45 protein-coding genes (2 of these 45 running past the window's edge) are annotated in these 57,671 nt (G+C 71.4%); 14 read left to right on the top strand and 31 right to left on the bottom strand.

Features of this window, described 5'->3' with window-relative positions; translation table 11 throughout:
- Positions 1 to 3,500 carry the 3' portion of a 5-oxoprolinase/urea amidolyase family protein gene (locus tag OG776_RS32425; protein WP_148007704.1) on the top strand. 16 nt of this gene lie to the left of the window's left edge, so the window shows 3,500 of its 3,516 coding nt (coding positions 17–3,516); the start codon falls outside the window, past its left edge; it ends in the stop codon at positions 3,498 to 3,500.
- Between the two features lie 121 nt (positions 3,501 to 3,621).
- Positions 3,622 to 5,277: an allophanate hydrolase gene (gene atzF / locus OG776_RS32420; RefSeq protein ID WP_148007703.1), complete on the top strand. Its 1,656-nt coding sequence runs from the start codon at positions 3,622 to 3,624 to the stop codon at positions 5,275 to 5,277.
- A gap of 225 nt (positions 5,278 to 5,502) precedes the next feature.
- Here the strand turns inward: atzF and OG776_RS32415 are convergent, their stop codons facing one another.
- The 12 genes from OG776_RS32415 to OG776_RS32360 form a co-directional block, all read right to left on the bottom strand.
- Positions 5,503 to 8,364 carry a DEAD/DEAH box helicase gene (locus OG776_RS32415; RefSeq protein WP_329322965.1) on the bottom strand — a complete coding sequence of 954 codons (2,862 nt, stop codon included), beginning with the start codon at positions 8,362 to 8,364 and terminating at the stop codon, positions 5,503 to 5,505.
- Between the two features lie 40 nt (positions 8,365 to 8,404).
- Positions 8,405 to 9,295 carry a diacylglycerol kinase gene (locus OG776_RS32410; RefSeq protein WP_148007701.1) on the bottom strand — a complete coding sequence of 297 codons (891 nt, stop codon included), beginning with the start codon at positions 9,293 to 9,295 and terminating at the stop codon, positions 8,405 to 8,407.
- 31 nt (positions 9,296 to 9,326) lie between these two features.
- On the bottom strand, positions 9,327 to 10,274 hold the full coding sequence (tatC, locus tag OG776_RS32405; protein WP_261994399.1) for a twin-arginine translocase subunit TatC: 948 nt from the start codon (positions 10,272 to 10,274) through the stop codon (positions 9,327 to 9,329).
- A 47-nt stretch (positions 10,275 to 10,321) separates the two neighbouring features.
- Positions 10,322 to 10,606 (bottom strand): Sec-independent protein translocase subunit TatA, encoded by a 285-nt coding sequence (gene tatA, locus OG776_RS32400; protein WP_148007700.1) that lies wholly within the window; start codon positions 10,604 to 10,606, stop codon positions 10,322 to 10,324.
- A gap of 256 nt (positions 10,607 to 10,862) precedes the next feature.
- Positions 10,863 to 11,057 (bottom strand): hypothetical protein, encoded by a 195-nt coding sequence (locus OG776_RS32395; protein ID WP_148007699.1) that lies wholly within the window; start codon positions 11,055 to 11,057, stop codon positions 10,863 to 10,865.
- Positions 11,058 to 11,066: 9 nt separating this feature from the next.
- Complete coding sequence (locus tag OG776_RS32390; protein WP_148008133.1) at positions 11,067 to 11,327, bottom strand: hypothetical protein; 261 nt, start codon at positions 11,325 to 11,327, stop codon at positions 11,067 to 11,069.
- Positions 11,328 to 11,440: 113 nt separating this feature from the next.
- Positions 11,441 to 12,463 (bottom strand): helix-turn-helix transcriptional regulator, encoded by a 1,023-nt coding sequence (locus OG776_RS32385; protein ID WP_329322964.1) that lies wholly within the window; start codon positions 12,461 to 12,463, stop codon positions 11,441 to 11,443.
- A 16-nt stretch (positions 12,464 to 12,479) separates the two neighbouring features.
- Positions 12,480 to 13,457 carry a helix-turn-helix transcriptional regulator gene (locus tag OG776_RS32380; RefSeq protein ID WP_148007697.1) on the bottom strand — a complete coding sequence of 326 codons (978 nt, stop codon included), beginning with the start codon at positions 13,455 to 13,457 and terminating at the stop codon, positions 12,480 to 12,482.
- Between the two features lie 388 nt (positions 13,458 to 13,845).
- Positions 13,846 to 14,217, bottom strand: coding sequence for an FKBP-type peptidyl-prolyl cis-trans isomerase (locus OG776_RS32375; RefSeq protein ID WP_148007696.1), 372 nt, complete (start codon positions 14,215 to 14,217; stop codon positions 13,846 to 13,848).
- Between the two features lie 79 nt (positions 14,218 to 14,296).
- Positions 14,297 to 15,301, bottom strand: coding sequence for an FKBP-type peptidyl-prolyl cis-trans isomerase (locus tag OG776_RS32370; RefSeq protein WP_329323790.1), 1,005 nt, complete (start codon positions 15,299 to 15,301; stop codon positions 14,297 to 14,299).
- Positions 15,302 to 15,429: 128 nt separating this feature from the next.
- On the bottom strand, positions 15,430 to 16,791 hold the full coding sequence (pafA, locus tag OG776_RS32365; RefSeq protein WP_148007695.1) for a Pup--protein ligase: 1,362 nt from the start codon (positions 16,789 to 16,791) through the stop codon (positions 15,430 to 15,432).
- A gap of 9 nt (positions 16,792 to 16,800) precedes the next feature.
- Complete coding sequence (locus OG776_RS32360) at positions 16,801 to 18,060, bottom strand: MFS transporter (RefSeq protein WP_148007694.1); 1,260 nt, start codon at positions 18,058 to 18,060, stop codon at positions 16,801 to 16,803.
- 120 nt (positions 18,061 to 18,180) lie between these two features.
- Between OG776_RS32360 and OG776_RS32355 the strand changes: the two genes are divergently transcribed.
- Positions 18,181 to 19,194, top strand: coding sequence for a LacI family DNA-binding transcriptional regulator (locus tag OG776_RS32355; protein WP_329322962.1), 1,014 nt, complete (start codon positions 18,181 to 18,183; stop codon positions 19,192 to 19,194).
- Between the two features lie 153 nt (positions 19,195 to 19,347).
- Here OG776_RS32355 and prcA read toward each other — a convergent pair whose 3' ends face one another.
- The 6 genes from prcA to arc all read right to left on the bottom strand — a co-directional run bounded on the left by prcA (position 19,348) and on the right by arc (position 25,223).
- Entirely contained in the window at positions 19,348 to 20,094 is a 747-nt protein-coding gene (gene prcA / locus OG776_RS32350; protein ID WP_148007692.1) for a proteasome subunit alpha, read from the bottom strand.
- A gap of 56 nt (positions 20,095 to 20,150) precedes the next feature.
- Positions 20,151 to 20,996: a proteasome subunit beta gene (gene prcB, locus OG776_RS32345; RefSeq protein WP_148007691.1), complete on the bottom strand. Its 846-nt coding sequence runs from the start codon at positions 20,994 to 20,996 to the stop codon at positions 20,151 to 20,153.
- Complete coding sequence (locus OG776_RS32340) at positions 20,948 to 21,232, bottom strand: endonuclease domain-containing protein (RefSeq protein ID WP_410093138.1); 285 nt, start codon at positions 21,230 to 21,232, stop codon at positions 20,948 to 20,950. The genes prcB and OG776_RS32340 overlap by 49 nt, the downstream gene beginning before the upstream one ends.
- Positions 21,233 to 21,324: 92 nt before the next feature.
- A complete protein-coding gene (locus OG776_RS32335) occupies positions 21,325 to 21,543 on the bottom strand; it encodes a ubiquitin-like protein Pup (protein WP_037739193.1) in 219 nt (72 codons plus the stop codon).
- A gap of 167 nt (positions 21,544 to 21,710) precedes the next feature.
- On the bottom strand, positions 21,711 to 23,222 hold the full coding sequence (gene dop, locus OG776_RS32330; protein WP_351636423.1) for a depupylase/deamidase Dop: 1,512 nt from the start codon (positions 23,220 to 23,222) through the stop codon (positions 21,711 to 21,713).
- A gap of 234 nt (positions 23,223 to 23,456) precedes the next feature.
- On the bottom strand, positions 23,457 to 25,223 hold the full coding sequence (gene arc, locus OG776_RS32325; protein ID WP_099923559.1) for a proteasome ATPase: 1,767 nt from the start codon (positions 25,221 to 25,223) through the stop codon (positions 23,457 to 23,459).
- 253 nt (positions 25,224 to 25,476) lie between these two features.
- Between arc and OG776_RS32320 the strand changes: the two genes are divergently transcribed.
- Positions 25,477 to 25,782, top strand: coding sequence for a ferredoxin (locus tag OG776_RS32320; protein WP_148007690.1), 306 nt, complete (start codon positions 25,477 to 25,479; stop codon positions 25,780 to 25,782).
- Positions 25,783 to 25,830: 48 nt separating this feature from the next.
- Here the strand turns inward: OG776_RS32320 and OG776_RS32315 are convergent, their stop codons facing one another.
- The 3 genes from OG776_RS32315 to OG776_RS32305 all read right to left on the bottom strand — a co-directional run bounded on the left by OG776_RS32315 (position 25,831) and on the right by OG776_RS32305 (position 29,422).
- Positions 25,831 to 26,406, bottom strand: a complete 576-nt coding sequence (locus tag OG776_RS32315) for a hypothetical protein (protein WP_148007689.1) — start codon at positions 26,404 to 26,406, stop codon at positions 25,831 to 25,833.
- Between the two features lie 230 nt (positions 26,407 to 26,636).
- Positions 26,637 to 27,539 carry a tRNA (adenine-N1)-methyltransferase gene (locus OG776_RS32310; protein ID WP_148007688.1) on the bottom strand — a complete coding sequence of 301 codons (903 nt, stop codon included), beginning with the start codon at positions 27,537 to 27,539 and terminating at the stop codon, positions 26,637 to 26,639.
- Between the two features lie 131 nt (positions 27,540 to 27,670).
- Complete coding sequence (locus OG776_RS32305; RefSeq protein WP_443077297.1) at positions 27,671 to 29,422, bottom strand: site-2 protease family protein; 1,752 nt, start codon at positions 29,420 to 29,422, stop codon at positions 27,671 to 27,673.
- Between the two features lie 136 nt (positions 29,423 to 29,558).
- Between OG776_RS32305 and OG776_RS32300 the strand changes: the two genes are divergently transcribed.
- On the top strand, positions 29,559 to 30,467 hold the full coding sequence (locus OG776_RS32300; RefSeq protein ID WP_148007687.1) for a RecB family exonuclease: 909 nt from the start codon (positions 29,559 to 29,561) through the stop codon (positions 30,465 to 30,467).
- 14 nt (positions 30,468 to 30,481) lie between these two features.
- Positions 30,482 to 31,153 carry a response regulator gene (locus tag OG776_RS32295; RefSeq protein WP_010988071.1) on the top strand — a complete coding sequence of 224 codons (672 nt, stop codon included), beginning with the start codon at positions 30,482 to 30,484 and terminating at the stop codon, positions 31,151 to 31,153.
- A 125-nt stretch (positions 31,154 to 31,278) separates the two neighbouring features.
- Here the strand turns inward: OG776_RS32295 and OG776_RS32290 are convergent, their stop codons facing one another.
- From OG776_RS32290 to metH, 4 genes are all read right to left on the bottom strand, one after another.
- A complete protein-coding gene (locus OG776_RS32290; RefSeq protein WP_148007686.1) occupies positions 31,279 to 32,862 on the bottom strand; it encodes an ABC transporter substrate-binding protein in 1,584 nt (527 codons plus the stop codon).
- Between the two features lie 83 nt (positions 32,863 to 32,945).
- Positions 32,946 to 34,553, bottom strand: a complete 1,608-nt coding sequence (locus OG776_RS32285) for an ABC transporter substrate-binding protein (RefSeq protein ID WP_148007685.1) — start codon at positions 34,551 to 34,553, stop codon at positions 32,946 to 32,948.
- Positions 34,554 to 34,998: 445 nt separating this feature from the next.
- A complete protein-coding gene (locus tag OG776_RS32280) occupies positions 34,999 to 35,700 on the bottom strand; it encodes an HAD family hydrolase (RefSeq protein ID WP_148007683.1) in 702 nt (233 codons plus the stop codon).
- Positions 35,701 to 35,963: 263 nt separating this feature from the next.
- On the bottom strand, positions 35,964 to 39,494 hold the full coding sequence (metH, locus tag OG776_RS32275) for a methionine synthase (protein ID WP_148007682.1): 3,531 nt from the start codon (positions 39,492 to 39,494) through the stop codon (positions 35,964 to 35,966).
- Between the two features lie 272 nt (positions 39,495 to 39,766).
- Here metH and OG776_RS32270 point away from each other — a divergent pair, with 272 nt between their 5' ends.
- From OG776_RS32270 to OG776_RS32240, 7 genes are all read left to right on the top strand, one after another.
- Entirely contained in the window at positions 39,767 to 40,531 is a 765-nt protein-coding gene (locus OG776_RS32270; RefSeq protein WP_148007681.1) for an IclR family transcriptional regulator, read from the top strand.
- 1,000 nt (positions 40,532 to 41,531) lie between these two features.
- Complete coding sequence (locus OG776_RS32265) at positions 41,532 to 42,320, top strand: MIP/aquaporin family protein (RefSeq protein ID WP_148007680.1); 789 nt, start codon at positions 41,532 to 41,534, stop codon at positions 42,318 to 42,320.
- Between the two features lie 160 nt (positions 42,321 to 42,480).
- Entirely contained in the window at positions 42,481 to 44,019 is a 1,539-nt protein-coding gene (gene glpK / locus OG776_RS32260) for a glycerol kinase GlpK (RefSeq protein ID WP_148007679.1), read from the top strand.
- A gap of 16 nt (positions 44,020 to 44,035) precedes the next feature.
- Positions 44,036 to 45,652 (top strand): glycerol-3-phosphate dehydrogenase/oxidase, encoded by a 1,617-nt coding sequence (locus OG776_RS32255; protein WP_148007678.1) that lies wholly within the window; start codon positions 44,036 to 44,038, stop codon positions 45,650 to 45,652.
- A 262-nt stretch (positions 45,653 to 45,914) separates the two neighbouring features.
- The gene (locus tag OG776_RS32250) at positions 45,915 to 48,854 is read left to right on the top strand and encodes an NACHT domain-containing protein (RefSeq protein ID WP_329322961.1); all 2,940 of its coding nucleotides are present in this window, start codon (positions 45,915 to 45,917) and stop codon (positions 48,852 to 48,854) included.
- A 406-nt stretch (positions 48,855 to 49,260) separates the two neighbouring features.
- Complete coding sequence (locus OG776_RS32245) at positions 49,261 to 49,932, top strand: FadR/GntR family transcriptional regulator (RefSeq protein WP_148007677.1); 672 nt, start codon at positions 49,261 to 49,263, stop codon at positions 49,930 to 49,932.
- A 341-nt stretch (positions 49,933 to 50,273) separates the two neighbouring features.
- A complete protein-coding gene (locus OG776_RS32240; RefSeq protein ID WP_148007676.1) occupies positions 50,274 to 51,290 on the top strand; it encodes a PAC2 family protein in 1,017 nt (338 codons plus the stop codon).
- A 214-nt stretch (positions 51,291 to 51,504) separates the two neighbouring features.
- On the opposite strand, the gene mshC is transcribed toward OG776_RS32240, so the two are convergent.
- From mshC to OG776_RS32220, 4 genes are all read right to left on the bottom strand, one after another.
- A complete protein-coding gene (gene mshC / locus OG776_RS32235) occupies positions 51,505 to 52,734 on the bottom strand; it encodes a cysteine--1-D-myo-inosityl 2-amino-2-deoxy-alpha-D-glucopyranoside ligase (protein WP_148007675.1) in 1,230 nt (409 codons plus the stop codon).
- A 411-nt stretch (positions 52,735 to 53,145) separates the two neighbouring features.
- The gene (locus OG776_RS32230; RefSeq protein WP_148007674.1) at positions 53,146 to 53,973 is read right to left on the bottom strand and encodes an SCO1664 family protein; all 828 of its coding nucleotides are present in this window, start codon (positions 53,971 to 53,973) and stop codon (positions 53,146 to 53,148) included.
- The gene (locus OG776_RS32225) at positions 53,937 to 54,527 is read right to left on the bottom strand and encodes a DUF3090 domain-containing protein (RefSeq protein WP_148007673.1); all 591 of its coding nucleotides are present in this window, start codon (positions 54,525 to 54,527) and stop codon (positions 53,937 to 53,939) included. Before OG776_RS32225 ends, OG776_RS32230 begins: the two co-directional genes overlap by 37 nt.
- Before the next feature lie 121 nt (positions 54,528 to 54,648).
- Complete coding sequence (locus OG776_RS32220; protein ID WP_148007672.1) at positions 54,649 to 55,335, bottom strand: histidine phosphatase family protein; 687 nt, start codon at positions 55,333 to 55,335, stop codon at positions 54,649 to 54,651.
- A 100-nt stretch (positions 55,336 to 55,435) separates the two neighbouring features.
- Between OG776_RS32220 and corA the strand changes: the two genes are divergently transcribed.
- Positions 55,436 to 56,434, top strand: coding sequence for a magnesium/cobalt transporter CorA (corA, locus tag OG776_RS32215; protein ID WP_187285495.1), 999 nt, complete (start codon positions 55,436 to 55,438; stop codon positions 56,432 to 56,434).
- A 7-nt stretch (positions 56,435 to 56,441) separates the two neighbouring features.
- Here the strand turns inward: corA and OG776_RS32210 are convergent, their stop codons facing one another.
- The gene (locus OG776_RS32210) at positions 56,442 to 57,230 is read right to left on the bottom strand and encodes a ferritin-like domain-containing protein (RefSeq protein WP_148007671.1); all 789 of its coding nucleotides are present in this window, start codon (positions 57,228 to 57,230) and stop codon (positions 56,442 to 56,444) included.
- A 248-nt stretch (positions 57,231 to 57,478) separates the two neighbouring features.
- Positions 57,479 to 57,671, bottom strand: the 3' portion of a protein-coding gene (locus OG776_RS32205) for an LLM class F420-dependent oxidoreductase (RefSeq protein WP_148007670.1). It continues 863 nt past the right edge of the window; only the last 193 of its 1,056 coding nucleotides appear in the window; its start codon lies off the right edge, out of view — the gene reads right to left on this strand; its stop codon occupies positions 57,479 to 57,481.

The raw sequence follows: 57,671 nt of genomic DNA, 5'->3' as shown, positions 1-57,671 counted from the left end.
TGCTGATCGCCAACCGGGGCGAGATCGCGGTCCGGATCATCCGTACCGCACGCGAACTCGGGCTCCGTACGGTCGCGGTGTACTCGGACGCCGACCGCTCGGCACCGCACGTCCGGCTCGCCGACGAGGCCGTCCGGCTGGGCCCGGCCGCCGCGAAGGAGTCGTACCTCGACACCGACCTCGTCCTGAAGGCGGCCAAGGACACCGGCGCGGGCGCGATCCATCCCGGCTACGGCTTCCTCTCCGAGGACGCGGCCTTCGCCCGGCGCTGCGAGGACGCCGGGATCGTCTTCGTGGGACCGACCCCCCGGCAGCTGGAGCTGTTCGGGGCGAAGCACACCGCGCGGGCGGCCGCCGAGGCCGCCGGCGTCCCGCTGGCCCCGGGGACGGGCCTGCTGGCCGGACTCCGGGAAGCCCTGGACGCGGCGGGACGTATCGGGTACCCCGTGATGCTCAAGGCCACCGGCGGCGGGGGCGGCATCGGCATGTCCGCGTGCCGCTCCGCCGGCGAACTGGGCGAGGCCTGGGAGCGCGTGCAGCGGGTCGCCGCCGCGTCCTTCACGTCCGCAGGGGTCTTCCTGGAGCGCCTGATCGAGGACGCGCGCCATGTGGAGGTGCAGGTGTTCGGCGACGGCCGGGGACGCGTCGTCACCCTCGGCGACCGCGACTGTTCGCTCCAGCGCCGCAACCAGAAGGTCGTCGAGGAGGCCCCGGCCCCCGGGCTCCCGGCGGAGGTGCGGGACCGTCTCGCCTCCAGCGCCCGCGACCTGTGCGCGAGTGTCGGGTACCGCTCGGCCGGCACGGTCGAGTTCGTGTACGACGCGGCGCGCGAGGAGGCGTACTTCCTGGAGGTCAACACCCGCCTCCAGGTGGAGCATCCGGTCACCGAGGAGATCTACGGGATCGACCTCGTCGCCTGGATGCTGCGGCTCGCACGCGGTGAGACGGAGGTCGTACGGGACCCTGGGGCGCCGCGCGGTCACGCCGTGGAGGCCCGGCTCTACGCCGAGGACCCCTCGCGCGCCCACCGGCCGAGCGCGGGCCTGCTGACCCGGGTCGAGTTCCCCGCCGGTGTCCGGGTGGACGGCTGGGTGGAGACGGGCACCGAGGTGACCACCGCGTACGACCCCATGCTGGCGAAGGTCGTCGCGTACGGTCCGGACCGCGCGCACGCCCTGGCGCGGCTGGACGAGGCGCTGGCGCGGACCCGGGTCGACGGCGTCGAGACCAACCTGGGACTGGTACGGGCCGCGCTCGGCGACCCTGCCTTCCGCCGGGCGGCGCACTCCACGGCGACGCTGGCCGGGATCGGCGATCCCACGCCCCGCGTCGAGGTGGTCTCCGGCGGAACCCTCACCACGGTCCAGGACTGGCCGGGCCGTACCGGCCACTGGCAGGTGGGCGTGCCGCCGTGCGGTCCGATGGACGACCTGTCCTTCCGGCTGGGCAACCGCGCCCTCGGCAACGACGAAGGGGCGCCCGGCCTGGAGTGCACCCTGCGGGGGCCCGCCCTGCGCTTCACGCACGCCGTCACGGTCTGTGTCACCGGTGCCCCCGCGCCGGTCACCGTGGACGGCACGGCGGTCGCCCGGTGGGAGCCGGTGACGGTGCCCGCGGGAGCGGTGCTGGAGGTCGGCGCGCCCACCGGGCACGGCCTGCGCACCTACGTCCTCTTCGCCGGCGGCGGCCTGGACGTCCCGGCGTTCCTCGGCAGCGCCGCCACCTTCACCCTGGGCCGGTTCGGCGGACACGGCGGACGGGCGCTGCGGACGGGGGACGTGCTGCACGGTGGCTCGGTCACCGGCGCGACGGCACCCGTGCCGCTCGCCGACCGGCCCTCCTTCACCTCCGAGTGGCGGGTCGGCGCGCTCGAAGGCCCGCACGCGGCACCGGAGTTCTTCACCGAGGACGACATCCACGACTTCTACGCGGCCGACTGGAAGGTGCACTTCAACTCGGCGCGCACCGGTGTGCGCCTGATCGGTCCCAAGCCCCGCTGGGCGCGGACCGACGGCGGCGAGGCGGGCCTGCACCCGTCCAACATCCACGACACGCCGTACTCGGTGGGCGCCGTCGACTACACCGGTGACATGCCGGTGCTGCTCGGCCCGGACGGGCCCTCGCTCGGCGGCTTCGTCTGCCCCGCGACGGTCGTGAGCACGGAGCGCTGGAAACTCGGCCAGCTCCGCCCCGGTGACACCGTGCGCTTCGCGCCGCTCGCCGACGACGGCTCGGAGCGGGCCGCGGTCGTGGACGGCGGGGTGCTGGCCCGGGACGGCGACGTGACGTTCCGCCGCAGCGGCGACGACAACCTGCTGGTCGAGTTCGGGCCCATGCGGCTGGACCTCGCGCTGCGCATGCGGGTCCACGCCCTGATGGAGGCGGTGGCCGCGGCCGGCCTCGACGGCGTCACCGATCTGACCCCCGGCATCCGATCCCTGCAGATCCAGGCCGATCCGCGCAGACTCCCGCAGCGCGCGCTGCTCGCCGCAGTGCGGGAGACGGTCCGCGCGCTGCCGCCGACCGACCGGCTCGTGGTGCCCTCCCGGACCGTGCACCTCCCGTTGTCCTGGGACGACCCGGCGACCCGCGAGGCCGTCGACCGCTACATGGCCGGGGTCCGCGACGACGCCCCCTGGTGCCCGTGGAACATCGAGTTCATCCGCCGGGTGAACGGTCTGGACTCCGTGGACGACGTGTACCGCACCGTCTTCGACGCGGAGTACCTGGTCCTGGGCCTGGGCGACGTGTACCTGGGCGCGCCGGTCGCGACCCCGCTGGACCCGCGGCACCGTCTGGTCACCACCAAGTACAACCCGGCACGGACCTGGACCGCCGAGAACTCCGTCGGCATCGGCGGCGCGTACCTCTGCGTCTACGGCATGGAGGGTCCGGGCGGCTACCAGTTCGTGGGCCGGACCACCCAGGTGTGGTCGGCGTGGCAGCAGCGCGGCGCCTTCGAACCGGGCTCGCCCTGGCTGCTGCGGTTCTTCGACCGGATCAAGTGGTACGCCGTGGAGCCCGACGAACTCCTCGGTCTGCGCGCGGACATCGTCTCGGGGCGGTTCGTGCCCCGGATCGAGGAGGGCGAGTTCTCCCTCGCGGCCTACGAAGAGTTCCTCGACGATCACGCCGAGTCGATCGCGCGGTTCCGGGCCCGGCAGAGCACCGCGTTCGGCGCCGAGCGGGACGCCTGGGAGGCGGCGGGCGAGTTCGCCCGGGCGGACGCCGCCGCCGTACCCGCGCCCCCGGCCGCCGAGGTCACCGTCCCGGCAGGCGGCCGGCTCGTCGAGGCCGAGTTCGCCGCGTCCGTGTGGCAGCTGAACGTCGAGCCGGGCGACCGTGTCACCGCCGGCCAGCCCCTGCTGGCGCTGGAGGCGATGAAGATGGAGTCGAGGGTGTCCGCCCCGATGGACGGAGTCGTACGACAGGTCCTCACCAGGCCGGGCGCCCAGGTGGAGGCGGGCACGGCCCTGGTGGTCCTGGCTCCCGCCACCTGACCCGGCGATCGCCCCCGCCGACGCCGATGCGACCGCCGAGCCCGATGCCGCGGGCCCGGCGGAACCGACGGCACGGGCGGAACAGACGGAACCGACCGGCCCGACGATCAAGGAGCACCCCATGTCCGCCCTCGCCCGAGTGCAGTCGGCCTACGCCCGAATGGAGGCGGTCGACCGCCCCGAGATCTGGATCGGCCTGCGCCCGCGGGCCGAGGTGGAGGAGGAGGCCGAGGCCCTCGACTCCCGTGTCGCCGCGGGTGAGCCCCTCCCCCTCGCCGGGCGGCTCCTCGCCGTGAAGGGCAACATCGACGTGGCGGGCCTGCCGACCACGGCGGGCTGCCCGGCGTACGCGTACCTCCCGGAGGAGGACGCCCCCGCGGTCGCCCGCCTGCGCGCGGCCGGCGCCCTCGTCCTGGGCACCACGAACCTGGACCAGTTCGCCACCGGTCTGGTCGGCACCCGTTCCCCGTACGGCGCCGTGCGCAACGCCCTCGACCCGGAGCGCGTCAGCGGTGGCTCCAGCTCGGGATCGGCGGTGGCGGTCGCGCTGGGCCTGGTCGACCTCGCCCTCGGCACCGACACCGCCGGTTCCGGCCGGGTGCCCGCCGCCTTCAACGGCATCGTCGGCCTCAAGCCGACCCGGGGTCTGGTCCCGACCACCGGTGTCGTCCCGGCCTGTGCCTCCCTGGACTGCGTGACCGTCTTCGCCCGGACGCTCCCGGAGGCCGAACGGGCCCTCGCCCACCTGGGCCGACCGTCCGGGCGCCCGCTGCCGGCGCTCCCCCAGCGTGCCCCCGGCCCCTGGCGGGTGGCCGTCCCCTCGACCGCACAGCTCGGTGAGCTGGACGCGGGCTGGGCGGAGGCGTACGAGGCCGCCGTGGCGCGGCTCGTCGCGGCCGGGGCGGAGGTGCGCACGATCGATCTCACGCCGTTCACCGAGGCCGCCGCGATGCTCTACGAGGGCGCGTTCGTCGCCGAGCGCTACTCCGCGGTGGGGAGTTTTGTCGACAAGTTGATCGCCGAAGGGGGTGCGGGTCTCGACCCGGTCGTCGCGGGGATCATCACCCGTGCCCGGGAGGTGCCGGCCCACCGGCTCTTCGCCGACCAGGACCGGCTGGCCGCGCTGCGCCTGCGGGCCGATGCCGGGCTCGGCGACGCGGACGCCCTGCTGCTGCCGACCGCGCCGGGCCACCCGACGTCGGCGGAGGTCGCCGCCGATCCGCTGGGCGCCAACGCCCGGCTGGGGCGTTTCACCAACTCCACCAACCTCTTCGACCAGGCCGCGGTCGCCGTTCCGGCGGGCACCGTGGACGGGCTGCCCTTCGGCGTGATGCTGATCGGCCCCGCGTTCACCGACGAGCGGCTCGCGCGGATCGCCGCCCTGCTGCGGCCGTGGACCCGCGTCGCCGTGGTCGGCGCCCATCTGTCGGGCCAGCCTCTGAACCCGCAGCTCCTCGCCCTGGGCGCCGAGTGGGAGCGCACGACGGCGACGGCGGCCGATTACCGGCTGCACGCCCTGGCCACCACACCCCCCAAGCCGGGCCTGGTCCGCACCGGCGCCGGCGGGGCGAGCGTCGAGGCGGAGGTGTGGCGGCTGCCCGCCGAGGGGCTCGGACGGCTGCTCGCCGACCTGCCCCGCCCGATGACGCTGGGCCGGGTCGAGCTGGCCGACGGCACGCACGTCCCCGGCTTCCTGTGCGAGCCCGCCGCGCTGGAGGGCGCCGAGGACATCACGGCGTACGGCGGCTGGCGGGCCTATCTGCGGTCACGCGACTGACGCCGGTGGTCGTCGCGGTCCCGGACGGCCGGCGTGTCAGCGGGGCACCACGGCCACACGGCGGCGAGTTCCCCCGCCGCCGTGCCGCACGGTCACCCGGCGGCACGGCCGCGGCCCGGCGCGGCGACGGTCCGTCGCCGTGCCGACCCCGCGGACCGTACCGCCGTACGAGAAGTGCGCCGCCCCGGTACCGGGGCGGCGCATCACGGGAGGAACCGGCTCGGATCAGCCCACCGACGAGTACGCGACCACTCCGCGCAGCAGGGCGTCGACCGCCTTGCGCGCGTTCTTCGCGACCGTCGAGCCCTCTCCGCCGGAGACGGGCGCGGCGGCCGAGATCTGTCCCAGCACGTCGATGACCTGCTTGCACCACCGGACGAAGTCGCCGGCCGGCATCTCCGCCTCGCGCAGCACCTCGTCGAGCCCCTTGCCGGAGGCCCACTCGTAGGCGGCCCAGGCGAAGCCTAGATCCGGCTCGCGCTGGCCCACTCCCTCGGACTGGGTGATCCGGAAGTCCTCCTCCAGGGAGTCCAGCCGGCCCCAGATACGGACCATCTCACCCAGCGCGGCCTTGGCCTTGCCGGAGGGCAGCTTCGGCGCCATCGCGTCGTCGCCGACCCGCGACTCGTAGACCAACGCGGAGACGCACGCGGCGAGTTCGGCGGGGTTCAGCCCCTCCCAGACGCCGGCCCGCAGGCATTCGCTGGCGAGCAGGTCGAGTTCGCCGTAGAGACGCGCCAGCCGCCTGCCGTGTTCGGTGGCCTCGTCGCCGCGCAGGTAGTCCAGTTCGGTGAGCAGGGCGACGATGCGGTCGAAGGTGCGGGCGATGGTGTTCGTACGGCCCTCGATACGGCGCTCCAGCTGGGAGGTGTCGCGCAGCAGCCGGTGGTAGCGCTCGGCCCAACGGGCGTGGTCCTCGCGGTCGTTGCAACCGTGGCAGGGGTGGGCGCGGATCGCCGTGCGCAGCCGCGCGATCTCGCGGTCGTCGGCCGCCTCGGAGCGCCTCTTGCGCAGCCGGTCGGGGACGATGTGCCCGGCCTTGGTGCGCAGGGCGGACGCGAGGTCGCGACGGGACTGCGGGGAGCGCGGGTTGAAGGACTTCGGGATACGCATCCGCTCCAGCGCCTCCACCGGCACCGGGAAGTCCATCGAGGCCAGCCGCTTGACCTGGCGTTCGGCGGTGAGCACCAGCGGGCGCGGGCCGTCGTGCTGCTCGAACCCGCGGTGGCCGTTGGACCGGCCCGCGGGCAGCCCGGGGTCGAGCACCAGCGCCAGGCCGGCGAACTTGCCGGTCGGGACGTGGATGATGTCGCCCGGCTTGAGCTTCTCCAGCGCGACGGCCGCCTCGGCGCGACGATGTGCCGCGCCCTGCTTGGCGAGTTCGGTCTCGCGGTCCTTGAGCTCGCGGCGCAGCCGCGCGTACTCCTCGAAGTCGCCGAGGTGGCAGGTCATCGACTCCTTGTAGCCCTCGAGCCCCTCCTCGTTGCGCTGCACCTGCCGGGAGATGCCGACGACCGACTTGTCGGCCTGGAACTGCGCGAAGGAGGTCTCCAGAAGCTCGCGGGAGCGGTGCCGTCCGAACTGCTCGACCAGGTTCACCGCCATGTTGTACGACGGCTTGAAGCTGGAGCGCAGCGGGTACGTGCGGGTGCCCGCCAGCCCCGCCAGGTGGTCGGGGCTGAAGCCGCGCTGCCACAGCACCACGGCGTGGCCCTCGATGTCGATGCCCCGGCGTCCCGCACGGCCGGTCAGCTGGGTGTACTCGCCGGGCGTGATGTCGGCGTGCTGCTCGCCGTTCCACTTGACGAGCTTCTCCAGCACCACCGAGCGGGCGGGCATGTTGATGCCGAGCGCGAGGGTCTCGGTGGCGAACACGGCCTTCACCAGGCCGCGGACGAAGAGCTCCTCGACGACCTCCTTGAACGTCGGCAGCATGCCGGCGTGGTGGGCCGCGATGCCCCGCTCCAGACCTTCCAGCCACTCGTAGTAGCCGAGGACGTGCAGGTCCTCGGGCGGGATCGAGTCCGTGCGCCGCTCGACGATCTCGCGCACCTTCACACGCGCCTCCTCGTCGTTGAGACGGAGGCCCGCGTACAGGCACTGCTGGACGGCGGCCTCACAGGCGGCTCGGCTGAAGATGAAGGTGATCGCGGGCAGCAGGCCCTCGGCGTCGAGCCGTTCGATGACCTCGGGGCGGCCCGGTGTCCAGATCCGTGAGCGCTGGCGCCGTTCGCGCTCGCGGTCGGCCTCGCGCATGGCGCGCCCGCGTTTGCGGTCCTGGTACGACGGACGGCTCGCCTCCATGCGGGCCAGCCGGGTGAGGTCGGGGTTGACCGCCTTCTTGTGGCCCTCGCCCTCCTCGAAGAGGTCGTACATCCGGCGTCCGGCGAGCACGTGCTGGAACAGGGGCACCGGGCGGTGCTCGGAGACGATCACCTCGGTGTCGCCGCGCACGGTGTCCAGCCAGTCCCCGAACTCCTCCGCGTTCGACACGGTCGCCGAGAGCGAGACGAGCGTGACCGAGGCGGGCAGGTGGATGATCACTTCCTCCCAGACGGCGCCGCGGAAGCGGTCGGAGAGGTAGTGCACCTCGTCCATGACCACGTATCCGAGGCCCAGCAGGGTCTGCGAGCCCGCGTACAGCATGTTGCGCAGCACCTCGGTGGTCATGACGACCACCGGGGCGTCGGAGTTGACGCTGTTGTCCCCGGTGAGGAGACCGACCTTGTCCGCGCCGTAACGGCGGGAGAGGTCGGCGTACTTCTGGTTCGACAGCGCCTTGATCGGTGTCGTGTAGAAGCACTTCTTGCCCTGCCCGAGGGCGAGGTGGACGGCGAACTCGCCGACGATCGTCTTGCCGGAGCCGGTGGGCGCGGCGACGAGCACACCCTTGCCCGCCTCGAGCGCCCGGCAGGCCTCGATCTGGAAGGGGTCGAGGCCGAAGTCGTACATCTCGCGGAAGGAGGCGAGCGCGGTGGCCTGCTCGACAGCGCGCTTCCGTGCTGCCGCGTACCGCTCGGCCGGTGAGAGGTCCTCTGTCATCGTGCATTCGAGACTACCGGCAGCCACTGACAACAGGACGATCAATATCCGGATCCGTGCCGGTGAAACCCCGGGTCCCCGCAGCTCAGGGAACGGCCACCCGTACCGCGCCCGGCACGCACCGCGCCGTGAGCGGCAGCGGCCCCAGCGGTTCCCCGTCCGCGTACCCGGTGAGGCCGTCGGCGACGAGTTCGACGCGGGCCGCCCGGTGCACGGTCACCACGGGGTGCGACAGATGGGTGCCCCGGTACACCTTCGGGAACACCTTGAGCAGCGTCCTGCGGGTGCACGGCCCGACGACGGTGATGTCGAACAGCCCGTCGCCGAGGTCGGCGTCCGCGCAGATCCTCATGCCGCCGCCGTACGAGGACCCGTTGCCGACCGCGACGAGGGTCGCCTCGATCTCGCGGGTCCCGCCGTCGTCCAGGGTCATCCGGTAATTGACCGGCCGGAAGGCGGCCAGTTCGGCGAGCATCGCCAGGTCGTACTTGAGGCGCCCGGAGGGCCGGTGCATGCGGTTGCCGCGGTCGTTGACCCGGGAGTCGAAGCCGGAGGCGAGGACGGTGCCGAACCAGGTGCCGTTCACCCGGCCCAGGTCGACGTCCCGGAGCCGGGCGCCCTTGAGGGACTCGGCGATCTGCCGTCCGGCGGCGGCCGGGTCGCCCACCGGCAGGCCCAGGGCGCGCGCGAAGTCGTTCCCGGTGCCGGCGGCGACCAGGCCGAGCGGCGTGCGGGTCCCGGCGACGGCCTGCAGGGCCAGGTTCGCCATGCCGTCGCCGCCGACGGCTATCAGGGCGCCGGTTCCCTGCCCGACGGCGTCACGCGCGCGGGAGAGCGCGTCGGCCGCGTTCTCCCCGAGCACCGTCCGGACGGAGAATCCCGCCGCCCGCAGAGCGGAAGCGGCCGGCTGCGCCGCGCGGGCGCCCCGGCCGCGCCCTGCGGTGGGGTTGACGAAGAGGGTGATCTCGCTGGTCACGGCCCTGACCCTACGAGATCTTCGCTCCTTGTCAGGTCACGTCGTCATAACCGTTGACCCGGTCCGGAGCCGTCTGCTCGGGCAGCGCCCTGCCGGCCGACACGGCTTCGACCTCGCCGATGTCCTCGGGGGTGAGGTCCAGCTCGGAGGCCTCGTCGTCGTCGGGGCCCTCGGCCTCACGGCGGCGTTTGCGCCGGTCGTTGAGGAGCGAGAAGACGACCGCGCCGAAGTACAGGATCCAGATCGGCACGGCGAGCGCCAGCATGGTCAGCGGGTCGGTGCTGGGGGTGGCGATGGCCGCGAAGACCGTGATGCCCATGATCATCGCCCGCCACCAGCCGAGCATGCGCCTGCCGGTGAGGATGCCGGTGAGGTTGAGCATGACCAGCAGCAGCGGCAGCTCGAAGGAGAGACCGAAGACCAGCACCATGCGGGTGACCAGGTCGAGGAGGTCGTCCAGCGGCAGCAGGTTGTTGACATCGTTCGGCGTGAAGCCGATCAGGACCTTCGCCGTGGTGGGCAGCACCTTGTACGCGAAGAAGGCGCCGCCGAGGAAGAGCGGGACGCCGGTGCCGACGAAGGCGAGCGCGTACTTCTTCTCGTGCTTGTGCAGGCCGGGGGCGACGAAGCCCCACAGCTGGTAGAGCCAGACCGGCGAGGCGAACACGACGCCGGCCATGAGCGACACCTTCAGCGCGAGCGTGAAGGGGGTCAGCAGGCCGTTGATCGTGATGGCGGCGCACTGGGTCTTGTCCGAGGACCTCGCGAGCTCCTCGAAGTTCTTGCCGCAGCCGACCGAGTCCAGCACCGGCTTGGTGACGAAGTTCACGATGTCGTTGTAGAAGAAGGCTGCGACGACCGTGACCACGACGATCGCCAGCACCGCCTTCGCGAGCCGGTTACGGAGCTCGCGAAGGTGCTCCGCGAGAGGCATCCGCCCCTCGGGATCCTTCTCCTTGTTGCGGGCAGGCTTCAGCAACCCACGTTCCCATCTCGTGCGGCGGGCCGGAGGTCACCGGCCCTGCGTCAGCGCTTGGTCGTGTCCGTGGGCTCACCGACCGGACGGGCGCTGGTCACGTCGCCGGGCGCGGCCTGGATGGTGCGCGGTGCCGGGGTCTGCTCGTCGGTGCTGGGCGGGCCGGCCGGGGCGGGGTTGCTGCCCTCGTCCTTCATGGCCTTGGCCTCGCTCTTCAGGATGCGGGCGGACTTGCCGAGGGAGCGCGCCATGTCCGGAAGCTTCTTCGCGCCGAACAGCAGGATGATGACGACGAGGATGAGAATGATCTCGGGAGCTCCGAGCCTTCCGAACATAAGTCTTTACCTTCTCACCGAGGCTGCAGGGGCGGGGTACTGCCCGATCGGTCGGACATGTGTCCGATCGTCGTGTGACAGCGATCGTAACGCTCAGGGGTGAACGCGAGGCAATCCCTGTGCGTACTCCCGGTCGCGGTCCGCGCCTCGTTCTTCGGGCCGCGATCAGAAGCGTACCTGTCCGCACTGGCAAGTTGACAGGCTCGAATGCCGCATTGCGTAACCCTGGAACGACTCTTACCGGATCCCCGGCGGGTCACAGCCCGTCCACGGAGCGGACGGCACCGGCCGTCGCCCGCTCTAGGTCGTCGGCCGCCCTGTTGATACGGCGCGCGGAGTCCGTCACCTGCCGTCCCAGACGTTCCGCCTCCAGGAAGACCCGGACGGCGAGCACGCCGAGAACGGTCATTCCGAGGAAACCCACAGCGATCGCGCACATCGGCCAGAACATGGGGCGAGCCTAGAGCGTCGAGTGCAGGCGCAGCGTCCGCACCCCGCCTCCGGTCAGCAGCTCGACGATCCGCTCGCCCGCGGGTTTGCGGACCGCGGCGCCGCACTCGGTGCAGGTGAAGGAGTAGAACGTGGTCCGGCTGGAGGCGCCGATGGCCAGCATCAGGGCGTTCGCCCGGAGCTCCAGTCGCGCCCGGCAGTCGGGGCAGCCCGCCTTGAAGAGGACGTCGGCCACCCGGCGCATCCCGGCGAACGCGCCGACCACCGTCATCTCGGCGGCGCCGGGCGACGCGGCGGCCTTCGCCCCCGCCCCGGCTCGCTCCGGCCTGCCCGCCCGCTCCGTGACACCGGCCCTCTCCGGCCCACCGGACATCGTCGACCTGGTCAAAGCCCCTGCTCCTGCCTGTCGTGCGGTCGGTCCCGGGCTCCGTCCCCGTCGAGCCCGTCGTAGGCCGCCAGCGCCTCACGGGCCGCCTGCCGCGCGCTGTCCGCCAGCTCGGGCGGCGACACGATCCGGCCGTCGCGGCCGAGGCGCAGAGCCAGCCGCCGCAGCGACGCGGGGTCGGGAGTCCGCAGAGTGATACGCAGACCGCCGTCCGGCAGTTCATCCGCGCTGTCGTGGGGGTAGTACTCCGCGACCCAGCGCCCGCCGGGCCCGACCTCGACCACCACCTCGGGATCCTCGGCGGCGGGCTGCACCAGCCCCTCGGACAGGTCCCTCAGCTCGACCTCCGGCGGCGCGGACGGCTCGTCGAGGATACGGATCTCGGCGACCCGGTCGAGCCGGAAGGTACGGCGCGCCTCGGAGCGGCGGCACCAGGCCTCGACGTAGGTGTGGCCCACGCTGACCAGGCGGATCGGGTCGATCTCGCGTTCGGTGAGCTCGTCGCGCGAGGGCGAGTAGTAGCGGATCCACAGCCGGCGCCGCTCGGAGATCGCCCGGTCGACGTCCGCGAAGACCCCGCCCTCCGACTCGAAGGTCACCGAGAGCCGCGAGCTGGCGCCCGCCGCCTCCCCCGAGGCGGCCTCCACCTTGGCGGTGGCCCGCAGCAGCGCCTGACGGTCGCCCTCCCGCAGTCCGGGGAGGGTGGAGACCGCGCGGGCGGCCACCAGCAGCGCGGTGGCCTCGTCGGCGGCGATGCGCAGCGGCGCGGCGACGTCGTCCGGGTTGTGCCACCAGATGCGGTCGCCGTCGGTGTCGATGTCGAGCAGGTCGCCGCCGCGGAAGCTCGTCCCGCACAGCGGCAGCACGTCGAGGTCGGAGATCAGTTCGTCCTCGGTGATCCCGAAGGCACGGGCGACGTCGCCGACGCGCGCCCCGGGACGCTCGCGCAGATAGGTCACCAGGGAGAGCATCCGCCGGGTCTGGTCGATCGCGTTCGTGGGCCTGGCCGGTTTTCCTGCCACTTTTCTGCGTTCCCCCTCAGCCCTTGGCCACGGCGCGCAGCCGGTCGACCACGTCGGCCCGCAGCTCGGCGGGTTCCAGGACGACGACGTCGGGCCCGAACTCGACGAGCCAGGCGTCCAGACCGTGCCCGTACGGAATCTCCAACTCGTCCCACCCGTCCCCGCGTTCCCGGACGGAGACGGCCTTGGCCCGCAGCGGGTATCCGGAGCCGGTGCGGAGCCGGATGCGCGCGGACCGGTCGGCGATCTCGCCCGCCCAGCCCGCGACCGTCTCGCGCACGGTGACCACGTCGGGCACCTCGGCCGTGTAGCGGCCGGCCCGGGACCGCACCTTGCCGGTGATCCGGGAGAGCCGGAAGACGCGCTCGGCCCCGCGGTCGCGGTCCCAGCCCGCCAGATACCAGTGCCCGCGCCAGCACTCCAGGGCCCAGGGCTCCACCTGCCGGCTCTCGGGGTGCGCGGCGGTGGCCTTGCGGTAGTCGAAGACGACCGGGCGGCGGTCGCGGCAGGCCAGCATCAGCGGTTCGAAGGCCGCCTCGTGCACGGGGATGTGCGGCTCCAGGGCGCCATGGGCCTCGTAAGGGTCCACGTCCTCGGGCAGCCCCGCGGCGCGCAGTTTCTGCAGCGCGCCGCTGGCCGCGCCGGCGAGCCGCGCCTGCTGCCAGACCTTGGCGGCCAGGCCGAGGGCGGCGGCCTCCTCGGCGTCGAGGGTGATCGCCGGCAGCCGGTTGCTGTCGCGCCGGGCGAGGTAGCCGACCTCGCCGTCCAGGTTCTCCACGGTCTCGATGACCAGACCGAGCTCGCGCAGGTCGTCCTTGTCACGTTCGAACATCCGGTTGAAGGAGTCGTCGGACGAGGCCGCTCCCCTGCCCGGCCTGAACGCCTCCACATAGGCCTCGATGGAATCGCGCAGTTCGCGCTTGCTGAGCGGCCGCCGTGTCCCGAGCAGACACAGCGCCAGGTTCATCAGCCGCTCGGCCTTGGCAATGGCCATCGACGCCCTTCCCTATGGTGCTTCCGACCGATGACCGTACCGCTCCGGAGTGTCGTGGCAAAAGCCGAGGGCCCATGCCCGTACAGGCATGGGCCCCAGGTGATCGAATCCGGTCGAATCCTGATCACTCGACGTACGAAGATCGGACCGTGGTGCGATCTCCGTGATGATCGGACCGGAATCGTGGACTCCGTGGCCACGGCACCGGTCACCGGACCGGGACGGCGGCTCTCCGTGAGCCCCGTCACCGGACCGCGGAGAGGGCTCCACGAGCCCCGTCACCGGCCCCGGACGGCGGCGCCGTGCGAACATCCGGTCCCGGAGGTGCTCCCGGGGCCCGGACACCCGGTCCCCGGCGTGCGGGGAACCGTGGCTCCCCGCGCGGGTGTCAGACCGCGACCAGGTCGCAGACGAAGATCAGCGTCTCGCCGGGGGCGATCCGGCCGCCGGCGCCGCGGTCCCCGTAGGCGAGGTGCGCGGGGATGGTCAGCTGGCGGCGGCCGCCGACCTTCATGCCCTGCACGCCCTTGTCCCAGCCGCTGATGACCTGGCCGACGCCGAGCTGGAACTCCAGCGGGGTGCCGCGGTTCCAGGAGGCGTCGAACTCCTCGCCGGTGGAGAAGGCCACGCCCACATAGTGGACCTTGACGAAGTCCCCGGCCTTGGCGACCTCGCCGTCGCCCTCCCAGAGGTCCTTGATCTCGAGGTCCGCCGGGGGCTCGCCGCCCGGGAAGTCGATCTCGGGCTTCTCGATGCTCACGTCTCTCGCTCCTGCTTGTTCGCGTTGGTTCGCGTGGCGCCCCTGAGGCACCGACGACAGTCTCGCATCCCCGCCGGTGTCACATCTTCGCGAGGATGTCCACCGTGAAGACCAGGGTGGAGTCCTTCTTGATGCCGCTGCCGCTCGGCGGGTTGTCGCCGTAGCCCAGGGCCGGCGGGATGACGATGAGGACGCGGCTGCCGACCTTCTTTCCCGTCAGGCCCTGGGCCCAGCCCTTGACGACCTGCTGGAGCGAGAACGAGGTCAGCTGACCGCGGCTGTAGGTGGAGTCGAACTCCTTGCCGCCGTCCCACACGACGCCCTTGTACTGCACGAGGACGCTGCTGTCCGCCTTGACCTCCTCGCCGTCGCCCTCGATGACGTAGTCCGCCACCAGCTTCGTCGGGGCCTTCGTCTTCGGCACGTCGATGGAAGGCGCCTTGCCGTCCGTGTTGGTGCCGACCTTCGGGAGGTTCGCGTCGCTCTGCGGGACGTTCTTGCCCTTGGCGGAGCTCTTCGCGTTGAACGTGTTCTCGATGTCGACGACGAACACCAGGGTGTCGGTGCCCTTGATGCCCGCCTGCGTGTTGCCCTGCTTGCCGTAGCCCCAGGTCGGCGGGACGGACATCTCGACGCGGCTGCCGGCCTTCTTGCCCACCAGGCCGTAGCGCCAGCCGTCGATGATGCTGCCCTGCGCGAGCTGGATGACCAGCGACGTCTTGCGGTCGTAGGAGTTGTCGAAGACCTTCGCCGTGTCCCACACCTGGCCGAGGTAGTTGGCCTGGATGTAGTCGTTCTCCGCGACCGTCGCCCCGTTGCCCGCGATGGCCGTCCTGACCGCCAGGTCCTTCGACGGGTCGCCGCTGCCCTTGGCCACGGTCGGCTTCTCACCGAACTTCGTGCCGGCCGTGATGGCCGGCAGCGGACCGTCGACGATCTTCGGCGGCGGCGGCGCCGACGAGGCGGAGGGCGAAGCCGAGGGGCTGCTGCTGGACTTGGCCTTGTCCGACTTGTCGTCGTCACCGCATCCGGCGAGAGTGACCAGTCCTGCGGGTACGGCAAGGAGGAGTGAGCGTCGGCGCACGGTGGGGGCCTCGTATCGATCGATCATGGTTGATGGCGTGCGCGCAACTCTACGACGTGAGAAGGGCGCCGTACGGAAAACGTACGGCGCCCCGCGTTGCGTTCCGCTTCCCTCGCGGAACACCCGGCTCACATTCCGGCGATCAGCTTCTCCACCCGGTCGTCGACCGATCGGAACGGGTCCTTGCACAACACCGTGCGCTGTGCCTGGTCGTTGAGCTTGAGGTGGACCCAGTCCACGGTGAAGTCGCGGCGCTGTTCCTGAGCGCGCCGGATGAAGTCACCGCGCAGCCGTGCCCGAGTGGTCTGCGGCGGCACGGACTTGCCCTCGAAGATCTTCAAGTCGTTGCAGATCCGAGCGGCTTGTCCCTTCCTCTCCAGCAGGTAGTACAGACCCCGGCGACGGTGGATGTCGTGGTAGGCGAGGTCTATCTGAGCGACCCTCGGGTGGGACATCGTCATGTTGTGCTTGGCCCGGTACCGCTCGATGAGCTTGTACTTCATGACCCAGTCGATCTCGGTGCCGATCCGGTCGAGGTCCTCCGCCTCGATCGAGTCGAGCGTGCGGCCCCACAGCTCCAGCACCTGTTCGACGGTGCCCGTGCGGACGCCGCGGCGCTCGCAGAAGTCCACGGCCTTCTCGTAGTACTCGCGCTGCACCTCGAGGGCGGAGGCCTCCCGGCCGCTGGCCAGCCGCACCTTGCGGCGGCCCGTGATGTCGTGGCTCACCTCGCGGATCGCCCGGATCGGGTTCTCCAGGGTGAGGTCACGCATCACCGTGCCGGCCTCGATCATGCGCAGTACCAGGTCGGTGGCGCCGACCTTCAGGAGCATGGTCGTCTCGGACATGTTCGAGTCGCCGACGATGACGTGCAGCCGGCGGTAGCGCTCGGCGTCGGCGTGCGGCTCGTCGCGGGTGTTGATGATGGGCCGGGAGCGGGTCGTCGCGGAGCTGACGCCCTCCCAGATGTGCTCGGCACGCTGGCTGACGCAGTACACGGCGCCACGCGGGGTCTGCAGCACCTTGCCGGCACCGCACAGAAGCTGCCGCGTGACCAGGAAGGGAATGAGGATGTCCGCGAGTCGGGAGAACTCCCCGTGGCGCGCCACCAGGTAGTTCTCGTGGCATCCGTACGAGTTGCCGGCCGAGTCGGTGTTGTTCTTGAACAGGTAGACGTCGCCTGCGATTCCTTCCTCGTGCAGGCGTCGTTCGGCGTCCACCAGGAGACCTTCGAGAATGCGCTCGCCGGCTTTGTCGTGGGTGACGAGTTCCGTCACGTTGTCACATTCGGGTGTGGCGTATTCCGGATGTGATCCCACGTCGAGATAGAGGCGGGCACCGTTCCGCAGAAAGACATTGCTGCTGCGGCCCCATGACACGACACGGCGGAAGAGGTACCGCGCCACCTCGTCGGGAGACAGGCGCCGCTGTCCCCTGAACGTACACGTGACGCCGTACTCGTTCTCCAGCCCGAAAATGCGGCGGTCCATGACTGAACATTACGCCCGATCCCCCGAGCTGAAACGGGGTTCGACGGCACGGTTTGGATCATTTTCCGATGAGACCGCAACTACCGCACCGTCCCCGGTAGCTGCGAGGACCCGCCCCGTGGCCAGCAGAACCACCAGTGCGGCGGCTCCCGCGGCGCCCGGTACGGCGAAGCCCCACACCGTCCCGCCCCACTCCACGACCGGCCCCGCGAGGCCCGTCCCGACCGACGCTCCCACGGTGAACGTGGTCACAAGCCAGGAGAACGCCTCGGTGACGGTGCCCTTCGGGGCGTGCCGGTCCACGATGATGAACGCGCAGGCGATGCAGGGCGCCAGGAACACGCCGGCGAGCGCCGCGAGGGCGGTCATGGCGGCCGCGCCCGGCATCAGCAGGAGCGGCAGGTAACACAGCGCCAGGAAGGCCACCAGCACCCGCAGTCGCCGCTCGGGCGCGCCCGTCCGGGGCCGCGACCCGTACACCGTGCCGCCGACGAGCGCGCCGAGACCCAGGGCCGCCATCAGCCAGCCGTACACCGCGTCCCCGCCGTGGCCGTCGGCGTACGACACCGCGGCGACCGTGATCGAGCCGAGCGCGCTCCCCACGAACAGGAAGGCGCCGAGCAGGGCCAGCAGACCCGGTGAGCGCAGCGCGCCGAGCCAGTGCGCCTCGCGCGGTGCCGAGCGCCACGCGCGCGAGGGCGGCGAGACGACCACCCAGAGGGCGCCCAGCACCCCGATGCCGTTCAGGATGAGCAGCGCGGCCTGTGCGGACCAGAGGGACACGAAGAGCGTCACCAGGAGGGGCCCGACGGTGAACATGACCTCTTGGGCCACGGCGTCCATCGCGTACGCGGTGTGCACCTGGTCCTCGCGGCGCAGCACGGACGGCCACAGGGCGCGCAGGCCGCCCTCCAGGGGCGGGGTGAAGAGCCCGGCGACCACCATGGCGGCGTAGGCGACGGGCAGCGGGTCGGTGCCCGAGAGGGCGAAGACGGCCATGCCGAGGGCCGAGACCAGCGCGGCGGGCAGCTGGACGCGCGGCTGCCCGTGGAGATCCACGAGCCGCCCGAGCAGCGGCTGTCCCACGGCGTTGGCCACGCCGTACACGGCGGCGAGCGCCCCCGCCAGGCCGTACGTGCCGCCCTCGGCCCGGATGAAGAGCACGACCGCGATGGCGGCGGTCGCGTTCGGCAGCCGTCCGGTGAGGGTGCCGGCGAGCAGCCGGGCGGCGTGCCTCGCCCTGAGGATCTCCAGGTATCCCGCGGCCATGTTCCCGCCTTCTCCGCCGGGCGTCCGGGAGACCCCGCGCCGCCAGTGTTACGTATAACGTGCTTCGCCATACGTACCATGTGCCCAGTCCGAGAGTCCAGACGAAGGAGCAGGTCGCCGGTGGCACGAGCCAGCACGCGCCCCACGAGCCGGGACGTCGCCCGGGCCGCTGGGGTCTCCCAGGCCGCGGTCTCCCTCGTGCTGGGCGAGAAGTGGCGCGGCCGGGTCTCGGAGGCGACGGCGGACCGGGTCCGGGCCGCCGCCCAGGGGCTCGGCTACCGCCCGAACCTGGCCGCCCGCAACCTCCGGCTCGGACGCACCCGTACGGTCCTGCTGGTGGTCCCGGCGCTCACCACGGAGTTCTTCGCCGGCGTCTACACCGGCGCGGCACGGGTGGCCTCCGCCCACGGCTTCGGGGTGGTCCTCTACCCGTCGCCGGAGGGCATCGGTCCCGCCCGTGACCCGTTCGGCTCCGCGCGGGCGGCTCTGGACGGCGTCATCGCCTCCTCCATGGCCGCGGACGCCCTCACCGCGATCCGGGGCGACCAGCTTCCCCTGGTGATGCTGGACAGCGACCCGGCGGGCAGCCTGGGCGCGGCCACCGTGAACCTCGACATCCGGGACGGCGTCCGGCAGGTGACGGACCACCTCCTGGCCCTCGGGCACCTCGATTTCCTGCACCTGGGGGCGGACATCGCGTCCTGGACCTTCGAGGTGCGTGCCCGGGAACTGGCGGCCCGGCTGGCGGAGGTCCCGGGCACGACGCTGCGCACGGCGCGTGCCCCGATCTCCATCGAGGACTCCCGTGCCGCCGCCGAGGCGGCCCTGTCGGCGCCGGGACCCCGGCCGACGGCCCTGGTCAGCGACGACGACAACCTCGCGGCCGGCGCCTACAAGGCGGCCCGCCGCCTCGGCCTGCGGGTCCCGGACGACCTCTCGATCACGGGCCTGGACGACCTGGCCCTCGCCCGTGCCCTCGACCCCGAGCTGACCACGGTCCGGCTGGATGCGGAGCTGTTCGGCGAGCGGGGCATGAAGGCCCTCCTCGCCGTCCTGGACGGCCGTACGCCGCCCCGGGGGGACATCCCGGTCGAACTGGTCGTCCGCGGCTCCACGGCGCCCCCACCCCGCTGAACCCGGGCACCGGGACCGACGCTCAGCGGTTCCTCGGGCGTCCTGTCCGTGCCGTGCCCTCGCCCCCGCCCTTGTCCGGACACCCTTGTCCTTGTCCGGACACGACCGCGCCCCGCGCACCGGGTGACCGGTGGGCGGGGCGCGGCGGCGAGGTCACTCGTCGTCTTCGGGGTCCTCGGCCTCGGTGGCGGTGGAGGCGCCGCCCTCCTCCAGCAGCCGGGCCAGCTGGCGCCCGACGATGCGCTTGAACTTGCGCTGCTGCGGGCGCGTGCGGTCCAGGATCGCGACCTCCAGGCGCTCGGCGGGGATCTCCCGCTCTCCGCCGTTCGGCTCCCGCGACAGTGACTGCACGGCCAGCTTCAGCGCCTCGGCCAGCGACATGCCGTCCTGGTGGCGCTGGTCCAGATAGCTGCTGATCTGCTCGGCGTTGCCGCCGACCGCGACCGAGCCGTGCTCGTCCACGATCGATCCGTCGTGCGGAAGGCGGTAGATCTGGTCGCCGTCGGGGGTCTCCCCCACCTCGGCGACCACCAGCTCCACCTCGTACGGCTTCTCGGCCGCGCTGGAGAAGATGGTGCCCAGCGTCTGGGCGTACACGTTGGCCAGGCCGCGCGCCGTCACGTCGTCGCGGTCGTAGGTGTACCCGCGCAGATCGGCGTAGCGCACACCGCCGATCCGCAGGTTCTCGTACTCGTTGTACTTCCCGGCGGCCGCGAAGCCGATCCGGTCGTAGATCTCGCTGAACTTGTGCAGCGCGCGGGACGGGTTCTCGCCGACGAACACGATGCCGTCGGCGTACTGCAGCACGACGAGGCTGCGACCGCGGGCGATGCCCTTGCGCGCGTACTCCGCACGGTCGGCCATGGCCTGCTGGGGTGAGACATAGAACGGCGTCGACACCGGTTATCCGTCCCTTTCTGTCGAAGTCACAGGGTCACCTGGGGGGAGCGACTGGCTCAGAGCAGCGCGGCCCGCGGGCCGTCCGGCTGCTCCAGGCGCCGCTCCAGGATCGCGCGGGCGATCTCTGAGGACTCCTCGTCGGTGAGACGGCGGAAACCCTCTTCGGTGATCACGGTGACGATCGGGTAGATCCGGCGGGCGACGTCGGGACCGCCCGTCGCCGAGTCGTCGTCGGCCGCGTCGTACAGCGCCTGGATGACCAGGGTGGTGGCCTGTTCCTCGGTCAGGTCGCCGCGGTAGAGCTTCTTCATGGCGCCGCGCGCGAAGATCGAGCCGGAGCCGGTGGCGGCGTACCCCTGCTCCTCGGAGCGGCCGCCGGTGACGTCGTAGGAGAAGATGCGGCCCTTGTCACGGTCCACGTCGTAGCCCGCGAAGAGGGGGACCACGGCGAGGCCCTGCATGGCCATGCCGAGGTTGGAACGGATCATGGTGGAGAGCCGGTTGGCCTTGCCCTCCAGGGAGAGCGTGGCGCCCTCGACCTTCTCGAAGTGCTCCAGTTCGAGCTGGAACAGCTTGACCATCTCCACGGCCAGGCCCGCCGTGCCGGCGATGCCCACCGCCGAGTACTCGTCGGCCGGGAAGACCTTCTCGATGTCGCGCTGGGCGATCATGTTTCCCATGGTGGCGCGCCGGTCGCCGGCGAGGACGACACCGCCGGGGAAGGTGACGGCGACGATGGTCGTGCCGTGCGGCGCCTCGATCACGCCCTGCACGGGCGGCAGCTGCCGGCGGCCCGGGAGCATCTCCGGCTGGTGCTCGGAGAGGAAGTCCATGAAGGACGACGACCCGGGCGTCAGGAAGGCAGCCGGTAGACGCCCGGTGCTACGAGTGTTGGCTTCCACGGGGATCCTTCCAAGTAGGCGGCAGCCCGACGAACAGCGTCGGGATCATCTCCCAACTTGCCGATGGCCGAATTGCAGTTGAAGCACGGTACGCCACGGACCCTACCCGTCCGGTGGCTTTGATCCACATGAACGGCGACAGCTTTCGAACAGATCGCCCGAAGCCCCCGGAAACCGCGGTCCGGGCGAAGGCCGCTCGCGGTCCGGCCTCGGCCGCACCGCGAGCAGCACTTCACACCCAGCCCCGGCGACGCTCGGTCGCCTTGATGCCGAACCCTCGATTCGAAGGAAAGCGGCCCTACTGGCCTCCTTCATTCGGAAAGGCGGCCTACTGGCCACCCTTCTGAACGAAAGAGCGCACGAAGTCCTCGGCGTTCTCCTCCAGGACATCGTCGATCTCGTCCAGAACCGAGTCGACGTCGTCGCTCAGCTTCTCCTGGCGTTCCTTGAGGTCGTCCGTCGCCTGCGCGTCCTGCGCCTGCTCCTCGACCTCCTCGGTGGAACGCGTCGCCTTCTGCTGTCCGCCGCCGGTGTCCTTGGTCGCCATAACCCTCACCCCGCTCGGTTCGACGTTCTTGATCAGACCCTACAAGCAGGGTCCGACATCGGCCCCGCAGTTGCTACAACGTCCGGGGGCCACCTCGATGATTCCCGGACGTCGCCCTTTTCCACCCCGATGTGCCGACCGGGTCCGAGGACCCCCGTACGGCGGGCTCAGGCGCCCGAGAGGACCTTGACCAGGTCTTCCGCCGTGCGACAGCGATCGAGGAGTTCCTTGACGTGATTACGCGTTCCGCGAAGCGGCTCCAGGGTTGGAACCCGCTGCAGGGAGTCCCTGCCGGGCAGATCGAAGATCACCGAGTCCCAGGAGGCCGCCGCGACGTCGTCCGCGTACTGTTCGAGACACCGGCCGCGGAAGTACGCGCGGGTGTCCTCCGGCGGCTTGGTGCGCGCCCGCTCCACGTCCGTCTCGTCCAGCAGGCGCTTCATCTTGCCGCGGGCGGCCAGCCGGTTGTACAGGCCCTTCTCGGCCCGCACGTCGGCGTACTGGAGGTCGACCAGATGCAGCCGGGCGGCGTCCCAGTCGAGGCCGTCACGGCGCCGGTAGCCCTCCATGAGCTCCCGCTTGGCGACCCAGTCGAGCTCGCCCGAGAGGCTCATGGGGTCGTTCTCCAGCCGGTTCAGGGTGTCCTCCCAGCGGACCAGCACGTCCTTCGTCTGGTCGTCGGCGTCCGCCCCGAACCGCTCCTCCACGTATTTGCGCGACAGCTCGAAGTACTCCATCTGGAGCTGCACCGCGGTCAGCGTGCGCCCGCTGCGCAGCGTGACGAGCCGCTTCAGGGTGGGGTCGTGCGAGACCTGGTGCAGCGTGCGCACCGGCTGGTCGACCGCCAGGTCGACGGCGATGAACCCGTCCTCGATCATGGACAGGACCAGGGCGGTCGTGCCCAGCTTCAGATAGGTCGAGATCTCCGACAGGTTCGCGTCACCGATGATCACGTGCAGCCTGCGGTACTTCTCGGCGTCCGCGTGCGGCTCGTCGCGGGTGTTGATGATGGGGCGCTTCAGCGTGGTCTCCAGGCCCACCTCGACCTCGAAGTAGTCGGCCCGCTGACTGAGCTGGAAGCCGTGTTCGTGGCCGTCCTGGCCGATACCGACGCGGCCCGCTCCGGTGACGACCTGGCGCGACACGAAGAACGGCGTCAGGTGGCGCACGATGTCCGAGAAGGGGGTCTCCCGCTTCATCAGGTAGTTCTCGTGCGTGCCGTACGAGGCGCCCTTGTTGTCGGTGTTGTTCTTGTACAGGTGGATCGGCTGGGCGCCGGGGAGCTGGGCCGCCCGCTCCGCGGCCTCCGCCATGATGCGCTCGCCGGCCTTGTCCCACAGGACCGCGTCCCACGGGTTGGTGACCTCGGGAGAGCTGTACTCGGGGTGCGCGTGGTCCACGTACAGCCGTGCGCCGTTGGTGAGGATGACATTGGCCAGGCCGATGTCCTCGTCGGTGAGCTGGCTGGAGTCGGCGGCCTCGCGGGCGAGGTCGAAGCCTCGCGCGTCCCGCAGCGGGTTCTCCTCCTCGAAGTCCCAGCGGGCGCGGCGCGCCCGGTGCATCGCCGCCGCGTACGCGTTGACGATCTGGGACGAGGTGAGCATGGCATTGGCGTTGGGGTGACCGGCGACGGAGATCCCGTACTCCGTCTCGATGCCCATTACTCGCCGTACGGTCATGCGGCCCTCCTTGCCCGGCGGCGCCCTCGGTCGGGGGCGCTGCTCAAGTACCGCTGGTGCTCCGGTGCGTGTGCGGTGCCCGTCCCCGCAACGCGCGACCCGGCGGTACGAAAGAGCCTAGAACGCCTCTGCGCTGGTGGGGAGATCATTTGCGTCATTGCTGTGCTCCGGCCGTGCCCCGGAAAGCAGTCGGCTGCGGATACCCGTGGAGGGCACCCGCAGCCGCCCTGGCTTTTACAGGTACTGACCGGTATTGGCCACCGTGTCGATGGAGCGTCCGGTGTCCGCGCCCTGCTTTCCGGTGACGAGCGTCCGGATGTACACGATCCGTTCGCCCTTCTTTCCGGAGATCCTGGCCCAGTCGTCCGGGTTGGTGGTGTTCGGCAGGTCCTCGTTCTCCTTGAACTCGTCCACGCACGCCTGGAGGAGGTGGGAGACCCGGAGTCCCTTCTGGTTCTGTTCGAGGAAGGCCTTGATGGCGGCCTTCTTGGCACGGCCCACGATGTTCTCGATCATGGCGCCGGAATTGAAGTCCTTGAAATACAGGACTTCCTTGTCGCCATTGGCGTAGGTGACCTCGAGGAAGCGGTTCTCCTCGGATTCGGCGTACATCTGTTCCACGGCGGTCTGGATCATGCCGTGGACGGTGGCCGCCCGGTCACCGCCGTGCTCTCCGAGGTCGTCGGAGTGCAGCGGGAGGCGCTGGGTGAGGTACTTCGCGAAGATGTCCTTGGCGGCCTCGGCGTCCGGGCGCTCGATCTTGATCTTGACGTCGAGCCGTCCGGGGCGCAGGATCGCGGGGTCGATCATGTCCTCGCGGTTCGAGGCACCGATCACGACCACGTTCTCCAGGCCCTCCACGCCGTCGATCTCGGCGAGCAGCTGGGGGACGATGGTGTTCTCCACGTCCGAGCTGACGCCCGATCCACGGGTCCGGAAGAGGGACTCCATCTCGTCGAAGAAGACGATGACGGGGGTGCCCTCGCTGGCCTTCTCACGAGCACGCTGGAAGACGAGGCGGATCTGCCGCTCGGTCTCGCCGACGTACTTGTTCAGGAGCTCGGGGCCCTTGATGTTGAGGAAGAAGCTCTTGCCGGTGGCCTGACCGGTCACCTCGGCGACCTTCTTGGCCAGCGAGTTGGCGACCGCCTTGGCGATGAGCGTCTTGCCGCATCCGGGGGGCCCGTAGAGCAGCACACCCTTGGGCGGCCGCAGTTCGTGCTCCTTGAAGAGGTCGGGATAGAGGTACGGGAGCTCGACCGCGTCACGGATCAGTTCGATCTGGTTGCCCAGGCCGCCGATCTGCTCGTAGCCGATGTCCGGGACCTCTTCGAGGACGAGCTCCTCGACCTCGCTCTTGGGAACGACCTCGTAGACATAGCCGGAGCGGGGTTCGAGAAGCAGGGCGTCGCCGGGACGGATGGTGACGTCCAGCAACGGCTCCGCGAGCCGTACCACCCGTTCCTCGTCGGTGTGCCCCACCACGAGGGCGCGCTCGCCGTCCTCCAGGATCTCCTTGAGGGTGACGATGTCGCCGACGCTCTCGTACTCCATGGCCTCGACCACGTTGAGGGCTTCGTTGAGCATCACTTCCTGGCCGCGCCTGAGCTCCTCGAGCTCCACGCTGGGGCTGACGTTCACCCGGAGCTTGCGGCCCCCGGTGAAGATGTCCGCCGTGCCGTCCTCGTTCGCCACGAGGAAGACACCGAAGCCCGCCGGCGGCTGCGCGAGCCGGTCGACCTCCTCCTTGAGGGCCACGATCTGGTCGCGGGCCTCACGGAGCGTGTTGGCGAGCCGCTCGTTCTGCGCGGACACGCCGGCCAGGTTGGTCTGCAGCTCGACGATCCGCTCTTCGAGAATCCTCGTGTGCCGCGGAGAGTCGGCGAGCTTGCGTCGCAGGACGGCGATCTCCTGCTCAAGGTAGGCAACCTGCCCGGCAGGGTCATCGGACCCTCGTCCCGGGCGGATGCCGCGGTTCATGTCGTCGTCGTGGGCTGCCACGGTCCTCACCTCCTCCAAGGGGAGCTGGACGCTTCCAGACCCTACCTGGGTGGGTGTCGATTGAAACCCCTAGATCACAAAGACTGTCGAGGTGTGTCCGATCTTCACCCTTGCGCTCTCCCTCACGCCAGGGGAATACCCACCCAACATGATTGGGAAGCCGACGGAGGTAGGCTCAAAGTGTTCAACACCCGTCAGAGCTGGCCCGATTCCCCAGTCTTCGGATCGCTCGACGAAGGAAATGGCAGGAGAAATGACCGTGCAGCAGGAGGCCGGAGCAGGCGGCGAGGCGCTCGAGGTCTGGATCGACCAGGATCTCTGTACCGGAGACGGGATCTGCGCCCAGTACGCGCCGGAGGTCTTCGAGCTGGACATCGACGGCCTGGCGTACGTGAAGGGCGCCGACGACGAGCTCCTCCAGGCCCCCGGGGCCACAACGCCCGTACCGCTGACGCTTCTGCGTGACGTGGCCGACTCGGCCAAGGAGTGCCCGGGCGACTGCATCCACGTACGTCGGGTTTCGGACAGGGTCGAGGTCTACGGACCCGACGTGGAGTGACCCGGTAGCCACTCCACGTGACGGATTGTCTCTTTTCTCACGTTGTTCTCATACGCTCTGGGCGCCGGAGGGCGTCGAGCGGATGAACGCTCCGTTCCTCCACTGCCACTTGGCGCCGTCCTTGACGTCCGGGCAGCAACTCGGCACGTCGGCCGACGAGTAGCCGAGCAGGGTCGCGGTGACGGCGCCGTCACGTACCGCGAAGTCCGTGACGGTCAGTCGGTCCCTCGGGGCGACCAGGGTGGCCACGACCCGGGGCTCCTTGCCCGCCCCGCCCCCGGTGAGGACGTAGACGCCGTCGGGCGGGGTGCCCGAGCCCGCGTCGCAGTGGACCACGGCGACCGTCTCCGGGCTGCCGTCGCCGTCGAGGTCCCCGGACGCCTTCTTCCGTACGACGGCCTCGGCGGGGCCGCAGTCGATCGGGAAGGTGACGGCCGCCGGGTCCGGGGGCGCGATCGCCGCCGGGGCGGCCTTGGCCGTGGCGCCGGGCTGGGCCGCCCTGGCCGATCCGGGCTGGACGACCGAGGAGAGGGCGACGACTCCGGCCAGCGCGGTGGCCGTCGCCAGCCAGTGGATGGGACGGGTGTGCGTGTGTGCCAGTTCCGGGACGACGGATTGCTGCACTGGGAGCGTCTCCTGGGAGGGCTGTGCCGGCGGGGGGTGGGGTGGCCAGCATGGTGCCACACGTCACAGTCGGGTGGAACGGCGGGGTCCGGACTTCTGGCGGCGCGTCAACAGAAACGCGCCGTGCCCCAGTTGCGGAAAGGCCTGTGGCCGGGTTCCCGGGGGTCTCCGGGAACTCGGCCACAGGGGTGGAGCGTTGGATCGGCCGCTCGGCGGGGACGCCGGCGGGATCAGCGGGCGGTGCCGCCGTCGGCGTTGGGGCCGGCGTAGTCCTCGCCGTAGGCGCCCTTGGCGGGGCGGCGCCGGCGCATGGGCGGCTCGACGCCGTCCGCGAGGCGGCGGGCGGTGAGCAGGAACCCGGTGTGCCCGATCATCCGGTGGTCCGGGCGGACGGCGAGGCCCTCGATGTGCCAGTTGCGGATCATCGACTCCCAGGCGGTCGGTTCGTTGAAGGAGCCGATCTCGCGGATGGACTCGACGGTCCGCGCGAGCTGGGTGGTCGTCGCCACGTAGCAGCAGAGGATGCCGCCGGGGACAAGCGCCTTGGAGACGGCCTCCAGGCACTCCCAGGGGGCGAGCATGTCGAGGATGACGCGGTCGACCTCGGTGTCGCTCAGGTTGTCCTGGAGGTCGCCCACGGTGAGCTGCCAGGCGGGGTGCGGACCGCCGAAGTAGCGCTCCACGTTCTGCTGGGCGATCTCCGCGAAGTCCTCGCGGCGCTCGTAGGAGTGCAGCATGCCCTGGTCACCGATGGCGCGCAGCAGGAAGCTGCTGAGTGAGCCGGAGCCGACGCCCGCCTCCACGACGCGCGCGCCGGGGAAGATGTCCGCGAAGGCCAGGATCTGCCCCGCGTCCTTGGGGTAGACCACGGCGGCGCCGCGGGGCATGGACAGGACGTAGTCGGGGAGCAGGGGGCGCAGCGCGAGATAGGCGACGTTCCCCGTGGTGCGGACAACGCTGCCCTCGGGAGCACCGATCAGCTCGTCGTGCGGGAAGGAACCCTTGTGGGTGTGGAAGTTCTTCCCGGCCTCGAGCGTGAACGTGTAGTGGCGGCCCTTGGGGTCGGTCAGCTGAACCTGGTCCCCGACCTTGAAGGGCCCGCGCCTGCGGGCGGCACCGGTCGGTTCGGACATGCGAACAGCCTACCGGTCCCCGCGCGGGGCGCCGACCATGGGCGCCGCCGGGCCGCCGCCCCGGGCGCCGGGCCGGTGGCGGCGCCGCGTCCGGGCACCGCCCGTCGGGGCGCGCGGCCCCCGCGGGCGGCTCAGGAGGGCCTGGCCATCGCCTTGACGAAGGCCCGCTCCACGTCGGCGGCCGAGAGGACGCCGTAGATCTCGCCGGACTCCTCCACCACCAGGTACTCGGTCGCGGGGGTCGCGCGCAGTACGTCGAGGAGGGGCTCGCCCGCGAGCTCGGCGGAGACGCGCATGCCGTCGGTGATGTCCTGGGCGAGGCCGCTGACGGCGACCCAGGGGCGGCGGTGCTCCGGTACGCCGACAATGGCGGCCTCGCGCACCAGGGAGAGGGGCTCGCCGTCCGAGTCGACGACGACCAGGGCGCGGGCACCCGCGTCGTTGGCGCGGCGCAGCGCCTCGGAGAGGGGGGTGCTGGTCTCGACCGGGACTGCTCGCCGGGTGAGCGAGCGGGCCCGCAGTTCGGGCAGGTGCTCGCGCAGACGGGCCATGCGGAGGCTGTTGCCGGCGCCGGTCCAGATGATCGCGGCGAGGATCGCGGCCAGCAGGGCGTCGGTGACCGTGTCCATGCCGCCGATGTTGTCCTGGGTCTCGCCGAGCGCTCCGGACTGGGTGAGCAGGGGCAGTCCGATCAGGACGGAGACGGCGAGCGCGCGGCCGACCCAGGCGGCCGCGACGGTGCCGCTCATCGGCCTGCCGGTGATCTTCCAGACGACGGCGCGCAGCATCCGGCCGCCGTCCAGGGGCAGGCCGGGAAGCAGGTTGAAGGCGGCCACGATCAGGTTGGAGATCATCAGGCCGGCCAGCAGGACGCCGGGGACGGTGCCGGGCTCGACGGCGAGCATGGCGAGGTAGAAGAGGCCGGAGAGGACGAGGGAGAGCAGCGGTCCGACGAAGGCCAGCACGAACTCGCGGCCCGGGGTCTCGGCCTCCTTCTCGATCTCGGACACCCCGCCGAAGAACTGCAGCTGGATCCGGCGGACCGGCAGCTTGAAGCGCAGGGCGGCGACCGTGTGGGCCAGTTCGTGGACCAGGACGGAAGCGTAGAAGGCGACCGCGAAGAAGAGGGAGACGAGGTAGCGCAGGGCGCCGAGTTCGGGCAGCACGCGGTCGAGCTGGCCGCCGAACACCCAGGTGATCAGCGCGGCCACGAGGAACCAGCTGGGCGCGACGTACACCGGTACGCCGAACGGACGCCCCATCAGAAGACCGCCGCCGGGCTCCCGGCCCCGCCGCGGGGGCTTCGGCCGGCCGGGGCCGCCGTCCACGCCGGTCCCGCCGTCCCCGCCGGTGCCGGAGTGGGCGAGGGTGCGGTGGTGCGCGGAGGGGTCCGTGCCGGTGTCGGGCCGGCCGTGCGCCCGCTGCGGCGACGCGGCGCCGGGGCCGGTTCCGGCTCCGGCAGAGGCCTCTTCAGGTGTCCCGTGGTCCGGCGCGGTGTCCGCGGGCCGTGCCGTCCCTGCGGAGGTGTCGCCGTCCGGGCCCGGCCGGTGGTCAGGGGCGTCGCGCGGTGCGGCCGGTCCGGTGGGCGGGGTGCTCGTCGCCGGTCCGTCCCCGGAGGCGCCGTGCGGTGCGGGGCCGGCCGGCGCCTCAGGATGCGGGCGGGCCGGGTCGGGGGCGGGGGCGTCCGGGTCGGTGGGTGCCTGCCCCGCGGGGGGCTCGTGCCGGTCAGGTCCGGAGCGCGTGGCGTCGGCGGCCGGGCCCGCGGGGACCTGGGGCCCCTCGTGGCGCTCGGTCGCTTCGTCGGTGCCGGATCGCGGCTGCCCGCTCCCGCCGCTCTCGTCCACGATGTCCCCTCGTTCGAAGCGTCTCCCGCTCCCGGTCACACGGAGCAGGGTCTGTGCTCGATGGTATGCGTCGGTCGCGACACGTTCCGCCCCGGCACCCCCTCTGTTCTCCGCGCCGTCGCACAGGTCCCTCGCGTGCACTCACTGTCAGTGGCGGGCCGTAAGGTCTTGGGACATGGAGACCAGCACCGAGGGCGCCGTGCCGCCCGAGCCGACCGCGGCCGTCACGGCCGCCGTGCCGCCGGCGTCGCTCTCGCCCTCGCGCGCCGGCGACTTCATGCAGTGCCCGCTGCTCTACCGGTTCCGGGTGATCGACAAGCTCCCCGAGAAGCCGAGCGAGGCGGCCACCCGCGGCACGCTGGTGCACGCGGTGCTGGAGCGGCTCTTCGACGCCCCGGCGACGGAGCGGACGGTCCCGCGGGCCAAGTCCCTCATCCCCGCGCAGTGGGACCGGCTGCGCGAGAGCCGCCCCGAGGTCGTGGAGCTGTTCGCCGACGACCCCGAGGGCGAGCGCCTGGCGCGCTGGCTCGGCGAGGCGGAGAGTCTGGTGGAGCGCTGGTTCAGCCTGGAGGACCCCACCCGGCTCGAACCCGCGGAGCGCGAGCTGTTCGTCGAGGCCCGGCTCGACTCCGGGCTGAAGCTGCGCGGCATCATCGACCGGGTCGACGTGGCGCCGACCGGCGAGGTCAGGATCGTCGACTACAAGACGGGCAAGGCCCCCCGGCCCGAGTACGCCGAGGGCGCGTTGTTCCAGATGAAGTTCTACGCCCTCGTGGTGTGGCGGCTGAAGGGAGTGGTCCCGCGCCGCCTCCAGCTCGTCTACCTGGGCAGCGGCGACGTGCTGACGTACGACCCGGCGATCGCGGACCTGGAGCGGGTGGAGCGCAAGCTGCTCGCGCTGTGGGAGGCGATCCGGGAGGCCACCGAGACGGGTGACTGGCGGCCGCGTCCCACCAAACTGTGCGGCTGGTGCGACCACCAGGCGGTGTGTCCGGAATTCGGCGGTACTCCCCCGCCGTATCCGCTCCCGGTCAGGGCGCCCGAGTCGGGCGGTACCGAGCAGGGCAGAATGGGGCCGGACTAGCGAAGGAGACTTACGTGGCCATCCGCGTCCTACTGGTCGACGACCAGCCGCTGCTGCGTACCGGCTTCCGGATGATTCTGGAGGCCGAGCAGGATCTGGCGGTCGTCGGCGAGGCCGGTGACGGTCTCCAGGCACTGGATCAGGTGCGTGCCCTGCAGCCCGATGTGGTTCTGATGGACATCCGCATGCCGCGGATGGACGGGGTGGAGGCGACCCGGCAGATCACCGGCCCCGGGCGCGACGGTCCGGCGAAGGTGCTCGTCCTCACCACCTTCGACCTCGACGAGTACGTGGTGGAGGCGCTGCGCGCGGGCGCCAGCGGTTTCCTTCTGAAGGACGCTCCGGCCAACGAGCTGGTGCAGGCGATCCGGGTCGTCGCCGCGGGCGAGGCGATGCTCGCCCCGAGCATCACGCGCCGGCTCCTGGACAAGTACGCGGGTCATCTGCCGTCCGGTGACGAGCCGGTGCCCGACACCCTGCACACCCTCACCGAGCGCGAGGTGGAGGTCCTGAAGCTGGTGGCGCGCGGCCTGTCGAACGCGGAGATCGCCGCCGACCTCTTCGTCAGCGAGACCACCGTCAAGACGCATGTGGGCCACGTCCTCACCAAGCTGGGTCTGCGGGACCGGGTGCAGGCCGCGGTGTACGCGTACGAGAGCGGGTTGGTGCGCCCCGGCGCGCAGTGAGTCCGCGCGGCCGTGGGCGCCTTCCTCCGGGACGTACGGAGGAAGGCGCCCACGGCTGTTCCCCAGGGCATCCGCGTACGGGGCCGTCCGCGTACGGGCGCACGCGGACGGCCCCGTACGTCCGGTCAGTCCTTGCTGATCTCCCAGAACCGGAACACGGTCGAGGTGTCGAGGCAGTTCTCCACGCCGTAGACGTTCTCCCCGGCGACCGCGTACTGCTTGGCCTGCCAGACCGGGATGACCGGGAGCTGATCGGCCACGATGCCCTGGAGCCTGCCGTAGTCGGCCTCGGTGGCGGAACGATTCTGCTGAACGGCCGTCTTCGGGATGAGCCGACCGGTGATGGTGCTGTTGGAGTAGTTGTTCTGCAGCACGTTGCCCTTGCCGAAGAACGGGGCCGTGAAGTTGTCCGGGTCCGGGTAGTCGGGCACCCAGCCCTTCACGTAGACGCCGTACTTGCCGTGCGCGACGTCCTTCTCGTACCGGCTGAAGGGGACGGACTTGACGGTCGCGTGGAACAGCCCGCTGGCGTTGAGCTGCTGGGCGATCGCCTTGAACTCCTCGTCGGTGGCCGGACCGTAGCGCGACGGGGTCGACCAGAGGGTGAGGGAGACCTTGCCGGTGATGCCCTCGTCCTTGAGGGCCGCCGCGGCCTGCGCCTTCGACGGGCGGGGGCCGTAGGTGTCGGAGAAGGCCGTGTCGTGCCCCGTGATCCCGGCCGGGATGATCGAGTAGAGCGGCGCCGCCGTGCCCTGGTAGACCTTGCTGACGAGGGCGTCGCGGTCGAGGAGGTGGGCGATGGCCTTGCGCACTCCGAGCTTTCCGGCCACCGGGTCGTGCATGTTGAAGACCAGGTGCTGCACCTCGGCGCTGCTGCCCTGGACGACGTCGACGCCCTTGCCCGTGGCGGTGCCGTCGGTGATGTCCGCGATGCCGTCGGCGTCCAGACCCCGGTAGGCGACGTCGATCCGGTGGTCCAGCACCGCAGCCCTGAGGGCCGCCTGGTCGTCGTGGAAGAACTTCAGGGTGACGCCGGAGTTCTTGACCTTGGCGGTGCCCCGGTAGCTGCCGTTGACCGAGAAGACGGCCTGGTCCTTGCCGAAGGAGTCGAGTTTGTACGGGCCCGAACCGACCGCCCGGTGGTCCCGGCGCAGCTGGTCGCCCACGTACTGCCGGTGGTCCACGATCGATCCGGCGCCCGAGGCGATCTTGCTCGGGAAGGTGGCGTCACCGTACTTGAGCTTGAAGACGACGGTCCTGGCGTCCGGGGTCCGCACCGAGTCGAGCATGGGGAACATGACCGCGGGGCCGTTGGGGTCGGCGATGTCCAGCGTGCGGTCGAAGGAGAACTTGACGTCCTTCGAGGTGAGCGGGTCACCGTTGCTGAACTTCAGGCCGTCCCGGAGGGTGCAGGTGTAGACGGTGGTCCCGGTGCCCGAGAAGGAGCACTTCTCGGCGGCTTCGGGCGTCGGCTCCGTCGCGCCGTTGGCGAAGCTCAGCAGGGTCTGGAAAACGTTGTCGAACAACAGCCAGGACCCGGGGTCGTACCCGGAGGCCGGGTCGGTGGCCAGGACGTCGTCGGACATACCGATCACGAGGGAGGAGCCGGTGCCCCCGGTGCCGCCCGTTTCCGAGCCACAGCCGGCGAGCAGGCCGATGGCCAGCCCCGTCGCTATGGACAGGACCGGCCATTGGTTGCGCATGTTCACGAGGAGGTGCCTTGTCATTGGTTCTCTGGGGCGCCGGTCCGGCGGATGCCGGTCCGGGGCGGCCGACGCCCCCGGAGGACCGATCAGCTGCCCACGCCGCGACCGAGCTCCCACAGCTGCAGCGTCGAGGAGGAGTTCAGGGCCCACTCGGCGCCCGTGATGTCGTCCCGTGCGGCGATGTACTGCTTACCCTGCCACAACGGAAGGATCGGGACATCGTCGGCCACTATGTCCTGGATGGTCGTGAGGCTCTTCGACGCGGTCAGACGGTCGGCCTCGCGACGCGAGTCCGGGATCAGCGAGCCGCGGATCTTGGAGTTCACGTACGGGGAGCCGAGGGTGTTGTCCTTGTCGAGGAACGGCGCCAGGTAGTTGTCGGCGTCCGGGAAGTCGGGGAACCAGCCCATGCCGTAGACCTGGTACTCGCCCTTCTTCTCGGCCGGGCGGAACGACTCCCAGGGCGTGCCCTTGATCTGGACCTGGAACAGGCCGGTGGCGTTGAGCTGCTGCTGCAGCACCTCGAACTCCGGCTTGGTGGCCGAGCCGTAGTGGTCGGTCGTGTAGTGCAGGGTGAGCTTCACCGGCGTGGTGATGCCGGCCTTGGACAGCGTCGTGGCCGCCCGGGAGGCGCTCGGGTCGCCGTACTTGTTGAAGAACGAGTTCGAGTGACCGGTGATGGTGGCCGGGACGAGCGAGTACAGCGGCTCGGCCTGGGAGCCGTACACCTTGGAGACCAGCTCGCCGCGGTTGACGACCTCGGCCATCGCCTGCCGGACGGCCTTGCTCTTCACCGACGGGTCGTCGGTGTTGAAGCCGAGGTAGCGGATCTCGAGGCCGGGCATCTCGACGAGGTTGATCTTGCTGTCGGTGCCCAGGTTGCCGAGCTTCTGGATCTGGTCCGGCGTCATCGAACGGGTCATCAGGTCGATGTCGCCCTTGTTGAGCGCGGCGCCCATGGCGTCGGCGCTGTCGAAGGACCGCATCTCGACCTTGCTGTTCTTCGGCTTCAACAGACCCTTGTAGTTCGGGTTCTTGGTGAAGACGACCTTGACCGCCGCGTCGCCCTTGACGTCGGCCTCAAGGGTGTACGGACCCGAGCCGTCGACCTGGAAGCCGTCGCGCAGCTTGTCCTTCTCGTAGTCCTTGGGGTTCACGATGCCGGCGACCGGGGTCGACAGCTTGAACGGGAAGGTCGCGTCCGCGCTCTTGAGGTGGAAGATCACCTCGCGGTCGCCCTGCGCCTCGACGGTGTCGATGGTGGACAGCAGCGCGAACACACCACTGTCGGCCTTGATGGCCAGGGCGCGGTCGATCGAGAACTTCACGTCCTTGGCGGTGATCGGGTCGCCGCTCGCGAACTTCAGGCCCTCGCGCAGCTTGCAGGCGTAGCGCTCGTTGCCGGAGTCGGTGAAACCGCAGCTCTCGGCGGCTTCGGGCTGGGGATCGCCGTCACCACGGGGCTGGACCATCAGCGTCTGCACCGTCTGACGCAAGATGTTCCAGGTGCCGACGTCGTACGCGTACGCCGGGTCGAGAGGAGCCGGGGCGTCCTTCGACGCGGAGAACCGGTCCGTGGTGCCGACGACGATCGGGTCGCCGCCGTTGCCCCCGCTGTCGGAACCGCCGCACGCGGCGAGCACCGGGGCGAGCAGACCCACAACGGCCGGCAGCACCAAAGTCTTGCGGTTCATGCTCGAGTTTCTCCAGAGCTGTCGTGTCCGTGTACACGCCAAACAGGGGTGGTGCGGGCGAGTCACGGGGGTTATGGCGAGGTTCTCGCGCTGACATTAGTCCGCACCGCCAGTACACCCGGCAGAGACCGGAGTTGAGTTCCCATCACGCAGCGAAACCGGGCGTGGACGCACCGATAACCCGACAGCGGAAGGATTCGTGCAGCGTTCCACCAATCAGGACACAAGGACGTCCCGATCACCCCCGAAAAGGGGACAACGGCACACTGCGACCACTCTGTCGACCCTCTGTCACGTGACGAACATCACATGACCAACTTGGCTGCGGTGTACCGGAATTCGGCCATCCGCCCACAGATCGAATTCTTCGCGGCGACTCCGTTCCGCCTACCCGCGGATACGCCGCGGCAATCCGATCATTCGGATCCGCACGCTGGGTGAACGCCTAGCGCATTTCCGTCATCAGACCGCGCAGAAAGGCCAGGTCGACCTCTTCCAGGGAGGTCACGACCGTGCGCCGGGCGGCGGCCGAGATGGGGGCGACGGAGGGTACGGCGACCACCTGACAGCCCGCCGCCTCCGCGGCCGCGACGCCGGTGGCGGTGTCCTCGATCACCGCGCAGCGGGCCGGGTCCGCGCTGAGACCGGCGGCCGCCAGCAGGTACGGGTCGGGGAACGGCTTCGTGCGCTCCACCTCGTCGCCCGCGACGGTCAGCGTGAAGTACTGGGGTCCGAGCGAGGCCAGGATCCGGTCGATGATCCGCCGATGCGAGGCGGAGACCAGGGCGGTGGGAATCCTGTGGGCGGCGAGCTCCGCGAGGAGCCGGGACGCGCCCGGCATCAGCGGCAGGGCCGTACCGATACGGCGCTCGAAGCCGTCGTTCAGCAGCACCGAGAGCTCGTCGAAGGTGATGTCGGCGCCGGTGGCCTCGATCAGGAAGTTCGCGCTGCGGCTCATGGGACCGCCGACGACGACCTGGCGCCAGGACTCGTCGAGGGTGTGCCCGAGCGTCTTGAAGATCTCGACCTCGACGTCCCACCAGAACCCCTCGGTGTCCACCAGGGTGCCGTCCATGTCGAGGAGTACGGCTTGCAGTGCGGAGCCTTCGGCCGTACGGGTACCGAGCGCGGGGACCGTGCTGGTCATCCTGGCACACCTCCTGGAGGGACGATCAGGCCGGTCACCCTTCGAGGAGCAAGGGGCGACCGGCCTGCGGTGGACCGACCAGTGTACGTCTCCCGTGGCCGGAGTGCCTGCCGACACCCCCGCGGCGCGTGGCGCGGGGCCGGTGGCCCGCCCCTGAGAGCCCCGAGGAGCCCCGGGCCGCACGCACGGGCGGCCCGGGGCTCCTCGGGGCCCGCGCACGACGTGGAGGGCCCTGTGGGCCGCCTGTGGGCCGCGGACACGACCTAGCGCGCGTTGAAGTACTTCGCCTCCGGGTGGTGGATCACGATGGCGTCCGTGGACTGCTCGGGGTGCAGCTGGAACTCCTCGGAGAGGTGGACCCCGATCCGCTCGGGTTCCAGCAGTTCGGCGATCTTCGCGCGGTCCTCCAGGTCGGGGCAGGCACCGTAGCCGAGGGAGAAGCGGGCGCCCCGGTACTTGAGGGCGAACATGTCCTCCACGGCCGCCGGGTCCTCACCCGAGAAACCGAGCTCCGAACGGACCCGGGCGTGCCAGTACTCGGCCAGCGCCTCCGCCAACTGCACGGACAGGCCGTGCAGTTCGAGGTAGTCGCGGTAGGAGTTGGACTCGAAGAGCTTGGCGGTCTCCTCGCCGATCCGGGAGCCGACGGTGACCACCTGGAGGCCGACCACGTCCGTCTCGCCGGACTCCTCGGGACGGAAGAAGTCGGCGAGGCACAGCCGCCGTCCGCGACGCTGGCGCGGGAACGTGAACCGGGTGCGTTCGTTGCCCTGCTCGTCCAGCAGGATCAGGTCGTCGTCCTTGGAGACGCACGGGAAGTACCCGTAGACGACGGCCGCTTCGAGCAGGTTGTCGGTCTGCAGCTTGTCGAGCAGCCCGCGCAGCCGGGGCCGGCCCTCGGTCTCGACGAGCTCCTCGTACGACGGTCCCTCGCCCGTACGGGCCTGCTTGAGGCCCCACTGCCCCTTGAAGAGGGCGCCCTCGTCCAGCCAGGACGCGTACTCCTTGAGCTGGATGCCCTTGATGACCCGGGTGCCCCGGAACGGCGGCGTGGGCACGGGGTTGTCGACCGCGACGTCGGAGCGGACGTGCCCCTCCTCGGGGCGCTCCTCGGGCACGGGCTGCGCGGCGGCGGCCCGCACCCGGCGCTGCTTCAGTTCCGGCAGCACGGCCCCGGGCACGCCCCGCTTGACCCCGATCAGCGCGTCCATCAGACGCAGGCCCTCGAACGCGTCTCGGGCGTAGCGGACTTCGCCCTCGTAGATCTCGTAGAGGTCCTGTTCGACGTACGCCCTGGTCAGGGCGGCGCCGCCGAGGATGACGGGGTAGTCGGCGGACAGCCCGCGCTGGTTGAGCTCCTCCAGGTTCTCCTTCATGATCACCGTGGACTTGACCAGCAGTCCGGACATGCCGATGACGTCGGCCCGGTGCTCCTCGGCGGCGTCCAGGATCGCGGAGACCGGCTGCTTGATACCGAGGTTGACGACGTTGTAGCCGTTGTTCGACAGGATGATGTCGACGAGGTTCTTGCCGATGTCGTGGACGTCTCCGCGCACGGTGGCCAGCACGATGGTGCCCTTGCCCTCGGCGTCCGACTTCTCCATGTGCGGTTCGAGGAACGCCACCGCGGACTTCATGACCTCGGCGGACTGGAGCACGAACGGCAGCTGCATCTGGCCGGAGCCGAACAGCTCGCCGACCACCTTCATGCCGTCGAGCAGCGTCTCGTTGACGATGTCCAGGGCGGGACGGCTGCGGAGGGCCTCGTCGAGGTCCGCCTCCAGGCCGTTCTTCTCGCCGTCGATGATGCGCCGCTTGAGCCGCTCGTCCAGCGGCAGCGCGGCCAGCTCCTCGGCCCTGCCCGCCTTCAGGGACTTGGTGGTGGCGCCCTCGAACAGCGCCATCAGCTTCTGCAGCGGGTCGTATCCCTCGGCGCGCCGGTCGTGGATGAGGTCGAGGGCGGTGGTGACCTGCTCGTCGTCGAAGCGCGCGATGGGCAGGATCTTGCTCGCGTGCACGATCGCGGAGTCGAGGCCGGCCTTGACGCACTCGTCGAGGAAGACCGAGTTGAGCAGCACCCGGGCGGCCGGGTTGAGGCCGAAGGAGATGTTCGACAGACCCAGCGTGGTCTGCACGTCGGGGCGGCGCCGCTTCAGCTCGCGGATCGCCTCGATCGTGGCGATGCCGTCCTTGCGGGACTCCTCCTGACCGGTGCAGATGGTGAAGGTCAGGGTGTCGATGAGGATGTCGGACTCGTGGATGCCCCAGTTCTCCGTCAGGTCCTCGATCAGCCGTTCGGCGATGGCGACCTTGGTCTCGACGGTGCGGGCCTGGCCCTCCTCGTCGATGGTGAGCGCGATCAGCGCGGCACCGTGCTCGCGGGCGAGCCGGGTCACCTTCGCGAAGCGCGAGTCGGGACCGTCCCCGTCCTCGTAGTTGACGGAGTTGATGACGGCCCGGCCGCCCAGCTTCTCCAGGCCCGCGCGGATGACGTCGACCTCGGTCGAGTCGAGGACGATCGGCAGCGTCGAGGCGGTGGCGAAACGTCCGGCGAGCTCCTCCATGTCCGCGACGCCGTCCCGGCCGACGTAGTCGACGCAGAGGTCGAGCATGTGGGCGCCCTCGCGGATCTGGTCGCGGGCCATCTCCACGCAGTCGTCCCAGCGGGCGTCCAGCATGGCCTCGCGGAACTTCTTCGAACCGTTGGCGTTGGTGCGCTCGCCGATCGCCATGTACGCGGTGTCCTGGCGGAACGGCACGGTCTGGTAGAGCGACGCGGCACCGGGCTCCGGCTGCGGGTGACGCTCGGTGGGCTCGACCCCCCGCACCCGCTCGACGAGCTGCCGCAGGTGCTCGGGCGTCGTGCCGCAGCAGCCGCCGACCAGGGACAGGCCGTAGTCACGGACGAAGTTCTCCTGCGCGTCGGCCAGTCCCTCGGGGCCGAGCGGGAAGTGCGCGCCGTCCTTGGTGAGGACCGGCAGACCGGCGTTCGGCATGCAGAGGAGCGGGATGCGGGAGTGCCGCGTGAGGTAGCGCAGGTGCTCGCTCATCTCGGCGGGACCGGTCGAGCAGTTCAGGCCGATCATGTCGATGCCGAGCGGCTCCAGCGCGGTCAGCGCGGCACCGATCTCGGAGCCGAGCAGCATGGTGCCGGTCGTCTCGAACGCCATCGAACACAGCAGCGGGAGGTCGAGTCCGAGTGCCTCCATGGCGCGGCGGGCGCCCAGCAGGGAGGCCTTGGTCTGCAGCAGGTCCTGGGTGGTCTCGACGATCAGGGCGTCGGCGCCGCCCGCGATCAGTCCCTCCGCGTTCGCCTGGAATCCGTCGCGCAGCGTGCCGTAGGGGACGTGGCCGAGGGTCGGCAGCTTGGTACCGGGGCCGATGGAGCCGAGGACCCAGCGCCGGCGGCCGTCGCGGGACGCGTAGTCGTCGGCGACCTCACGGGCCAGCCGCGCTCCCGCCTCGGAGAGTTCGTGCACACGGTCGGCGATGTCGTACTCGGCCATGGCCGAGTGGTTCGCTCCGAAGGTGTTGGTCTCGACACAGTCCACGCCGACGTCGAAATAGGCCTCGTGGACCGAACGGACGATGTCCGGCCGGGTGAGGTTCAGGATCTCGTTGCAGCCTTCGAGGTTCTCGAAGTCCTCCAGCGTCGGATCCTGCGCCTGCAGCATCGTGCCCATCGCGCCGTCCGCCACCACCACACGGGTGGCGAGGGCCTCACGCAGTGCGTCGATGCGGGCCCGGTTCTCGGCGAACTCGGACGAAGGGGACGGGTTCGGCAACGAAGCCATGAAGGTGCTCCCTGGAGTGCGACGGCTGTCGGCTTTGCGCTTCTCATGGAACGCGCACGCCGTCAGGGTAGCCCGGAGCGCCGCCCGAGGGTCAGTGGCGTCCAGGGGACGGACGGGCGTGGCGGAGGCGGCCGGGGTGTTAAGAACGGACGGGACATCTTGCGACCACCTGTTAGCGAGAGCCCGTCGGCGAACGGTAGTGTTCGGCATTGTCGAACGGCGGCAACGTAGGCGGCCGCCGACGGTCGAAGGGGAACGGAGGCAGCACGGCGATGGCACGGAACATCCAGTCGCTCGAACGGGCGGCGGCGATGCTGCGCTTGCTCGCGGGCGGCGAGCGACAGCTCGGCCTGTCCGACATCGCCTCGTCGCTGGGCCTGGCCAAGGGGACGGCCCACGGCATACTGCGCACCCTTCAGCAGGAGGGCTTCGTGGAGCAGGACACCGTCTCCGGGCGCTACCAGCTCGGCGCCGAGCTGCTGCGCCTCGGGACCACCTACCTCGACGTGCACGAACTGCGGGCGCGGGCGCTGGTATGGACCGACGACCTGGCCCGCTCCAGCGGGGAGAGCGTGTACCTGGGGGTCCTGCACCAACAGGGGGTGCTGATCGTGCACCACGTGTTCCGGCCCGACGACAGCCGCCAGGTGCTGGAGGTCGGGGCCATGCAGCCGCTGCACTCCACGGCGCTGGGCAAGGTCCTGTCGGCGTACGACCCGGTGGCCCACAGCGAGGTGCTGGAGGCCGAGCGCGACGAGTTCACGGCGCGGACGGTCAGCACGCTGGAGGAGTTCGAGGGCGTGCTCGACCTGACCCGGGCCCGCGGATACGCGGACGACGTCGAGGAGACCTGGACGGGTGTCGCCTCGGTCGCGGCCCCGATCCACAACCGGCGGCGCATGCCGGTCGGCGCGGTGGGCATCACCGGGGCCGTGGAGCGGGTCTGCAAGGACGGGGAGCTGCGGCCCGACCTGATCGCGGCGGTGCGCGACTGCGCCCGCGCGGTGTCGCGGGACCTGGGAGCAGGGCGGTTCTGACGCCCGCCCGATGTGGCGCGGGACCTGGGAGCAGGGCGGTTCTGACGCCCGCCCGATGTGGCGCGGGACCTGGAAGCAGGGCGGTTCTGACGCCCGCCCGATGTGGCGCGGGACCTGGAAGCAGGGCGGTTCTGACGCCCGCCCGATGTGGCGCGGGACCTGGAAGCAGGGCGGTTCTGACGCCCGCCCGATGTGGCGCGGGACCTGGAAGCAGGGCGGTTCTGACGCCCGCCCGATGTGGCGCGGGACCTGGAAGCAGGGCGGTTCTGACGCCCGCCCGATGTGGCGCGGGACCTGGAAGCAGGGCGGTTCTGACGCCCAGCGGCGGTGGCGCGCGGACATCCGCGCGCCGGCCGGTGCGTCGGCGGGCCCGTCCGCGGGCGCGGACCCGCGCGGTCGCCCGGGCCACGCGCCACCCCTGAACCGCGGACCCGCCCCGGGACGCGCGCCCTCCCTGAGCCGCGCGCCGCCCCCGACCCGCGCGCCCTCTCCGAGCCGCACGCCACCCCCGAGCCCCGGACCGCTCCCGAGCCACGGGCCCTCCGCCCGCCGGGCCGGGGTCTCCCCGGGCCGAGCGGGCCGGTACGTCGGTGACGTACCGGCCTTCCGTGCGCTCGCGCGCGTCTTCACGGCCGCTTTCACGGCCGCGTGCCACAGCCGAGCGGAGCGCGTTCCGCACCTACGGGAGGGGCGTCCCGCACCCTCCCGGAACACCCTCGCGCACACACGACGTACCCGTTCGCGTGCGGTGCGCCGCCGTCCCGAGACCGATAGCCCACAGCAATCAATAACGATCGTGTTTTCGATAACGGAACCCTTGACGAGCTGGTAACAGCGGAGCAAGACTCCCGTCCATCGGTCGACATTGTCGAACACCTGACGACAAAAGCGTTAGGGTGTGGCAGTGCCAGCGGCCGTCATCGCCCTCACCCCCGAGGGCGCGAACCACCGGAGGGACCCGGGGTTCGGCTTCCCTGGACGAAGGACAAAGGAGTCGCGGGTGTCCAGCTCCGACATCTTCATCGGCGAGACCATAGGTACCGCCATACTCATCCTGCTCGGTGGTGGCGTCTGCGCCGCCGTCACGCTGAAGGCCTCGAAGGCCCGTAACGCCGGCTGGCTCGCCATCGCCTTCGGGTGGGGTTTCGCGGTCCTCACGGCCGTCTACACCTCCGCGCCGCTGTCGGGCGCGCACCTGAACCCCGCCGTGACGCTGGCGCTGACCATCAAGGACGGCGGCTGGAACAACCTGCCCGTCTACTGGGGCGGTCAGTTGCTGGGCGCCATGATCGGTGCCACGCTGGTCTGGGTCGTGTACTACGGACAGTTCCGGGTGCACCTGACCGACCCCGAGATCGTCGGCACCGACGAGCAGCGTGCCGCCAAGGCCGTCGAGGCCGAGGAGCCGGCCGCCGGCCCGGTCCTGGGCATCTTCTCCACCGGCCCCGAGATCCGTCACGCGGTGCAGAACCTCGCCACGGAGATCATCGGCACCGTCGTGCTGGTGCTCGCCGTGCTCACCCAGGGTCTGAACGACAAGGGCAACGGCCTCGGCCCCCTCGGCGCCCTGATCACCGCCCTCGTGGTCGTCTCGATCGGTCTCTCCCTCGGTGGCCCCACCGGCTACGCGATCAACCCGGCCCGTGACCTCGGTCCGCGCATCGTGCACGCCCTGCTCCCCCTGCCGAACAAGGGTGGCTCCGACTGGAGCTACGCCTGGGTCCCGGTCGTCGGTCCGCTGATCGGCGGCGCGATCGCCGCAGGCCTCTACAACGTCGCCTTCGCTTAGGAGCATCGCCGGAGCACCGCTCGGGAACACCGCCCAGGGAGCACCGCCGAAGAGCCGAACACCTCGAGGCACGCCCGGAGCACCGCTTACCGCACCGCCAGAGCAGCGCGACGTAAACACGTAGACACCGCCCTTTCATTCGGAACCTCAGGAGCACACCGTGACCGACGCACACACCGCCGGCCCCTTCATCGCCGCGATCGACCAGGGCACCACCTCGTCCCGCTGCATCGTCTTCGACCGTGACGGCCGCATCGTCTCCGTCGACCAGAAGGAGCACGAGCAGATCTTCCCCAAGCCGGGCTGGGTCGAACACGACGCCACCGAGATCTGGACCAACGTCCAGGAGGTCGTGGCCGGCGCCATCGAGAAGGCCGGCATCACCCGCGACGACATCAAGGCGATCGGCATCACCAACCAGCGTGAGACCACGCTGCTGTGGGACAAGAACACCGGCGAGCCCGTCCACAACGCCATCGTCTGGCAGGACACCCGCACCGACGCGCTCTGCAAGGAGCTCGGCCGCAACGTCGGCCAGGACCGCTTCCGCCGCGAGACCGGCCTGCCCCTCGCCTCGTACTTCGCCGGCCCCAAGGCCCGCTGGCTGCTCGACAACGTCGAGGGCCTGCGCGAGCGCGCCGAGGCCGGGGACATCCTCTTCGGCACGATGGACACCTGGGTCATCTGGAACCTGACCGGCGGCGCCGACGGCGGCCGCCACGTGACCGACGTCACCAACGCCTCCCGCACCATGCTGATGAACCTGCACACGCTGGAGTGGGACGAGAAGATCGCCGAGTCCATCGGCGTCCCGCTGGCGATGCTCCCCGAGATCCGCTCCTCCGCCGAGGTCTACGGCGAGGTCACCGGAGGCCCGCTCGGCGAGCTGCTCGGCGGCATCCCGGTCGCCTCCGCGCTCGGCGACCAGCAGGCGGCCCTGTTCGGCCAGACCTGCTTCTCCGAGGGCGAGGCCAAGTCCACGTACGGCACCGGCACGTTCATGCTGATGAACACCGGCGACAAGATCATCAACTCGTACTCGGGCCTGCTCACCACCGTCGGCTACCGCATCGGCGACCAGGCTCCGGTGTACGCCCTCGAGGGCTCCATCGCCGTCACCGGTTCGCTGGTGCAGTGGATGCGCGACCAGATGGGCCTGATCAAGTCCGCCGCCGAGATCGAGACGCTCGCGTCCTCGGTCGAGGACAACGGCGGCGCCTACTTCGTACCGGCCTTCTCCGGCCTGTTCGCCCCGTACTGGCGCTCCGACGCCCGCGGTGTGATCGCCGGTCTGACCCGGTACGTCACCAAGGCGCACATCGCGCGCGCCGTCCTGGAAGCCACCGCCTGGCAGACCCGCGAGATCACCGACGCCATGACCAAGGATTCCGGCGTCGAGCTCACGGCCCTCAAGGTCGACGGCGGCATGACCTCCAACAACCTGCTGATGCAGACCCTCGCCGACTTCCTGGACGCCCCCGTGGTGCGCCCGATGGTCGCCGAGACCACCTGCCTCGGCGCCGCCTACGCCGCCGGCCTCGCCGTCGGCTTCTGGTCCAACACCGAGGACCTGCGCGCCAACTGGCGCCGGGCCGCCGAGTGGACCCCCAACATGGACGCGGACACCCGCGACCGTGAGTACAAGAGCTGGCTCAAGGCCGTCGAGCGGACCATGGGCTGGATCGAAGACGAGAACTGAGGAGTAAGAACCCGCAATGACCAGCCAGCCCACCCTGCAGACTGTGCCTGCCCTCGGTACGCACCCCGCCTCCGGCTCCCACCCGAGCCGCGCCGAGACCCGGGAACAGCTGTCCAAGGCGACGTACGACCTCCTCGTGATCGGCGGCGGCATCCTGGGCATCTCCACCGCCTGGCACGCCGCGCAGTCCGGTCTGCGGGTGGCCCTGGTCGACGCCGGTGACTTCGCCGGCGCCACCTCCTCCGCCTCCTCCAAGCTTCTCCACGGCGGTCTGCGCTACCTGCAGACCGGCGCGGTGAAGCTGGTGGCGGAGAACCACTTCGAGCGCCGTGCGGTCTCCCGCCAGGTGGCCCCCCACCTGGCGAACCCGCTCACGTTCTACCTCCCCGTGTACAAGGGCGGGCCGCACGGCGCGGCGAAGCTCGGAGCCGGTGTCTTCGCGTACTCGGCCCTCTCCGCGTTCGGCGACGGCGTGGGACACCTGCTGAGCCCCTCCAAGGCCGCGCAGGACGTGCCGGAGCTGCGCACCGAGAACCTGAAGGCCGTCGCGGTCTACGGCGACGACCAGATGAACGACTCCCGGATGGCCCTGATGACCGTCCGCGCGGCCGTGGAGTCGGGCGCCGTCGTCCTCAACCACGCCGAGGTGACCGGTCTGCGCTTCACCCGGGGCCGGGTCACCGGAGCCGAGCTGAAGGACCGCACGGACGGCACCGAGTTCGGCGTCGACGCGCGCCTCGTCCTCAACGCCACCGGCCCCTGGGTCGACCACCTCCGCCGGATGGAGGACGCGAACGCCGCTCCGTCCATCCGCCTCTCCAAGGGCGCGCACCTGGTCCTCAAGCGCACCTCCCCCTGGAAGGCCGCGCTCGCGACCCCGATCGACAAGTACCGCATCACCTTCGCCCTCCCCTGGGAGGACATGCTGCTGCTCGGCACCACCGACGAGGAGTACGAGGGGGACCCGGGCGAGGTCGCGGTCACCGAGAAGGACATAGCCCAGATCCTCGACGAGGCCGCGTTCTCCGTCCGCGACCAGCAGCTCTCCCGTGATCTGATCACGTACTCCTTCGCCGGTCTGCGGGTGCTGCCGGGCGGTCCCGGCGACACCTCGAAGGCGAAGCGCGAGACGGTCGTCACCGAGGGCCGCGGCGGGATGCTCTCCGTCGCGGGCGGCAAGTGGACCACGTTCCGGCACATCGGCCGTACGGTCATGAAGAAGCTGGAGTCGCTGCCGGGCCACCCGCTGGGCGAGGACTTCGAGCCGATCTCCGCGCTGCCGAAGAAGCTGCCGCTGCCCGGCGTCGCCAATCCGCGCGCGGTCGCCCACCGGCTGCTCGTCGACGGCCCGGCCCCCGGCCCGCGCATGGCCGCCGACACCGCCAGGCACCTCGCGACGCACTACGGTTCGCTCGCCTTCGACATCGCCCGCCTCGCGAACGAGGACGCGGCGCTCGGCGAGCGCGTCCACCCGGACGCCCCCGAGATCTGGGCACAGGTCGTGTGGGCCCGGGACAACGAGTGGGCGCAGACGGCGGACGACGTGCTGCGCCGCCGTACGACGCTGACGATCCGCGGTCTCGCCACGGACGAGGTCCGCGCCAAGGTGCAGGACCTGCTCGACAAGAAGTAGCCCGCGGGGACCCACCGGCCCCACGGACGGCACCGGCGGTTCGGGAACCCACCCGCACCACGGGGAAGGGGCGGCTCCCACGGGGGGAGCCGCCCCTTGGCACGCCTGGGTACGCCCTGGTACACGTCGTCTCAGGTGAACCTCCAGCAGCCCCCCGGATGCCTCACGCGCCCCCCGCCCCCGCACGCATTCCTCCCTGGGCCCAACGGATGCCGGATACAACGGAGTACGGGACCGGATCCGACCAGGGAGAACGACGCGCATGAGCGGCTGGTGGCGGAGCGCTCGCCTGCGGCGGCGAGCTGCCTTCGGGGTGTGCGCGGCGGCGCTCGTCGCCCTCGTCGGCGCGGTGCACGACTCTCGGGACGAGAACACCGCGGGTGTGTTCGTCTCCGTGATCGCGGCGGTGGTGTCCGTCGCCGCGTTCCTCGCGGACGCGTTGCGCGACGGCACCGACACACCCCGGCCCGCCGGCGACGTACGGCGCCGGGCCGCCGACGCGCTCGCCGAGGCGGTACGGGAACAGTGGGCGGCCGAGGCCCGGCTGCGCAGGCTCCACGATCCCGGGCCCCTGGACGTGCGCTGGGCCCCGGCGGACCGCCGGCTCGCCGACCATCCGGAGAACATCCGCCCCGGGACACCGGTGCCCGCACCGCGCGACGGCGGACACCGACTGGAGGGCATCGTCGGGGCGTTCGCGTCCCTGCCGCGCCACCGGCTGGTCGCGCTGGGCGGCCCCGGCTCCGGCAAGAGCGTGCTGGCCGTCCGGTTCACCCTGGGACTGCTGGCCGTGCGCGAACCCGGCGGCCCCGTACCGGTGATCTTCCCGCTGTCCGGCTGGGACCCCACGCGTACGGGGCTGCGCGACTGGCTCGCCGACCGCCTCGCCGCCGACTACCGCTCGCTGGCCGCGCCCTCGGACGGCCGGCACAGCCTCGGCCGCGCGCTGGTCGACACCGGACTCGTCCTGCCCGTCCTCGACGGGTTCGACGAGCTCCCCCGGGCGGCGTACGCGGACGCCGTACGACGCATCAACTCCGAACTCGACGACGAACTCCCCCTGTTGCTCACCAGCCGCCCCGCGGCCTGGGCCTCCGCGGTGCGCGCGGGCGACGTGCTCACGGCGGCCGAGGTCGTACAGCTGCTCCCGCTGGACAGCGGGCGGGCCGGCTCGTACCTCGAACGCACGGCCCGCCCCCGCGGCCTCGACGGCGATCACCGGGAGACCGTGTGGACACCGGTGCTGCGCCGGCTGGACCACGAACCGCTGCCCCTGAACGCCGTACTGACGGTCCCGCTGATGGTGGCGCTCGCGCGCACGGTGTACAGCGACACCTCCCGCGACCCCGCCGAACTCCTCGACACCGCGCGTTTCCCGACGGCCGGGGACATCGAGGAACACCTGCTGGACGCCTTCGTGCCCTCGGCCTTCGCGGACGGCGGGCCCCGGCGCGCCGCCGAGGCGCGGCGCCGCCTGGGACAGCTGGCCAAGGAGCTGGAGAGCCGCGGCACCGAGCGGCTGGCCTGGTGGGAGCTGGAGTCGGCGCTGCCCGGGGTGGTCCGCGCCTACGCGACCGGGCTGCTGGCGATCCTCGCGGCCTGCGCGCTGCTGCCGGCCCTCGCCCTGGACCTTCCGTCGGGCCACGGACCGGCGGTGCCGGACTCCGGCTCGCTCGTCGCGGGGCTCCTCGGCCAGACGCTCGGCTACGCCTTCGGGGTCGCCTTCCTGCTGCCCGCCCGGCCGGGACCGCCCGGCCCCCGCGGCCCGTTGCTCCGCCAGCTGGCCGTCACCACGGCCGCGGCCACCGTGCTGTGGGTGGGCGTCGCCCTCACCGACGACCTGCGGTTCGGCTTCCGCTTCGGCGCCGTCACCGATGGTCCGCTGCCCGACCTGTTCGGCGGCTTCCTCTTCGCGATGCTGCTGACCCTGTTCTTCGGTGTCGCGGGCCTGCCCCGGCACCCGGTCCCGCTGAACCTTCCGTGGGCCGGCGGACACTGGGGCCGCGCCGCGGTACTGATGAGCGGAGCCACGCTGTCCGCGTGCTCGGTCGGCCTGGCCGGGGCGCTGCTGCTCGGCGTGGCGGTGACGCCGGATACCGCGCTGGCCGGGACGGTCTGCGCGGTGTCCGGCTGCGCCCTGCTGATCGGCGGGACCCGGCATGCCCTGCGGGACAGCGCCCCGCGCCGGGGCGGCCGGATCGCCCACGACTTCACGGCCGGCCTGGTACGGGGCATGGCGGCGACCCTGCTCGTCGGCACCGTCGCGAGTTCCGTCGCGGGGGCGGCGGCGGTCACGGCGACCGTCCTGACGTCCAGCTCGCGGGAGGACCTGGACGGACGGCGCATCGGCCACTGGCGGTTCCACGAACGGGACGGCGTCCGCACCGCGAGCACCGACCACCGGCTGACCGGCACCCTGCTCGTCCCGGCACCCGGCGCGCTGCCGCTCGCCTACCCGGCGGGCACGGCCCCGCCCCACTGCGAGATCCCGCTGCTGCCCGCGCGCACCTGCGCCGCGTTCGCCTCCCGGCACACGGTGTTCGAGTCCCGGTCCGGTGCGGTGACCGTGCGTCTCACGACGGCGGACGCACCGGGCCGCGTGGCGTACGCGGCGAACCTGCGGTCCGTGCTCCCGGAGCGGGGCCGCGCCTGGCTCACCGACGGTCCGCCGTCGGCCCTCTTCGCGCGCTGTCTGCCGCCGATGGTGGCCGCGGGGGTGCTGATCGGCATGGTCGGCGGGTGCGTCTGCGGTGTCTACCGGGCGCTCAGCGCGCCCTCCGAGGTGCTGCGCGCGCCCGGCCCGCGCGGCACCCTGCGCGCCGACCGGACCGCCTCCCTGGTGCGGGGCGGCATCGCCGCGCTGCTCACCGCGGTCGTCTGTCTCCCGGTCGTGCTGCTGTCCGGGGACTGGGGAGGGCTCGTCGACGCGGCCGCCCAGATGTGGATCCCGGTCGGCGCGACCCCGCTCGCGCTCAGCGCCTGGGGGCGATTCATGATCACCCGTGGCTGGCTCGCCCTGACCGGGCGGACGCCCTGGCGTCTGATGCGCTTCCTCGACGAGGCGCACCGCCGCGGAGTGCTGCGGCAGTCCGGCGCGTACTACGAGTTCCGGCACCAGCGGCTCCAGCGGCGGCTGGCCGGGTCCACCGTGGCGCCGGGCGGCGGGCCTCCGGCGGCGGAGTGCCTCGACATCCTGGGCTGAGGCGGCCTCAGCGCTGAGGCCGCCACGGCTCGCTCGTCGCCCCAGCTCGGTCGTCGCCGCTGCCCGGGACTGGCCTTGCTTCGGCTCGGCTCGGGCGGGCCGGACGGGCGCGGACCGCGAGACCGGTCTTCCGGCCCGTCCAGGCGGGGCACTCCGCCGGGCGTGCGCGGCCTCCCCGGGACCGAGCCGGGCGTCCCCGGGCCGGGTCCGGGCGTCCCCGGGACCGGGCCGAGCGTCGCCGGAACAGGGCCGGGCGCTCTCGCGATCCGGGAGGCGTTCGCCCGTTCCGAAGGGTCGTCCGCCGATCCGGCCAGGGATTCCGTGCCCGGTCACCCCGTTGACCCCACATAATGTCCTGAGACATCGGAGGTCTGAGGGACATCCGGAGTGACAGGGGAGGTCCGCCATGGCAGTCACCGATGAGGCGATCGAAAAGATCAAGGACATGATCGTCTCGGGCACGCTGCGGCCCGGCGACCGGCTCCCCAAGGAGAGCGAGCTCGCCGCGGATCTCGGGCTCTCCCGCAACTCTCTGCGGGAGGCCGTGCGCGCGCTCTCCCTGATCCGCATCCTGGACGTGCGCCAGGGCGACGGCACCTACGTGACCAGTCTGGACCCCCAGCTCCTCCTGGAGGCGCTGAGTTTCGTCGTCGACTTCCACCGCGACGACACCGTGCTGGAGTTCCTGGCGGTGCGCCGCATCCTGGAGCCCGCGGCGACGGCGATGGCCGCGGCCAGGATCGGCGAACGGCAGCTGGCCGAGCTGAGCTCCCGGCTGGACGCGCTCGGCGACGCGCCCTCCGTGGAGGAACTCGTCGCCTCCGACCTGGAGTTCCACCGGGGCATCGTGCAGAGCTCCGGGAACTCGGTCCTGTGCTCGCTGCTGGACGGCCTGTCCGGGCCCACCACCCGAGCCCGGATCTGGCGCGGTCTGACCCAGGAGGACGCGGTCAGCCGCACCCTGCACGAGCACCGGGCCATCCTGGCGGCGCTCCGCGACCGGGACGCGGAGGCCGCCCGGTCCTGGGCGACGGTGCACATCGCGAGTGTGGAGCAGTGGCTGCGCAGCACGCTCTGACGGAACGCTCCGTCAGCCTTCGCCCACCGTACGGAGGGTGCCCGCCGTACGGGGGCGCCGTACAGCGGGCCGGCGAGGCAGGTCCGCTAGCGTCCGCGGAGCAACGGCGTCCGCACGCCTGCGCGCCGCCCCCGGTCATCGGACGTATCACCCGTCCACGGAGGGACGTCCCAGGTCGTCGGCGATGTCGGCCCGGGACAGCTCGGATGACTGGCGGGTGTTTCCTGGCGAGGTTCGGGGCAGTGATCCGTTCACTCCCCTGTGCAAGGGGGCTGCGGAGGCACCGTCGGCACGCCGTAAGGTTGGGACGTACGCGAGAGCACGTCGGAAGGAGGCGCTGGGTGATCGAGCTGGAGGGGGTTCCCGAGCTGATCGACCCAGTGATGGTGGCCGCGTTCGAAGGCTGGAACGACGCCGGCGACGCCGCCTCCACCGCGGTCGCGCACCTGGACAGGGAGTGGAAGGGCGAGGTCTTCGCGGCGCTCGACGCCGAGGACTACTACGACTTCCAGGTGAACCGCCCCACGGTGTGGCTGGACGGCGGCGTACGCAAGATCACCTGGCCGACCACGCGTCTGTCGGTGGTCCGGGTCGGCGGCGAGAAGCCGCGTGACCTCGTGCTGGTGAGGGGCATCGAGCCGTCGATGCGGTGGCGCTCGTTCTGCAACGAGCTGCTCGGCTTCGCGCACGAGCTGGGCGTGGAACTGGTGGTGATCCTGGGCGCCCTGCTCGGGGACACCCCGCACACCCGCCCGGTCCCGGTCAGCGGGGTCACCTCCGACTCCGACCTGGCCCGCACGATGGATCTGGAGGAGACCAAGTACGAGGGCCCCACGGGCATCGTCGGCATCCTCCAGGAGGCGTGCACCCACGCGGGCGTGCCGGCGGTGTCGCTGTGGGCGGCCGTGCCGCACTACGTGTCGCAGCCGCCGAACCCGAAGGCGACCCTGGCCCTGCTCAACCGTCTGGAGGACCTGATCGACCTGCGGATCCCGCTGGGCGAGCTGCCCGAGGACGCGCGGGCCTGGCAGTTGGGCGTGGACCAGCTGGCCGCCGAGGACAGCGAGGTCGCCGAGTACGTGCAGACGCTGGAGGAGGCCCGGGACACCGCCGAGCTGCCGGAGGCGTCGGGCGAGGCCATCGCCCGGGAGTTCGAGCGGTATCTGCGCAGACGGGACGGCGGGGGTCCGGCGGGCCCGGCTCCCGGCGGTCACGCCACGGCCGACGGCAGCGACAGCGCGTCCTACCTCCGGGACAACCCGGGCGCACGCCCGAAGCCGCCCAAGTCCCCGAAGCCGGACACCGAGACCGACACGGGACGCGGCGGCGGCGAGGACGACGACTCCTCGGAGGACTGAGAAGGCGGTCGGGGCGGTACGCACCCTGCGTACCGCCCCGACGCACGTCCGGCCCCGTCTCGCCGCACCCCGCCACCACCACTCCTGGGTGCCCTCTCTTTCCGGCCTCTCCCGGCGGAGGGCACCGGCCTTCCCCGGCGGAGGGCACAGGACAGCGGAACGCCGGGCGGCACGAACCGCCCGGCGTTCCTCCTGTACGGGAGCTGCGTACGGGTTACAGGGCGACACCCAGCAGGGCGTCCACGGCGCGCGAGACGACGCCGGGGGCACCCTCGTCCGTGCCGCCCCGCTCGTGCTGGAGCGTGGCCCAGCGGTCGACGGCGGCGAGCGCGGCCGGCGCGTCGAGGTCGTCGGCGAGGGCGTCGCGGATCTCCTCGACGAGCGCCTCGGCGGACGGGCCGTCGGGCCGGGACACGGCGGCACGCCAGGTCTCCAGGCGGGCGACGGCGTCCGCGAGGACGGCGTCCGTCCACTCCCAGTCGGCGCGGTAGTGGTGGGCGAGCAGCGCGAGCCGGATGGCGGCCGGGTCGACACCGGAGCGCCGGAGGGTGGAGACGAAGACCAGGTTCCCCTTCGACTTCGACATCTTCTCGCCGTCGAGACCGACCATGCCGGCGTGCACGTACGCCTTGGCCATCGGGAACTCGCCGGTGAGCACCTGGGCGTGCGAGGCGCCCATCTCGTGGTGCGGGAAGGCGAGGTCCGAGCCGCCGCCCTGGACGTCGAAGCCCATCCCCAGGTGATCGAGGGCGATGGCCACGCACTCGATGTGCCAGCCGGGCCGGCCGCGTCCGAGCGAGCCGCCGTCCCAGCTGGGCTCGCCCTCCCTCGCGGCCATCCAGAGCATCGGGTCGAGCGGGTTCTTCTTGCCCGGGCGGTCCGGGTCACCGCCCCGCTCGGCGGACAGCAGACGCATCGCGGCGGCGTCCAGACCGGACACCCCGCCGAAGTGGGGGTCGGACTCGACGGAGAAGTACACGTCCCCCTCGAGCTCGTAGGCGGCCCCGGCGTCCCGCAGCCGCTCGACGAGCGGCACGATGCCGGGTATGGCCTCGACGGCGCCTATGTAGTGGCGCGGCGGAAGCATCCGCAGGGCGGTCATGTCCTCACGGAAGAGGGCGGTCTCCTGCTCGGCGAGTCCCACCCAGTCGACGCCGTCGCGTTCCGCCCGCTCCAGGAGCGGGTCGTCGACGTCGGTCACGTTCTGGACGTAGTGAACCTGCCGCTTGGTGTCGAGCCACACGCGCTGAACGAGGTCGAACGCGTTGTAGGTCGCCGCGTGACCCATGTGGGTCGCGTCGTACGGCGTGATGCCGCAGACGTAGATACGGGCGACGGGACCGGGGTCGAGAGTGACGGGACCACCGGTCGCGGTGTCGTGGATCCGGAGGTCGCGGCCCTCGCCGGGCAGGGCGGGGACCTCAGAAGCGGGCCAGGCATGCATGTCATGAGCCTAACCGGACGCGACTTCCGTATACGAACCGGACCAGGCCTGATGGCCCGTAAGGCCCTCTTGTGGGACGCCGCGTCCTGTGCATCGGCGCGTTCACCGATGGGCGCCGGAAGCGCGGGGCCTCGCTCCGGCGGACCCGGCACGGCGGCGCGGCAGCACATATCGGGTCATATACGGATACGCCGAGGGTGATTCCGCACGGGTGTGCGCCGAGGGGGTCAGGAGAGCGGCACCCCGGCGCGCGCCGGGCGCGCGCACTCGCCCGGCGGCATGCTCCGCGTCGGGTTCCTCACACCGGCGGGCGACCCGTCCCGCCGCGGCCCCGGAGAGGTCGCGGCCCCGGACCGCGGCGGCGCCGGTCGCGGCGGCCTCACGCCCCCGGCCGGTGCGGGACCGGACCGCTCAGACCGGCGGCCAGGGGATCGCCGGCCACTCCCCGCTCGGCTCGGGATGCTTCCCCGAGGAGAGCATCGCCCCGACGCGGGCGCGCGTGGCGTCGATCTCGGCGGTCGTGATGAGTTCGGCCAGCCGGGTGGCGAGCGGGGCGCCGGGCGCCAGGCCCTCCCGCAGCGAGGCGAGGACGTCGACCGCCTCCGGGGTCAGCGGTTCCCCGGCCCAGCCCCACAGCAGCGTGCGCAGCTTGTTGTCCGCGTTGAAGGTGACCCCGTGGTCGATGCCGTACAGCCGGCCCTCTCCGGTGGGCAGCAGATGGCCGCCCTTGCGGTCGGCGTTGTTGATCACGGCGTCGAGGACGGCGAGCCGGCGCAGCCGGGTGTCGTCGGCGTGCACCAGCAGTGCCGTGCGGCCCTCGCCCACCTCGGCGAGACCGATGGCCTTCCAGCCCTCGGCCGGCTCCTCGTCGTCCACCAGGGCGAGCAGGCCCGTGCCGTCGTCCTCGGGGGACGCCTCGACCCACAGCTGGCACATGCCCTGGCCGTAGGGTCCGTCGCGCAGCACGGTGGTCGGCACCAGCCCCCACCCGGTCGCCTCGGAGACCTCGTACGCGGCGACCTCGCGCTGCGCCAGCGTGCCGTCCGGGAAGTCCCACAGGGGGCGCTCTCCGGCGACCGGCTTGTAGACGCAGAACGCGTCGCGGCCCTCGTACGAGACGGAGCAGTACAGCACCGCGTTCGAGGCCTCACGGATCTGTCCGCGCACCTTCAGCTCGCCCTGGGCGAGCAGCTCGGCCGTGGTCACGCTCCGCGGCGGTATCCGTTCTGTCGCGGACATACGTGTCCTTCCGGGTCGAGCGGGAGGCTGCACAGCGGGCAGGGCGGCCGGCCCGCGTTGACGACGTCGAGGGCGCGCTTGGCGAAGGCCCTGGCCTGCGCGCCGGTGAGCCGGACGCGGAGCATCGGCGGGCCGTTCTCCTCGTCCTGGAGCAGTCGCTCCTCGGCCTCGGCGAGGTCCTCGTCGGAGTCCGCGTCGAGTTCCACCAGGGCCTGCGCCTCGACGATCATGCGCTGCTCGTCACCGTCCCAGGCCAGCGCCATGGTGCCGACCCGGAACTCCTCCTCGACGGGCGTGTCGAGAGGGGCGGTGTCGGACACCTCGGCCGAGGCCACGGCCGGGACCGGGGCGATGCCGCCGGTGCGCCGCACGACCTCGTCGAGCAGCTCGTCCATGCGTTCGGCGAGTGCGGCGACCTGGGTCTTCTCCAGCGCCACGCTGGTCACCCGGGGGCCCGACGAGGCCTGCAGGAAGAAGGTACGGCGCCCGGGCAACCCGACCGTACCGGCCACGAAACGGTCCGGGGGGTCGTAGAGGAACACCTGACGGGACACGTCCTGTCTCCATTGGATTCGGCATGCGGACCGGTTGACTGTGTCGGCCCGCATCGGTTGCTGACGGCTTGCTGACAACTGATGCGCTGCTTCGACCGCTTCACCCTACTGCGGCCGACGATCACGGTGCGCCCGCACCGCCCCCGACCGGGGCGTCGCCGCTCGGGGGTTCCTCGCGCGGCGCCAGGGAGGCGAGGTCGCCGGTGTCTCCGAGACGGACGAGGAAGGGACGCAGTCGTGTGTAGCGGATCGCGGTGATGGAACAGGGTTCCACGGAGATCCGCTGGAAGAGATCCAGGTGAAGTCCGAGTGCGTCGGCGACGAGGGACTTGATGATGTCGCCGTGCGAACACATGAGGTAGACGGCGTCGCTGCCGTGGTCGCGCTCGACGCGGGCGTTCCACTCGCGGACCGCCTCGGCGGCGCGGGTCTGCATGGCCCGCATCGACTCGCCGCCGGGGAAGGCGGCCGCGGACGGGTGGGCCTGGACGACCTCCATGAGCGGTTCGTCCTTGAGCTCGGCGAGCTTGCGGCCCGACCAGTCGCCGTAGTGCGCTTCGCCGATCCGGTCGTCGGTGTGCGCGCGCAGCTCGGGCCGGGCGTCGAGCAGCGGCTGCAGGGTCTCCTGGCAGCGCTGCAGGGGGCTGGTGACGACTTCGGAGAGCGGCAGCGCGGCGAGCCGTCCCGGCAGCGCCGCGGCCTGCTGGGCCCCGCGCTCGTCGAGGGCGACGCCGGGGGTCCAGCCGGCGAGCAGACCCGCGGTGTTGGCGGTCGAGCGTCCGTGCCGGACGAGGATCAGGGTGGGCATGCGAACCAGCGTAAACGGGTGACGCCCGGACCCGGTGTGCCCTGTGGACAGCCGGGTCCCTGAGGTGCGCGCCGGCCGGGGCGGCGGGAGAATACGCTCCGTGATCGTCGACTGGGCCATCTACCGTGCCGGGCGCCGGACCGAAGGGCCCGAGGACCTCTCGGACGCCCTGGACACGGCACGCGCGGAGGGCGACGCGTTCGTCTGGATCGGTCTGAACGAGCCGACGGAACAGGAGTTCGACCTCGTCAGCAGTGAGTTCGGGCTGCATCCGCTGGCGGTGGAGGACGCGCTGAAGGCGCACCAGCGGCCCAAACTGGAGATCTACGACGACTCGCTGTTCATGGTCCTGAAGCCGGTCTGCTACGAGCCGGAGAGTGATGTCGTCACCGCCGGTGAGGTCATGGTCTTCCTCGGGGACGCCTTCGTGGTGACCGTCCGTCACGGCGACAGCTCACCGCTCGCGGCCGTCCGGCGCCGCCTGGAGGCGGACCCCGAGTCGCTGCGGCGCGGCCCGACGACGGTGCTCTACGCGATCGCGGACGCGACGGTGGACCACTACCTGGACGTGGCGACCGAGCTGGGCGCGGACCTGGAGGAGCTGGAGGCGGAGGTCTTCTCCCCCTCGGTCGGGGGCTCGCGGAACACCGCGTCGAGGATCTACGGTTTCAAGCGGCAGGTCATGGAGTTCCGCCGGGCGACGGGTCCGCTGACCGTTCCCCTGACCCGGCTCGCCGGGACCGGCGCGACCGGCACCGCGGTGCCGTTCGTGAACGCCGCGGCGCACCCCTTCTTCCGGGACGTCAACGACCATCTGGCCCGGGTGAACGAGTCGGTGGAGGGGCTGGACCGGCTGGTGTCGGACATCCTGTCGGCCCATCTCGCGCAGATGAGCGTGCGGCAGAACGACGACATGCGGAAGATCTCGGCGTGGGCGGCGATGGCCGCGGTCCCCACGCTGATCGCGGGGGTCTACGGCATGAACTTCGACCACATGCCGGAGCTGCACTGGCTGTGGTCGTACCCGGCGGTGGTACTGGGGATGATCATGCTGGAGATCCTGCTGTACCGGCTCTTCAAGCGGCGGGGCTGGCTGTAGCGAGAGGTCAGGCGAACTCGTGGGCCGTCGTCGGAGGTCCGCCCAGCGCGTCGCGCCGTTCGGGCATCCTCAGGGAGACCATGCGCCGCCAGCCGCCCGCCCGCTCGTAGGCGTAGACGGCGTGGATGCCCGCGGTGAGCGTGGCCGCCTTGGCCCGCGGCCAGCCGAGGATACGCCCCATGTGGGCCGTCACCGCGAGACTGACGTCGCGGTAGACGCGGATCTCGGCGAGTGCGCAGGCCCGCAGGGTCCCCTGGATGGCGCGGCCGTGCCCGGCGAAGGCGAAGCGCAGCAGCTCCTCGTGGCAGTAGGCGAGGTGGCCGTCCTCGTCGTCGGAGATCATCCGGACGGCACGGCCCAGCTCGGGATGGTCCGCGAAGTGCCTGCGCAACAGGTCCATCTGCTCGGAGGCCCGCTGTTCGGTGACCCTGCTGTGGGCGAGATAGGTGACGATGTCCCGCACGCCGAGCGGCCGCTCGCCCCGGAGCTTCTCGTGGGCGAGACCGATGCCCCGGCGTTCGAGGAGCATCGTGTAGTCCGTGTCCGCCGGGACGGCGACCGGGGCGAGTCCCCGCTTCCGCATCAGGGCGTTGAAGATCCGCCCGTGCTTGTCCTCGTCGGCGCCGTGCCGGGCGATCTTCGGCGCGAGGGCGCGCTCGTCCGGGGGGACGAGCGCGGCGATGCGTCCGTTCTCCCAGCCGCCCTGTGACTCCCCGCTGGCCGCGATGGAGCAGAAGAGCCGGAACGACTCGTCGTTGTCGAGGATCTCCTGGAACAGACTCTTGGCCGAAAGCATGACTCGCACCTCTCCGCAGGTTCCGCAGAAAACGAGTCAAATGGGATGCCGGGGGCCCGGCAACCGATGTGTCGGACAAATCCGCCGAACGAAGGAGGGAGACGGAGGCCGGAGCGCGTAACCGAGCGGGCCTCCGCGCGTTGTTCACGGTGACGGCCGTGGCGGGGAAGACCCCCCGAGCCCCCACCACGGCCGCAGAACTCTTCTGCCGCGCTTCGTCGAGGACGACGCGAAGCGATCCGTCGGCGTTACGCCAGACCGGCGCGCTCCAGGGCGTCGGAGCCGGCGCGGAGCGAGGCGATGCGGTCCTCCAGCGTGAAGCCCGCGGGCGCCAGGGTGAGCGTCGTGACGCCGGCCGCCGCGTAGGCCTGCATGCGGTCCGCGATGCGGTCGACGGTGCCGAGCAGCGTGGTCTGGTCGATCAGCGTGTGCGGGACGGCG

The organism is Streptomyces sp. NBC_01689 (assembly GCF_036250675.1).
In the GTDB taxonomy this organism is placed as follows: domain Bacteria; phylum Actinomycetota; class Actinomycetes; order Streptomycetales; family Streptomycetaceae; genus Streptomyces.
Note: the sequence above shows the minus strand (reverse complement) of the source record. Positions and strands in the feature narration are given on the sequence as shown.

Excerpts from the sequence above, each read along its gene's own strand:
- metH (WP_148007682.1), bottom strand. The coding sequence starts at position 39,494 with ATGGCTTCGTTGCCGAACCCGTCCCCTTCGTCCGAGTTCGCCGAGAAC.
- OG776_RS32255 (WP_148007678.1), top strand. The coding sequence starts at position 44,036 with ATGACCAGCCAGCCCACCCTGCAGACTGTGCCTGCCCTCGGTACGCAC.
- atzF (WP_148007703.1), top strand. The coding sequence starts at position 3,622 with ATGTCCGCCCTCGCCCGAGTGCAGTCGGCCTACGCCCGAATGGAGGCG.
- tatA (WP_148007700.1), bottom strand. The coding sequence starts at position 10,606 with ATGTTCGGAAGGCTCGGAGCTCCCGAGATCATTCTCATCCTCGTCGTC.
- OG776_RS32380 (WP_148007697.1), bottom strand. The coding sequence starts at position 13,457 with ATGGCCATTGCCAAGGCCGAGCGGCTGATGAACCTGGCGCTGTGTCTG.
- OG776_RS32270 (WP_148007681.1), top strand. The coding sequence starts at position 39,767 with ATGGCACGGAACATCCAGTCGCTCGAACGGGCGGCGGCGATGCTGCGC.
- OG776_RS32300 (WP_148007687.1), top strand. The coding sequence starts at position 29,559 with ATGGAGACCAGCACCGAGGGCGCCGTGCCGCCCGAGCCGACCGCGGCC.
- OG776_RS32210 (WP_148007671.1), bottom strand. The coding sequence starts at position 57,230 with ATGCTTTCGGCCAAGAGTCTGTTCCAGGAGATCCTCGACAACGACGAG.
- dop (WP_351636423.1), bottom strand. The coding sequence starts at position 23,222 with ATGACCGTACGGCGAGTAATGGGCATCGAGACGGAGTACGGGATCTCC.
- OG776_RS32220 (WP_148007672.1), bottom strand. The coding sequence starts at position 55,335 with ATGCCCACCCTGATCCTCGTCCGGCACGGACGCTCGACCGCCAACACC.
- OG776_RS32390 (WP_148008133.1), bottom strand. The coding sequence starts at position 11,327 with ATGACGGTGGTCGGCGCGTTCGCCGGGATGCGCCGGGTGGCCGACGTC.
- OG776_RS32310 (WP_148007688.1), bottom strand. The coding sequence starts at position 27,539 with ATGTCCGAACCGACCGGTGCCGCCCGCAGGCGCGGGCCCTTCAAGGTC.
- OG776_RS32280 (WP_148007683.1), bottom strand. The coding sequence starts at position 35,700 with ATGACCAGCACGGTCCCCGCGCTCGGTACCCGTACGGCCGAAGGCTCC.
- OG776_RS32320 (WP_148007690.1), top strand. The coding sequence starts at position 25,477 with ATGACCGTGCAGCAGGAGGCCGGAGCAGGCGGCGAGGCGCTCGAGGTC.
- OG776_RS32230 (WP_148007674.1), bottom strand. The coding sequence starts at position 53,973 with ATGTCCGCGACAGAACGGATACCGCCGCGGAGCGTGACCACGGCCGAG.
- OG776_RS32250 (WP_329322961.1), top strand. The coding sequence starts at position 45,915 with ATGAGCGGCTGGTGGCGGAGCGCTCGCCTGCGGCGGCGAGCTGCCTTC.
- OG776_RS32285 (WP_148007685.1), bottom strand. The coding sequence starts at position 34,553 with ATGAACCGCAAGACTTTGGTGCTGCCGGCCGTTGTGGGTCTGCTCGCC.
- OG776_RS32395 (WP_148007699.1), bottom strand. The coding sequence starts at position 11,057 with ATGTTCTGGCCGATGTGCGCGATCGCTGTGGGTTTCCTCGGAATGACC.
- OG776_RS32245 (WP_148007677.1), top strand. The coding sequence starts at position 49,261 with ATGGCAGTCACCGATGAGGCGATCGAAAAGATCAAGGACATGATCGTC.
- OG776_RS32360 (WP_148007694.1), bottom strand. The coding sequence starts at position 18,060 with ATGGCCGCGGGATACCTGGAGATCCTCAGGGCGAGGCACGCCGCCCGG.
- pafA (WP_148007695.1), bottom strand. The coding sequence starts at position 16,791 with ATGGACCGCCGCATTTTCGGGCTGGAGAACGAGTACGGCGTCACGTGT.
- mshC (WP_148007675.1), bottom strand. The coding sequence starts at position 52,734 with ATGCATGCCTGGCCCGCTTCTGAGGTCCCCGCCCTGCCCGGCGAGGGC.
- OG776_RS32335 (WP_037739193.1), bottom strand. The coding sequence starts at position 21,543 with ATGGCGACCAAGGACACCGGCGGCGGACAGCAGAAGGCGACGCGTTCC.